Origin of the sequence: Streptomyces sp. NPDC050703, from assembly GCF_040654435.1 — a bacterium.
Classification (GTDB): domain Bacteria; phylum Actinomycetota; class Actinomycetes; order Streptomycetales; family Streptomycetaceae; genus Streptomyces.
Genome location: NZ_JBFAHX010000047.1, coordinates 1 through 52,919, shown reverse-complemented (window position 1 = coordinate 52,919; position 52,919 = coordinate 1). Strand labels below are relative to the sequence as shown.

Here is a 52,919-nt window from a genome sequence, read left to right as displayed (position 1 = left end):
AGACTTCCTCCACACCTACAACCACCACCGCTGCCACACCGCACTCGGCGGCCAGCCCCCGATCAGCCGGGTCAACAACCCTGCGGGTCAATACATCTAGTGCGTGTCGCACCGCCGGTCAGTTCACAGGTTGTCCCCCCAGCCGCCCTGGATCATGGTCTGGAAGGCCCAGGAACCGCCGCGCCTGATCAGGATGTCCGCGTAGCGCAGGCGCTGGGTGCCCTCGTCCGTCGTCATCACCGAGTCGGTGAACACGACGGCCATCGCGGGGGAGAGGAAGACCGGTGTGCGCGTGGACTCGAAGGTGATGTCCGCGCTGCCCTCCCCCATGACGTGCGTCATCGTCCCCACGAACTGCTCCCGGTCCCACTGCGCCGCCCGCCCGTCGCCCGCGGAGTCGTCGCTGACGAGGTTGAGCGGGAAGACGGCCAGGTCGGCCATGCGCTCCACGTCGCGCTTCGCGCTGTGGGCGTCGTACTCGGCGAACCAGGCGTCCAGGCTCGCGCGGTCCTCGTCGGTCGGGACGTATCCGGTCTCGGGCAGAACGGTCATGCGGTCTCCTTCATTCGGCTGCCAGTGCAGTCATCAAGTTTGACTAATAACAGAGAAGGTATGCCTCGGAGACCCACTAGTCAAACTTGAATAAGCGTGACGCCGGTCACACCCGCTCGCCGGTGCGGTCGTGGCGTCAGCGGAAGCGGACCACGACCGCCGTCGCGTGCCGCGTGGTGCTCTGCCGCACCTCGGCCAGCACAGCGGGCTCCTCCGGCAGCGCCGCGTACGTGACCTCTCCGATGCCGGCCGCCGTCGCCACCCCCTCGCCCACCGGCTCCGGCAGCACCCGGCCGGCCGCCGAGCGCACCTCGGGGGCGAGGGGCGACGACACCACGGGGGTGCCGTCGCCCGGCAGGGCGAGGACGAGCGCCTGGGGGTGCGCCGGAGGCCCCGTGCAGCCGATCACCACGGCGTCCCGGGTGTCGCTGTGGCGCAGCTTCAGCCACGCGCGCGCGCCGCTCCGGTACGCCCCGTCGAGCCGCTTCACCACAAGCCCCTCGACGCCGGTCGCCGGCAGCGTCTCGTACCAGGTCAGGGCGGTGTCGCGGTCGGTCGTCGACGGGACCGCCTGGAGCGGCGGCCCCCAGGGCGCGAGCAGCCGTACGAGGCGGGCGCGCCGCTCCGCGTACGGCAGCCGGCGGCAGTCGTCGCCGCCCTCCGCGAGCAGGTCGAACGCCGCGTACGACGCGGGCAGGGCGCGCGCGAGGGCTCCCGCGCGCAGCGGGGTCGCCGCCGCGCGCTGCTGCACGGCCGCGAAGTCGATGCGCCCGCCGGACCAGACCACGACCTCGCCGTCGAGGGCGGTGCCCGCGGGCAGCCGGGCCGCGGCGCGCTCCAGGTCGGGGAAGGCCGCGGTGACGTTCCGTCCGGAACGGGCCTGGAGCGTCACCTGCCCGGCCTCGTCCAGGAGGATGACCATGCGATGCCCGTCGAACTTCGGTTCGTACGCCCAGCCGTCCCCCTCCGGCAGCGCCATCACGCTCTCCGCCAGGGCGACCCGCACGGGCCGCCGCAGGGTCACCGCGCGCTCCCCGGGGGCAGTGCGCCGGCCCGGCCGGGGTCGAAGAGGGGGGCGAGCAGGTCGCCGCCGTGCCCGTCGAGGCGCGGCGCGATGTCGCCCGCGGTGAAGAAGAGCTGCCCCGGCTCCTCGCACGCCTCGATCTCCTCCCAGGTCACGGGCGCGGAGACGGTCGGCTCGCGGCGGGCCCGCAGGGTGTAGGGGGTGGCGGTCGTCTTGGCGGCGGCGTTCTGGCTGAAGTCGACGAAGACCTTGCCCGGACGCAGGCTCCGCGTCATGCGGTGCACGACCAGGTCGGGGAACTCCCGCTCGGCCTCCACGGCGAGGGCCTTCGCGTACGCCGTGACCCGTTCGGAGGGCGTCGGCTCCAGCGGGACGAGCAGATGGAGGCCCTTGCTCCCGGACGTCTTCGCGTACACGTGGAGGGCGTCGGCCCGCAGCCGGTCCCGCAGCCAGAGCGCCGCCCGGCAGCACTCCACGACGGTGGCGGGAGGGCCCGGATCGAGGTCGAGCACCAGCCGGTCCGCCCGCGCCGGAGCCGCTGCCCGCCACTGCGGGGTGTGGAACTCCGTCACCGTGTTGGCCGCCCACATCAGCGAGGCCAGGTCCTGTACGAGGACCTGGCGCGTGGTGCCGTCGGAGCGCGTCACCTCGGCGGTCGGCAGCCAGTCGGGGGCGCCCGGCGGCACGTTCTTGGCGAAGAAGCTCTGGCCCTCGGGCCCGTCGGGGTAGCGCAGGAAGGAGACGGGGCGGTCGCGGAGGTGGGGGAGGAGTACCTCCGCCGTGGCCGCGTAGTAGTGCAGTACCTCGCCCTTGGTGAAGCCGCTCGCGGGATAGATGACCTTGTCCAGGTTGCTGAGCGAGAGTCTTCGCCCCTCCACCTCTGTGATCGGCGTCATACGATGAGAGTCGCACAAATCGTGACAAACCCCACGACGCGAGATGGGAGGTGCCGGACGTGCGGTCGATCTGGAACGGCGCGATCTCCTTCGGCCTGGTCAGCATCCCCGTCAAGCTGGTGAACGCCACCGAGAACCACTCGGTCTCCTTCCGCCAGGTCCACACGGAGGACGGCGGCCGCATCCGCTACCGCAAGGTGTGCGAGGCGGAGGACCGCGAGGTGGAGTCGGCGGAGATCGGCAAGGGGTACCAGGACGCGGACGGCTCGATCATCCCGATCACCGACGAGGACCTGGCCTCGCTGCCCCTCCCCACGGCCAGGACGATCGAGATCGTCGCCTTCGTGCCCGCCGACCGCGTCGACCCGCTCCAGATGGACACCGCCTACTACCTCTCGGCCAACGGGGTGCCCGCCACCAAGCCGTACACGCTGCTGCGCGAGGCGCTCAAGCGGACCGACAAGGTGGCCGTCGCGCGGTACGCGCTGCGGGGCCGGGAGCGGCTCGGCATGCTGCGTGTCGTCGACGACGTGATCGCCATGCACGGCCTGCTGTGGCCCGACGAGATCCGGCAGCCGGAAGGGGCGGCGCCCGACGCGCGCGTCACGGTCCGCGACGCCGAACTCGACCTGGCGGACGCCCTGATGGACACGCTCGGCGAGGTCGACATCGCCACGCTCCACGACGACTACCGCTCGGCGGTCGAGGAGCTGGTCGCCGCGAAGGTGCGGGGCGGTACGACGACGGAGCGGGCCCCCGCCGCCGACGCGGGCGGCGGCAAGGTCATCGACCTGATGGCCGCCCTGGAGAACAGCGTCCGGGCGGCGCGTTCGGCCCGGAGCGGCGCGGCGGAACCCGGAGAGGCCGCCGAGGGAGGCCGGGTCGCGGAGGTGACCCGGCTTCCGGGGCGGTCGGCGAAGCGGGCGGGGGCCGCGTCCGGCCGGAAGGGGGCATCCTCCGCGAGGGCGCCGGGGAAGGCCGCCGATGCGGCCTCCGCGAGCAAGGGTGCCGCCGCCAAGCCGGCTTCCGGCGGCAAGCCGGCTTCCGGCGGCAAGCCGGCTTCCGGCGGCACGGCCGCTTCCTCGGCCGGGGCCGGTGCCCGCGGCAAGGGGGCCGCCGCGAGCAAGTCCGCCGCCGGGAAAGCGGCGGGAGCCGGAGGCGGCTCCGCGAAGAAGGCGGCCTCGGGCAAGAGTGCTGCGGCGAAGACGGCTCCGGCGAAGACCGCTTCCACGAAGGCCCCTTCAACGAAGGCCCCTTCAACGAAGGCGGCTCCGGCGAAAGCCGCTCCGGCGAAAGCGGCTTCGGAGAAGGCGGGAAAGAGTGCCGCGGCGGCGAAGAAGGGCACCGCCGGGCGTCGCGCGTCGGCGTGATTCCGCGGGGGCGGCGAGGGGCGTCGAAACCGGGCGCCGGGCGGCCAGGTTGACGCGGAGGGGCAAATTGCAAAGCCCGGGCGGTCACGGCCGAGGCCCCCGGCCGTGAAGGAGTGCGCGCCCCTGATTTGCGCCCTCACGTAATCCGGTCAAATCACACGCTTACCCCCTCGGCCGACGTGTGATCAATGTCACAAAGCCTTGATGGAATTAGATCCTCCGCGCAAGGATTCCTGCGGACGTAAAGGGATTCTTTGAGATTACCGGGGGGATCTAGGTAAATGGCGGGGAATCCATTCGAAGATGAGGGTGGCCGATATCTGGTGCTCGTCAACGACGAGAACCAGCACGCCCTCTGGCCCGCGCAGCTCGACGTGCCGGCAGGCTGGAACGTGGCGCAAGAGGCGAGTTCACGGGCCGATTCACTGGCCTATGTGGAGCGGAACTGGACGGACATGCGTCCGGCGAGCCTGATATCCGGTTCCTGACGTGGCCGAACGCGCCGGAGAAGCGGGAAAGGCGAAATCGGCGGCAGGAGAAAAGGGGCAGCCAGGGCGTTTCAGTGACGCAGGCCCCTTGCTGCTCGTCTGGTCGGGACAGGTCGTCTCACTGGTCGGAAGCGCCGTTCTCAGATTCGCTTTCATCATCGAGGTCTGGTCGAGCGGCGAGCAGGCGACCGCCGTCACCGCGCTGTCGCTCTGCGCCCTGCTCCCGCAGGCCCTGTTCAGCCCGTTCGCGGGCGCGATAATCGACCGTATCCGCAAACGGTCCGCCCTGCAGATCGCCGACATCGGCGGACTCGTGACCGTCGGCACCCTCAGCCTGATCCACTTCTTCGGCGGCGGGCTCGAACCGTGGCAGGTCTATCCGGCCACCGTCCTCCTCGGCGTCTCCGCGGCGTTCCAGCTCCCCGCGCTCACCGCCGCCGTGCCCCTCCTGGTGCGCAAGGACCAACTCGGGCGCGCCAACGGCCTGCTGGCCGGGGCCAGGAGCGCCGCGGGCATCTGCGGCCCCGCGCTCGGCGGCGTCATGGTCGCCGTCTCCGGCATCGGCGCCGTCCTCGTCATCGACCTGGCCAGCTACGCCTTCGCGCTCATCGGCGTACGCATCGTCCGCATGAGGGGCGACAAGGTCCCCGCGGGCGCGGGCGCGCCCCGCAAGAAGATCACCGCGGAGGCCGTCGACGGCCTGCGCTACCTCTTCCGGCAGGCGAGCCTGCGCGACATGACCGTCAACTTCTGCACGGTCAACCTCGTGATGGTCTTCGGCTTCGCCGTCATCCAGCCCATGGTCCTGCTCAAGTCGGGCAACGGCGCGCTCGCCGCCGTGAACAGCGCGATCGGTGTCGGCGGTGTCGTCGGCGGCCTGCTGATGGCCGCCTGGGGCGGACCGAAGAACCGGGGCAGGGGCATGATGCTCGGCATCGTCGGCATGTGCCTCACGGCGCAGCTCGCGATGTCGCTGGCCGGCGGCGTCGCCGGGTGGTGCGCGGCCATGCTGCTCGGTTCGCTGCTCATGACGCTCGTCAACGCCTCGATGCAGGCGATCGTGCAGACCAAGGTGCCCCACGAGTGGCAGGGCAGGGTCTTCGGCGCGGTCATGTTCCTCTCGCAGATCTCCGTGCCGGTGGCCACGGCGGTCTCCGGGCCGCTCGCCGACCACGTCTTCGAGCCGCAGGCCGCCGACGGGGCGGGCGTCTTCACGCTCATCGGCCCGCTGTTCGGCGACGGCCCCGGAAGCGGCATGGCCGGGATGCTCTTCCTCGCGGGCGTGGCCGGGCTCGCGGTGGCGCTGTGGGGTCTGGCGAGCCGTTCGATCAGGGACATCGACAACCTGCTGCCGGACATCGACGACACCCCCGCCGAGCCGGGCGGGCCGAAGGCCGGGGGCGGTGAGAAGGATGACGACGCGGTGCGTGCATGAGCTCTTCGAGGAGCAGGCGGCACGGACGCCCGGCGCGACCGCGCTCGTGTACGGGGACGAGCGGCTGAGCTACGCCGAACTCGACGCGGCGGCGGCGCGGCTGGCGGGCCTCCTCGTGGCGCGCGGCGTGACGCGCGGCGACACCGTGGGCGTCTGCCTGGAGCGCTCCGCGGAGCTTGCCGTGGCGGTCGTCGCCACGCTCAAGGCCGGGGCCGGCTACGTGATGCTCGACCCCGGCTTCCCGGCGGCACGGCTGCGCGCCATGGCCGCGGACGCGGGAGTGACGGCGGTCCTGACCCGGCGCAACGCACCACCACGGGCATGGCCCGAAGCGACACCCGCACCGGAAGCGACACCCTCGCTGGAAGCCGTGCCTGTGCCCTCGCCCGAGACGGCGTCAGTGCCGGAAGCGGCGTCCACGTCCGGAGCCGTGGCCTCGCCCGGGACGGCGTCCGTGCCCGTGCCTTCAGCGGCGTCCGTGCCCGGAGCGGTGCCCTCGCCCGAGGCGGTGTCCTCGCCTGACGCGGTGTCTCCGCCCGAGACGGCGTCCACGTCCGGAGCTGTGCCCGCGCCCGAGGCGGCGTCAGTGCCGGAAGCGGCGTCCGCGTTCGGAGCCGTGGCCTCGCCCGGGACGGCGTCCCCGCCCGGAGCCGTGCCCGTGCCCGCAGTGGCGTCCCCGCCCGAAACCGTGCCCGCGGGGCCAGCCGCCCCCCTTCTCATCCCCGTGGAAGACGCCGCCCAGGCGGACCCGTTGCCTCGTGGTGCCGTTGCCGTGGCGGGGGGCGACGTGGCCTGTGTGATGTTCACCTCCGGGTCCACCGGGCGGCCCAAGGGCATCGTCGCTCCGCACCGCGCCGTGACCGCCACGCTGACGGGGCAGGACTTCGCCTCGTTCGGCCCCGGCGCGGTCTGGCTGCAGTGCGCTCCCGTGTCGTGGGACGCGTTCGCGCTGGAGCTGTGGGGGCCGCTGCTCGGCGGCGGCACCTGCGTGCTGCACCCGGGGCGCCGCCCCGACCCCGTGGTGATCGCCCGGCTCGTCGCGGCGCACGGCGTGACGTCGATGTACTTGTCCGGGTCGCTCTTCAACGTCGTCGTCGACGAGTACCCGCAGGCCATCGCCGGGCTGCGCGAGCTGATCGTCGGCGGCGAGGCGCTCTCGCCCCCGCACGTGGCCCGCGCCCTGGAGCGCCGGCCGGACCTCCGGCTGAGCAACGGCTACGGCCCCGTCGAGTGCATGGTCTTCCTCACCGTCCACCGGATCACCCCCGAGGACGTCCGCGACGGCCGCCCCGTGCCGATCGGCAGGCCCTTGCACGGCAAGCGCCTCCACGTGCTCGACGAGCGGCTGCGGCCGGTCCCCGACGGCGAGCGGGGCGAACTGTACGCCGCGGGAGCGGGGGTCGCCCGCGGCTACTGCGACGCCACCCTGACCGCCGAACGCTTCGTCGCCGCACCCTCCGCGGCCGGCGGCGAACGCCTCTACCGCACCGGCGACCTGGCCCGCCGCCGCCCCGACGGAGTCTTCGAGTACCTCGGCCGCGCCGACGACCAGGTCAAGATCCGCGGCTTCCGCGTGGAGCCCGGCGAGGTCGAGGCCGTCCTCACCCGCCACCCCGCGGTCGACCGTGCCGCCGTGGTGGCCGCCCGCGCCGACGCGGACGGGGAGCGGCAGCTCGTCGCGTACGTGGTGCCCGGCGGTGACCGCTCCCTGCCGCCCTCCGAGGCCGCACTGCGGGCCCACGCGGAGCGGCAGCTCGCCGAGTACCTGGTGCCCGCGGCCTTCGTCGTCCTGGACGCCCTGCCGCTGACCCCGAGCGGCAAGCTGGACCGCGCGGCGCTCCCCGAGCCGCCCCGTGCCCGCGCGGTCACGACCCCCGCGGGCACCACCGCCGCGGGCACCACCCCCGGGGCCGCCCGCGGCGAGACGGTCCACGCGCTCCGCGCCCTGTTCGCCGATGTCCTCCGCGTCCCCGAGGCAGGCGCCGACGACGACTTCTTCGCCCTGGGCGGCCACTCGCTGCTGGCCGCGCGGGTACTCGGCCGCGTCCGCGCCACGCTCGGCGCCGAGCTGGACCTGCGTACGCTCTTCGACGCGCCCACCCCCGCCGCGCTCGCCCCGCACGTCGACGCGGCGGCCAAGGCCCCGAGGGCCCCCGATGCCCCGCCGCGCGAGAGCCCGGACGCGGCGGCCCCGCTGCCCGTCTCGCCCGCCCAGGCCCGCCTCTGGTTCCTCGACCGGCTCGGCGCCGGAGTCGCGTACAACCTGCCCATGCTGGTGCGGCTGCGGGGCGAGGTCGACGCGGACGCCCTCGCCGACGCGCTCGGCGACGTGGCCGAGCGGCACGAAGTGCTCCGTACCGTCTTCGACGAGGTGGACGGCGCCCCGGTGCGGCGCGTGCTCGACGGAGCCGCCGCCCGGCCGCCGTTCCGGCACACGGTGCTGGACGGGCGGGACATGGACGCGGCGGTCCGGGACGCCGCCCGGCACCGCTTCGACCTGCGGGGCGAACCGCCCGTCCGCGCCGCCCTGTTCAGCGTGCGCGAGCGGCCCGGCGACCACGCGCTGCTCGTCCTGGTCCACCACATCGCGGGCGACGGCTGGTCACTGGCCCCGCTCTTCCGCGACCTCACGCGGGCCTACACGGCGAGAACCACGGCCACGGCCCCGCCGCCCCTGCCGCCCCTGCCCGTCCCCTACGCCGAGCACGCCCGCCGCCAGGCGGCCCGCATCGGCACCCCGGCCGACCCGGAGTCGCCCGCGGCACGGCAGATCGCGTACTGGCGGCAGCGCCTGAGCGGGCTCGCCCCCGGCGGCCCCCTCCTCCCCAGGCGCCAGGACCGCCCCGCCGTGCCGGGCCCCGCCGCGGCCACCGTCGTGCGGCGGCTCGGCGCCCAGGCCCACGCCCGGCTGCTCGACGCCGCCCGCGCCCAGGGCGCCACCCTCTTCATGGCCCTGCACACCGCCCTCGCCGCGGCCCTCGTACGGGCGGGCGCGGGCGAGGACCTGGCGATCGGCGCGCCCGTGGCCGGACGCGCGGCGGACGGCGGCGTCGAGGACGCCGTCGGGTTCTTCGTGAACATGCTCGTGCTGCGCACCGACCTCTCGGGCGACCCCACCGCACGGGAGGCGCTCGCCCGGGTCAAGGAGGCCGACCTCGCCGCCTTCGCCCACCAGGACGTGCCCTTCGAGGACGTCGTGGGCGAACTCAACCCGGTGCGGCCCCCCGGCAGGCAGCCGTTCACGGACGTCGTCCTCGCCCTGCAGAACAACGCGCGCGCCGAGGTCGGCCTGCCGGGTGCCGACGCCGGGGTGGAGGTGGTGCGCACCGGCGAGGCCCGCTTCGAACTGCTCGTGGACGTCACCGAGGAGACCGGCCCCGGCGGCACCCCCGAGGGCCTGACGCTCACCTTCGAATACCGCTCCGACAGCCTGGAGGAGCGCTTCGCGACCTGGCTCGCGGACGCGCTGCCCGAGGCCCTGGAGACGGCCGCCGCCGCACCCGGCACCCGGCTCGGCGAGCTGATCGCCACCGGGCCGCCCCGTACGGCGGGGACGAGCGACACCGTCGCGGGACCGGCGGCGGCGAAGACGCCGGGCACCGGGCCCTCCACCCCGCTGGAGCGGGAGATCGCCGCCGTCTGGCGCGACGTCCTCGGCGTCCCCGACGTGGGCCGGGACCAGGACTTCTTCGCCCTGGGCGGCAACTCACTGCGCGCGGTGCGCGTCGCGGCCCGCCTCACCACCGCCGTACGGACCGCGACGGCCGCGCAGCTCTTCGCCGCGCCCACCGTCGCCGCCCTCGCGGCCGAACTGGAGCGCGCCCCCGCCGTGGCCGCGCCCGCCCCGGCCCCCATTCCCCGGCGCCCGCGCGTGCCCCGGCAGCAGGACCAGCAGAGCCACCTCGGCAGGCAGCAGGAGGAGAGACCGTGGACCTCAGCGTGATGTTCTTCGGCGCGGACAGCGGCGCCGCGCCGGGGACCGCTCCGGAAGCGGGGGCGGGGGGCCACGCGCGGACGTACGAGGACATCCTCACCGTCGCCCGTACCGCCGACCGCCTCGGCTTCCACGCCATCTGGACCCCCGAGCGCCACTTCCAGCAGGTCGGCCAGGTCTTCCCCAGCCCGCCCGTGCTCGGCGCCGCCCTCGCCGTCGCCACCGAGCGCATCGGCATCCGCGCGGGCAGCGTCGTCCTCCCCCTGCACCATCCGCTGAAGGTGGCGGAGGACTGGGCGGTCGTCGACAACCTCTCGCACGGCAGGGTCGGCCTCTCCGTCGCCACCGGCTGGCACTCCGCCGACTTCACCCTCGCCCCCGGCCACTACGAGGACCGCAGGGAGCGCACCCTGCGGACCATCCCCGAGCTGCGCTGCCTGTGGGCGGGCGAACCGGCCGAGTACCCCGACGGCACCGGGCAGCCGGTCGCCGTCGTCCCGCAGCCCCGGCCCGTCCAGCGCGAACTGCCGCTGTGGGTCACCACGTCCGGCAACCCCGAGACCTGGGAGGCGGCCGGGCGGCTGCGCGCCGGGGTGCTCGGCGCGACCGTCGGGCAGAGCAGGGACGAGCTGGCCGAGAAGATCGCCCGCTACCGCGCCGCCTGCGCCGCCGCCCCCGAGCAGGCGGGCACCGACGCGCACGGCCGCGTCACGCTGATGGCGCACACCTACGTCGGCGCCGACGACGCCGAGGTGCACCGCCTCGCCGCCGCCCCCCTCAAGGCGTACCTCGGCTCCTACCTGCGCCAGACCGCCGCCAACCGCGCGGGCGACAGCACCGGCCTGACGGACGAACAGCACGCGATGCTCGCGGAGTTCGCCTACCGCCGCTATCTGAACTGGGGCAGCCTGCTCGGCTCGCCGGGCCACTGCGCCAAGATGCTGGCCGACCTGCGCGACCTCGGCGTCGACGAGGTGGCCTGCTTCATCGACTTCGGCGTCGGACGCGACGAGGTACTCGCGGGGCTGCACCGCCTCGCCGAGCTGAGAGAGGCCGCACAGTGACCCCGAACCAGCCTTCGACCCCGGGCCGGCCCTCCATGGCCGACCGCTTCGGCGCCCTCAGCGGCGAGCAGCGGGTGCGCCTGATGCGCCGCCTCGTCGACGCGGGCCGGGTCCACGAGATCCCCGCGGTCGTACCGCCGCGCGACGCCTCCGGCGCGGTGCCGCTCAGCCCCGCCCAGCGGGACCTGTGGGTGTACGAGTCGCTGTATCCCGGCACCCCGGCCCTCAACCTCTGCTGCGCGTACCACTTCGACGCGGCGGACGGCCCGGTCGACCCCGCCGATCTGGAGGCCGCGCTCACCCTGGTCCAGCGCCACCACGACATCCTGCGCACCCGGATCTCCGGCACGGCCGACGACCCCCGCGTGGAATTCCCCGACGAGGGCCCGTTCGTCCTGGAGCGCGAGGACCTGCGCGGCACCGGCACCACCATCGGGCAGGCCTTCCGCGCCTTCCGCCGCCGCCCCTTCGACCTGGGCTCCGAACGCCTCATCAGGGGCCGCTTCGTACGCGTCGACGACTCCCGCACGACGCTGATGCTGAGCCTGCACCACATCATCACCGACTGGTGGTCCTTCGACGTCCTGCAGACCGAGTTCGCCGAGGCCTACCGCGCCGTCCGCGACGGCGCCGAGCCGAAGCTGAGCCGCCCGGCGATCCAGTACGCCGACTTCGCCTCCTGGCAGGGCGAGCTGGAGGCCGCCGGGGTCTTCGGCGCCCGCCTGGACTTCTGGCGCCGCTACCTCGCGGACCCGCCGGGCCCGCTGACCGTGCCGGGCCACGGCAGCCCGGAGGCCGGCGAGGACGGCATCGTCCAGATCCGCTTCCGCGTCGACGCGGAGACCACACGGGCCGTGCGCGCCCTGGCCCGCGAGCGCGGCGCCTCGGTGTACGTCGTCCTGATGACGGCCTTCGCCGTCCTCGCCCACCGCGTGTCCGGCGCCCGCGACCTGGTGCTCGGCACCCCCGTCGCGAACCGCTCGGCCAAGGGCCTCGACCAGGTCATCGGGTACGTGATGAACGCCGTGCCGACCCGCTGGCGCATCGCCGGCGGCGACTCCTTCGCGGACGTCCTCGCCCGCTTCGGCACCGACTTCCCCGAGCTGATGGCCAACGCCGACCTGCCGGTGGGCCGCATCGTCTCGGCCGCCGCGCCCGAGCGCAGCGCGGGCCGCTCCCCGCTGTTCCAGTGGGTGTTCATGCACCTCACGGAGCAGCCGAGCGTCTCCGCCGTACGGGAGTTCGCCGAGCCCGAGCGCATCCACACCGGCGGCGAGCACGACCTCGTCGGCGTGGTGCGCGACAGCGGCGACGGCATGGACGGCAGCTTCGAGATCCGCACGGACCTCTTCTCGCCCGAGGCCGTCACCCGCTGGGCGGACAGCTACCTCGCCCTGCTCGGCCGGGTCACCGCCGATCCGTCCGCGCTCCTGAGCGACCTCGACGTGGTGCCCGCGGCCGAGCGCCGCCGCCTCCTCGCCCTGGCCGAGGGCCCGGCCGCCCCCGCCCCGGAGTCCCTGCCGGACACGGTCGCCCGGCACGCCGCCCGCACCCCCGACGCGCCCGCCGTCGAAGCCGAGGGGCTGCACCTCACGTACGCCCGGCTCGCCGACCGCGTGGACCGCTTGGCGGGTCTCCTCGCCCGGCGCGGCGCGGGCCCCGAGCGGACCGTGGCGGTCGCCCTCGGGCGTGGCGCCGATTCCGTCGTGGCGGCGCTCGCCGTGCAGCGGGCGGGCGCCGCGTACCTGCCGCTCGACCCCGACTACCCGGCCGAACGCCTGCGCCGGGCACTGGACGACGCGGCGCCCGTGCTGCTCGTCACCGACGCGGCGGCGGTGCTGCCCGAGGCGGACGTGCCGCGCCTGGTCCTCGACCAGGGGGCCTACGAGGGCGAGCCCATCGGCGACGTGCCCTCCGCGCCCGGCCGGCCCGCCTACGTCATCCACACCTCCGGCTCCACCGGCACCCCCAAGGGCGTCGTCGTCACCCACGCCGGGATCGCCGCGCTCACCCACAGCCTCACGGAACGCCTCGCGCTGGACGCCGGCGCACGCGTCCTCCAGCTCGGCTCACCCGCGTTCGACATCTCCGTGGCCGAGATGTGCATGGCCTTCGGGCCCGGCGGCACCCTCGTGGTGCCACCGCCGGGGCCCCTCGCGGGGGACGGGCTCGGCAGGGTCATCGCCGAGCGGCGGATCTCCTGCGCGATGGTGCCGCCCTCCGTCCTCGCGAGCGTGCCCGAGGGCCCCTACCCGGCGCTGCGCGTGCTCGCCGTCGGCGCCGAGGCGTGCCCGCCCGACCTGGTGAAGCGCTGGGCCGTCGGCGGCCGCCGCCTCCACAACGCCTACGGGCCCACGGAGGCCACCGTCGCCGCGACCCTCTCGGGGCCGCTCGCCGGCGACGGCACCGCGCCGCCCCTCGGCACCCCGGTCGCCGGCGCCGCCGTCCACGTCCTCGACGAGCGGCTGCGCCCCGTGCCGACCGGCGTCGCGGGCGAGCTGTACCTGGCGTCGGCGGGCCTCGCCCGCGGCTACCTCGGCCGGCCCGCCGCCACCGCCGAACGCTTCGTCGCCGACCCGTACGGCGCCCCCGGCTCCCGCATGTACCGCACCGGCGACCTCGCCCACCGCGACGACGACGGCACCCTGCACTACCTGGGCCGCACCGACGAACAGGTCAAGCTGCGCGGACTGCGCGTCGAGCCGGGCGAGATCGCCGCGGTCCTCGCCGAGCACGCGTCGGTGGCCCGCGCCGTGGCCGTCGTCCGTACCGACGGGACGGGCCGCCCGCAGCTCACCGGCTACGCGGTCGCCGCCCCCGGCCACACCGTCGACCCCAACGGCCTCCTTGCGCACGCGGCGGCCAGGCTGCCCGCGCACATGGTGCCCGCGGACGTCGTGGAGCTGCCGGAGATCCCCCTCACCCCCAGCGGCAAGCTCGACAGGGCGGCCCTGCCCGCGCCCCGCGCCGCCACGGCGTCACGGGCACCCGCGTCGGCCCGCGAGAAGGAGCTGTGCGGCCTGTTCGCGCAGGTGCTCGGCGTCGCGGAGGTGGGCGCCGACGACGACTTCTTCCGGCTCGGCGGCGACAGCATCATGGCCATCCAGCTCACCGGACAGGCGTCGGCGGCCGGACTCGTCCTCGCCCCGCGCGACGTGTTCACGCTGCGCACCCCCGCCCAACTGGCGCTGCACGCCCGGACGCAGGCGGACGGCGGCGCACACGCGGCGGACCCCGGTGTGGGCCGCTTCCCGCTCACGCCCGTGATGCGGTGGTGGCTCGGCCAGGGCGGCGACACCTGGGCGTTCACGCAGTCCATGGTGTTCCCCGTGCCGTCCGGCACGGCCCCGGAGCGCGTCCGCGCGGCCGTGCGCGGCCTCGCGGAGCGGCACGGCGCCCTGCGGACGCGGCTCCTCGCGGCGGACCTCCAGGCCGAGGTGGCGCCGGCGGTACCGGCCGGCGCGGAACCCGTGCGCGTCGAGGTCGCCCCCGGCGACGACGCCCTGGCCACGGCCCGGCGGCTCGCGGCCAGGACGCGCCTCGCCCCCGAGGACGGCGAGATGATGCGGGCGGTCTGGCTCGACGCGGGAGACGACCGCGCGGGCCTGCTCCTGCTGACCCTGCACCACCTGGCGGTCGACGGCGTGTCCTGGCGGGTGATCGGGCCGGAGCTCGCCGCCGCGCTGGCCGCCCCCGCCGAGGCGCCGTGCGGTCCCGCCCCGGCCGCCCCCGGCACCTCCTTCCACCGCTGGGCCCACCTCATCGCCGAGGAGTCCGAGCGGCCCGAGCTGACCACCGAGCTGAGCTGGTGGCGCACGGCCCTCACGGCGGCGGCCGACGCCAGGATCGCCGAGGGCCGGGGCGCGGGGGCCCGCCGCGGCACCCTCACCGTCGACCTGCCCGCCGACCTCACAGAGGCGGCGCTCACGACCCTGCCCGCCGCCTACAACTGCGGCCCCGACGCGGTGCTCCTGTCCGCGCTCGCCTCGGCGGCCGTACGCCACCGGGGCACGGGCACGGGCCTGCTCGTCCATCTGGAGGGCCACGGCAGGCAGGCCCTTTCGGTGCCCGTGGACGTCTCCCGCACAGTCGGCTGGTTCACCACGCAGTACCCGGTCCTGCTCGACGCCGGGCGGCCGGGCGAGACACCGGCGGGCGAGGTGCTGAAGGCGGTCAAGGAGCGGCTGCGGGCCGTGCCGAACGGCGGCATCGGCTGGGGCCTCCTGCGCCACCTCAACCCGGAGACGGCGGCGGAGCTGGCGGAACTCCCGGTACCCGACGTCCGCTTCAACTACCTCGGCCGCCTCACCGCGGGCGACGCGGCGGGCGGCGAACTCCTCGACGGCGGCCCGGGCACCGTGCCGCTGGCCCACGCCCTGGAGATCGACGCCCTCGCCAAGGACGGCCCCGAAGGGCTGCTCGTCGAGGCGACCTTCTCGTACGCGGAGGGCGTCGTCGCCAGGGACGAGGTGCGCGAACTCGCGACCCGGTGGCGCGAGGCCCTGGACCTGCTGGTGCGCGAGACACAGGAGGGCGGCCCGGTCGGCGCCACCCCGTCCGACTTCCCGCTGGTGGACCTCTCGGCGGAGCAACTGGCCCTGCTCGAAGGCGGCCTCGACGGCTTGGACGACGGTGGCCCGGGTGATCCGGGTGATCCGGGTGATCCGGGTGATCCGGGTAGTTCGGGCAGTCCGGGTAGTCCGGGTGGTCCGGGCGGCATGGACGGCTTCGGGCCGGGGCCGGAGAGCGACCGGTGAGCGGGCGCATCGCGGACGTCCTGCCGCTCACCCCCGTACAGGAGGGCCTGCTCTTCCACGCCGTACGGGACACCGAGGGACCCGACCCGTACCTCGTCCAGGCCCGGTTCCACATCGGCCCCGCCGTCACGGCGAGCGCGCTGCGCACCGCGCTCGCCGCCCTCCTGGAGCGGCACCCGAACCTCCGCGCCTGCTTCCGGTACGCACGCCTCGACCGCCCGGTGCAGGTCGTCCCGCACTCCGTCACGCCGCCCTGGACGGAGGCCGACCTGACAACGCTGCCATCGGCCGACGCGGAGGCAAGGACCGACGCCCTCCTCGCCGACGACCGCGCGCGCCGCTTCGACCTGACGCGTCCGCCGCTGCTCCGCGCCCTGTTCCTGCGCCGCGCCGACGGAGCGGAACTCGTCCTCACCTTCCACCACATCCTGCTCGACGGCTGGTCCGTCCCCGTCCTCGAACGGGACCTCGCGGCCCTCGTCACCGGGGAGAGCCTGCCGCCCGCCGTGCCCTACCGGAACTACGCGCTCTGGCTGAGCCGCCAGGACCAGGGCCGCGCCGAGGCCGCCTGGCGCGACGCCCTCGCGGGCCTGGAGCGGCCGGCGCCGCTCGTGCCCCGCGGCCGGGACGGCACCGCGGAGCCCGACACGGTCAGACGGCACCTCACCGCAGAGCTGACCACGGCCCTCACCCGGCGCGCCGCCGAAGCGGGCGTCACGCTCAACACCCTGGCGCAGACCGCGTGGGCCCTGGTGCTCGCCCGCATGACCGGCGGCCGTGACCTGGTCTTCGGCGGCGTCGTCGCGGGCCGCCCGCACGATCTCCCCGGCGCCGGGGAGATGGTGGGCCTGTTCATCAACACGCTGCCGGTACGGATACGGCTCCGCGACGGGGAGACCGTCGGGGACCTCCTCGCCCGCGTCCAGGACGAGCAGTCACGGCTCGTCCCGTACCACCACGTGCGGCTGGCGGAGGTGCGGCGGGGCCTCGCCGGCGGCCAGGGCGCGGGGACGCTCTTCGACTCCGTGTTCGCCTTCGAGAACTTCCCGCGCCGTGCCGAGGAGACGCCGGACGGCCCGCACACCGTCCGCGTACGGGACGTCCGCGACGCCACCCACTACCCCGTCACGCTCGCCGTCGTCGCGGGGGAGCGGATGCTGCTCTCGGTCGGCTGCCGGTACGGCCTCTCGGCGGAGGCCGTCACGGCCCGTGTGGTCCGCGCCTTCGAACAGCTCGCCGGTGACCCCGCCGCGCCGGCCGACCGCATCGACGTACTCCCCGGCGCGGAGCACCGCGAGCTGCTCGCGCGGGCCGCCGGGGCCCCGGCGGCCGCACCGCCGGGCCCCGCCACCGTGACCGCGCGGTTCGCCGCCCAGGCGGCCCGCACCCCGGACGCACCCGCCGTCGAGAGCGGTGACGAGGTCCTCACGTACGCGGACCTCGACGCCGCCGCCGACCGGCTGGCCCGGCGGCTCGTCGCGGCGGGCGTGGCGCGGGGGGCCACGGTCGCCCTGCTCCTGCCCCGCTCGGCGTCCCTGGTCGTCGCCCAGCTCGCCGTGCTCAAGGCCGGCGCGTGCTGGCTTCCGCTGGACCCGGCACAGCCGGGGGAGCGGGTGCGGCGGCTGCTGGGGGCGGCGTCGGCGGGGCTCGTGGTGAGCCGGGGCGAGCCGTCCCTCGAACTGCCCGTCGGCGTACGCCACGTCGACCTGGCCGCCGAGTCGCCGGAGGCGGCGGGACTCGTCGACCGCTCGCACCCCGAGGCCCCGGCCTGCGTGATGTACACCTCCGGGTCGAGCGGGGAGCCCAAGGGGGTCGTCGTCCCGCAGCGGGCCATCGCGGAGCTGGCGGCGGACAGCCGCTTCCGGGACGCCGGGCGGAGCCCGCACCGCCGTGTGCTGCTGCACAGCCCGCACACCTTCGACGCCGCCACCTACGAGGTGTGGGTCCCGCTCCTGAACGGCGGCACGGTGGTGGTCTGCCCCGACGAGCCCGTGACCCCGGGCCTCCTCGCCCGCGTACTGCCCGAGCGGGGCGTCACCGCGCTCTGGCTCACGGCCGAACTCTTCCGCACGGTCGCCGACCTGGCGCCCGCCGCGCTGGGCGCGGCGCGCGAGGTGTGGACCGGCGGCGACGTGGTGGACCCCGAAGCGGTGCGCCGCGTCCGCGACGCCTGCCCGGACACGGCCGTGGTGAACGGCTACGGACCCACCGAGGCCACGGTCTTCGCCACGGCCCACCGCGTCCCGCGGTCCCCGCGGGGCGGCCCGCTGCCGATCGGCACGCCCCTGGACGGCACCCGCGCCCACGTGCTCGACGCACGGCTGCGCCCGGTGCCCGACGGCTGCGCGGGGGAGGTCTACCTCGCGGGAGCGGGGCTCGCCCACGGCTACCTCGGCCGCCCGGCGGCCACCGCCGAGCGCTTCGTCGCCGACCCGTACGGCCCGCCGGGCGCCCGCATGTACCGCACCGGCGACCTGGCGCGCCGGAACCGCGACGGCGGCCTCGTCTTCGTCGGCCGCGCGGACGACCAGGTGAAGATCCGCGGCTTCCGCGTCGAACCGGCGGAGGTGGAGGCGGCGCTGGAGTCCTGCCCCGGGGTGACCCGCGCGGCCGTGGCCACGAGACCAGCACCGGACGGCGGCAAACGCCTCGTGGCATGGGTGGTCCTGGAGGAACGGGAAGCGGCGGGCGATGCCGATACCGATGCCGGGGCGCGGGGAGCCACGGGCGTGGCGGGCGTGGCCGACGCCGGGCCGCGGGTGACCGCGGGTGTGGCGGGCGAGGCCGATGCCGGGGCGCGGGGAGCCATGGGTCTGGCGGGCGAGCCCGAAGCCGATGCCGGCACACGGGGGGTCGCGGCTATGGCGCGGCGGGCCGATACCGGGGCGTGCGGAGCCACGGGCGTGGCGGGCGAGGCCGGAGCCGATGCCGGGGCGCGGGTGACCGCGGGTGTGGCGGGCGAAGCCGATGCCGGGGCGCGGGAAGCTGATGCTCAGGGTGGTGGGGTTCTGGCCGGTGTGCGTGCCGCCGCCGCGCTCGTCCTGCCCGCGCACCTCCTGCCCACCGCCTGGGTGCGCGTCGACGCCGTGCCGCTCACCCCGCACGGCAAGGCCGACCGGGCCGCACTGCCCGAACCGGCCGCGGCCGAGCAGCCCTCGCGCGCTCCCGCCACCGTCCGCGAGAAGGAGCTGTGCGCCCTGTTCGGCGACGTGCTCGGCCTCGCCGACGCCGGGCCCGACACGGACTTCTTCGCGGCCGGCGGCCACTCCCTGAGCGCGCTGCGCCTCGCGGACAGGATCGAGGCGGCCTGGGGGGTACGCGTCCCCGTGGCCGAGCTCTTCGCCGCGCCGACCCCCGCCGGACTCATCGCCCGCCTGGACGGCCCCGCTCCCGAGGGGGCCGGGGCGGACAGCCTGGCCCCGCTGCTCCCCCTGCGCGCGGACGGCGACCGCACGCCGCTGTTCTGCGTCCACCCCGGCCTCGGCGTGAGCTGGGCGTACAAGGCCCTGCTTCCGCACCTGCGCGAGGACCGCCCGGTGTACGCCCTCCAGACCCCCGTCCTCTCGGAGCCGGACGGCGCGCTCCCGGCAGACGTTCGGGAACTTGCGGCCACGTACGTCGACCGCGTCCGGTCCGTCCGGCCGCACGGCCCCTACCTCCTCCTCGGACGCTCCTTCGGCGGGCCCGTGGCGCACGAGATGGCGGTCCTGCTGCGGGCCGCCGGTGAGGAGGTCGCGCTGCTCGCCGTGGTGGACGCCATGCCGAAGCCGCCGGAGGTGGCGCACACCCCGCTCACCGAGGCCGTGGTGAGGGAGGAGGCCCAGCGCATCCTGCGCGAGAGGGGCGCCGCCCTGCGCGGCATCGGCGCACGCCGCCTGACCGCCCTGGGCGAAGCCATCGGCCGCCACGTGGAGCTGGGCCGGAGCTGGATTCCGTCCCCCTACGACGGCACGGTCGTCCTCTTCGCCGCCACCCGCGACCCGGAGGCCGTCCCGACCGAGGAGAAGGCCGGGGCGTGGCGCCGCGCGGCCACGGCCGTCGAGGTCCACGAACTGGCCTGCGCCCACACGGAGGTCATGGACGCGGAACCGGCGGCGCGGATCGCCGCCGCCCTGGAAGCCGCCATCGAAGCCGCCCTCCCACAGGGCCCCGACGTCCCCCTCCAGGGAGAGTGAGAACAGTGGACGCAGAACATCCGGCCGCCGCGGAGGCGCCGCCGGCGGAGGCCGAGGAGTACGAGTTCCCCGTCTCCGACGCCCAGGCCCGCCTCCTGGTCCTCGACCGCATGAACCCCGGCACCGCCCAGTACAACGTGCCCGCCGCCTTCGCCGTGCACGGCCCCTTCGACCTCGGCGCGCTCACCCGCGCGCTCGACGCCGTCGTCGCCCGGCACGAGTCGCTGCGGACCGTCTTCCGTACCGCCGCCGACGGCACGCGGGCGCAGATCGTCCGCGCGAGCGGACGCGCCCGCCTCACCGTCGAGAAGGACGTCCGCCCGGAAGAGGCGGAGGCCCTGATGCGGGCCGACGCGGCACGGCCCTTCGACCCGGCGGAGGGGCCGCTGCTGCGCTGCACGGTGTACGCCGTCGACGACGGCAGCCACCGCGTGCTGCTCGTCGCCCACCACCTGGTCTGCGACGGCTGGTCCCTCGGCGTCATCCTGCGGGACCTCTCGGCGGCGTACGCGGGCGCCGGCCTGCCCGAACTCCCCCTCCAGTTCCCCGACTACGCCGCCTGGCAGCGCGAACGCCAGGCCGCGGGCGCCTACGCCGCAGCCGTCGCCCACTGGGCCGAACGGCTGCGCGGCGCCCCCGAGGTCGTCTCGCCGCCCCTGGACGCGCCGCGTCCCGCGGTACGGACGGCGGCGGGCGGCAGCGAGCGGTTCCCGCTCGGCGCCGGGCCGCGCGGACGCCTCGGCGAGGTCGCCCGGAGCCGGGGGGCGACGCCGTTCATGGCGCTGTTCGCCGCGTACGCCGCGTTCCTCGGGCGGCTGACCGGCCGCGACGACCTGGTCATCGGCTTCCCGGTGTCCGGCCGCGACCGGCCGGAGCTCCAGGAGATGGCCGGCATGCTGACCAACACCCTCGCCCTCCGCGTCGACCTGTCGGGGGACCCCTCGTACGGCGAGCTGATCGACCGCGTCCGCGCCGAGCTGCTCGCCGGGCAGCCGCACCAGGACGCGCCCTTCGAGTCCGTCGTGAACACCCTCGCGCCCGCCCGCGACACCAGCCACGACCCCGTCGTCCAACTGGTCTTCGCCTACGACGACGACACCGAACTGTCCCTCGCGCTCAGCGGCGCCCGCGTCGAGCGCGTCGTACTCGACCTGGACACCGCCAAGTTCGACTTCCACCTGCACGTCGAGCGCTGGGGCACGGCGGGTGACCTCTCCGCGCAGTTCATCTACCGCCGCGACCTCTTCGAGGCCGCCACCGTGCGCGCCTGGACCCACAACTTCCGGACGCTCCTCGACGCGGCCCTCGCCCGCCCGGACGCGCCCCTTGCCGCCCTCGACGCCGTACCGGACGACGAGCGCCGCCGTGCGGTGGCCGCCGCCGACCGCACGGCCGAGGCGGCGCCCACGGACCGCCTGGTGCCCGACCTGATCGCGGACGTCGCGGCGGCCCGCCCCGACGCCACCGCCCTGGTCTGCGGAGACGTCCGCCTCAGCTACCGGGAGCTGCTCGTGCGGGCGGACGCGCTGGCGTCCCGCCTCCGCGCGGCCGGTGTCAGGCCCGGCTTCCGGGTCGGACTGCTGCTGCCCCGCTCGGTGGAGATGGGCGTCGCGGCCCTGGCGGTGCTGCGGGCCGGCGGCGCGTACGTACCGCTCGACCAGGCCCACCCCCACGCCCGCCTCGCGCACATGATCGAGGCGTCCGGCACGGGCCTGCTCGTCACGGCGGAGGAGACGGCGGAGAAGGGCGCGGGACTCGGGGTGCGCCGCCTGCGGGCGGACGTCCACGGCGCGCCGGCGACGACGGCCCCGGAGCCGCGGACCGCCCCCGCCCCCGCCCCAGAAGACCTCGCCTACGTCCTCTTCACGTCCGGCTCCACGGGCGTCCCGAAGGGCGTCGCCGTCGAACACCGCGCGCTCCTCAACCTCACGCGGGCGGTGCGCCCGGCGTTCCCGGTCACGGCCGACGACCGGGTGCTGCAATTCGTGTCGTTCGGCTTCGACGTCGCCGTCTCCGACCTGTTCTTCCCCTGGGTGGCGGGCGCCGAGCTGCACATCGCGCGGGACGACGAACGGCTCGGCGACGCGCTCGCCGCCCGGCTGCGGGACTCCCGCATCACGTACGTCTTCCTGCCGCCGTCCGCCGCGATGCTGCTGCCCGACGTCGCCGGGCTCCTGCCCCACCTGCGGACGCTCGCCGTCGGCGGCGAGGCATGCCCGGCCGAACTGGTCGAACGGCTCAGCGAGCCGGGCCGCCGCATCGTCAACGCCTACGGGCCGAGCGAGGCGACCGTCTACGCCACCACCGCCGACCTCGAACCCGGCGAACCCGTGGTGATCGGCGCCCCCGTGCCCGGCTCCCGCGTCCACGTCCTCGACGCCCGCCTGCGCACCGTGCCCACCGGCGTGACCGGCGAGGTCTACATCGCGGGCGCCTCGCTGGCCCGCGGCTACATCGGCCGCCCGGGCATGACCGCCGAACGCTTCGTCGCCGACCCGTACGGCCCGCCGGGCGCTCGCATGTACCGCACCGGCGACCTCGCGAGGATCGACGCCCGGGGCCGGCTGCACTACCTCGGCCGCTCCGACTCCCAGGTCAAACTGCGCGGCATCCGCATCGAACTCGGCGAGATCGAGGCCCTGCTCGCGGGCCACGGGGACGTCGCGGTCGCCGCGGCGGCCGTGCGCGGCGAGGGCGCGGAGCAGCGGCTCGTCGCGTACGTCGTGCACCGGGAAGGAGCGGCCCCCTCGGACGACACCCTCCGCGCCCACCTCGCCGAACGCCTCCCCGGCTACATGCTGCCGGAGGTCTACGTCCACCTCGACGAACTGCCGCTGAACCGCTCGGGCAAGATCGACCGGGCGCGGCTGCCGGAACCGGCCGCCGAGCGGCAGGAGGCGGGCCGCCCGTACACCGCGCCGAGCACGGCGACGGAACGGCACGTCGCCGAGGTCTGGGCCCGCGTCCTCACCCTGGACCGCGTCGGCGTCCACGACAACTTCTTCGACCTGGGCGGCAATTCGGTACGGCTGCTGAGCGTCCTCGACGCCCTGCGGGACCGGGCGGACGCCGCCGGTGACGACCTCACCATGGTCGACCTCTTCCGCCACCCCACGGTCGCCGCGCTCGCGGCACACATCGACCGGGCCGGCGACGCCCGGCGGGACGGGACGCCCGCCACCGAGGGCGGGACCGCCACCACCACGGCGGCCGAGCGCAGGGGCGGCGACCGCCGCGCCCGCCAGCACGCCGCCGCACAACGGCTCCGCTCCAGAAAGGGCACGTCACGATGACCGAGCCAGCACCCCGGGACCTCGCGTCCGACCCGGCAGCCGACCTCGACGCCGACCCCGGACACGACGCGGCGATCGCGGTCGTCGGGATGAGCGGACGGTTCCCCGGCGCCCCCGACCTGGACACGTACTGGGCCAACCTCCGCGACGGCGTCTGCGCCATCACCGACTTCACCGAGGCCGAACTCCTGGCCGACGGCGCGGACCCGGAGGAGCTGCGCGGCGCCGAGCACGTCCCCGCCAAGGGCCACCTCGCCGACGCCGACCGCTTCGAGGCCGAGCTGTTCGGCTTCCACCGCACCGAGGCCGCCGCCCTCGACCCGCAGCACCGCGTCCTCCTCGAAACCGCCTGGGCCGCCCTTGAGGACGCGGGCCACGACCCGCTCGCGGTGCCCGCCCGTACCGGCGTGTACGTCGGCGGCAGCCCCACCGAGCACATGCTGGCCGCGCACACGGACCGCCGCCTCGCCGCGTCCATCGGGGCGATGCAGATCCGCATCCTCACCGACCGCGAGTTCCTCGCCCCCTGGATCTCCTACCGCCTGGGCCTCGAAGGGCCGAGCCTGACGGTCCAGACGGCCTGCTCGACCTCGCTCACCGCCGTCCACCTCGCCGCGCAGGCGCTGCTCCTCGGCGAGTGCGACACCGCGCTCGCGGGCGGCGTCAGCATCGACACCGTACGCAGACAGGGCTACGTCCACTACGAGGGCGGCATCTTCTCGGCGGACGGCCGCTGCCGCCCCTTCGACGAGCGGGCGGGCGGCACGGTGCCCGGCAGCGGCGTCGGCGTGGTGGTCCTGCGCCGCCTCGCCGACGCGCTCGCGGACGGCGACCCGGTCCGCGCGGTCATCCGGGGCAGCGCGCTGACCAACGACGGCGCCACGAAGGTCGGTTTCACCGCCCCCGGCGTCGAACAGCAGACGGCGGCGATCGTCGAGGCCTGGTCGGCGGCGGGCCTCGAACCGTCCGCGGCCCAGTACGTGGAGACGCACGGCACGGCCACCGAGCTGGGCGACCGCATCGAACTCGCGGCGGCCACAGCGGCGTTCGGCGGCCCCGAAGGCACCGTGGGCCGGGTGGGCATCGGCTCGGTCAAGTCGAACATCGGCCACCTGGACGCGGCGGCGGGCGTGGCCTCGCTCATCAAGGCGGTGCTGATGCTGGAGCACGCCACGCTGGCCCCCACGGTCAACGTCTCGCGCCCGCACCCGGACCTGCGCATGGACGCCACCCCCTTCCGCGTCGTGGACAGCGCGGCCCCGTGGCCGCTCCCCGCGGACGGCGTGCGCCGCGCGGGGGTCAGCTCGCTGGGCATCGGCGGCACGAACGTGCACGTGGTCCTGGAGCAGGCGCCGGAGCGCCGCGGGACGCGGACGACCCCCCGCAGGGAGATCCTCGCCCTGTCGGCCCGCACGGAGCCGGCCCTGAGGACCCTGGCCGCACGCCTCGCCACGGCCCTGCGCGCCCCGGACGCCCCGTCCCTCGCGGACACCGCGTACACCCTGCGCACGGGCCGCACCCCCATGGACGTACGCGCCTACGTCCTGGCGTCGGACCCGGCGGAGGCGGCCGACCGCCTGACCGCGCTCGCGGAGGGCCGCGACGGGGGCGACGACGGCGACACCCCCGACGGGGACGGCCTGCGCGGCCTCGGGGAGCTGTGGCTGAAGGGCGGCTCGGTCCCGTGGCCGGAGACCCTGGGCGAGGGCCGCAGGGTGAGCCTGCCGACGTACCCGTTCGCGGGGGAGAGCTACGGCGCGCTGACGCTCGACCGCCGGTCCGGGCAACCGGAGGCGGCGGCGCAGGCACCGGCGCCCGACGACGACCTGACGGCGGCGGTGCTGGGTGTCCTCGCCGAAGCCCTCGGCCTGGCGGACGCCGTGGGCCCGGACACGACGTACTTCGCGGCGGGCGGCGACTCGCTCACCGCGGTCCACCTGGTCGGCAGGTTGCGGGACGAGTTCGGCATCGACGTACCCATCACCGTGTTCCTGGAGGAGCTGCCCCTCCAGGAACTGGCGAAGCGCATCGCCGGCTCCACGGAGCAGGACGCCGCGGAGGACTCGCTGGACGCCCTGCTCTCGGAGTTCGAGGCGGAGTAGGGGGCGGGCAGGGGGAGCGGTCAGGAAGCGGTGACGCTCCTGCGGCCGGGCAGCGCGGAGGCGATGACACCGGTGACGTAGGACATGTGCGCGTCGAGGAAGAAGTGCCCGCCCGCCAGCACGTGGCAGGAGAACCCGCCCCGGGTCTCGCTCTCCCAGGCCCGGGCGCCCTCGACGGTCACGCGCGGATCACTGTCACCGGTGAGCACGACAAGAGGACAACGAAGCGGCTCCCCACTCCGATACAGATACTCGTCCACGATCTGATAATCGGCCCGCATCGGAGGCAGGAAGAGGGAGAGCAGCTCGGGGGAGGAGAACAGCTCCTCGGCGGTCCCGGAGAGCTTGCGCATGTCCTCGACGAGCTCCGCGTCGGTCATGTCCCGCACCCGCTTCTTCCCCGCGGCCCTGCGGGGCAGCGAGGGAGCCATGCGCCCGGACACGATCAGCGCCACGGGCGGCTTCCCCGCGGCCTCCAGGCGCCGCGCGGTCTCGAACGCGAGCAGCGCGCCCATGCTGTGCCCGAACAGGGCGAGAGGCCGGGCGTCGGGCCCGTCGGGCAGCTCGTCGAGCACGGCGTCGACGATCTCGTCCGCCCCCGCGGCGAACGGCTCGCCGTACCGGTCCTGCCGCCCCGGGTACTGCACGACCAACGGCTCGACGGTCCCGGAGACGGCGGCCGAGAGCCCGTGATAGGCGCTGACGGAACCGCCGGCGTGAGGGTAGACGAGCAGACGGGTCCCGGCATCGGGTGCGGGGTGGTTGCAACGTATCCAGTCGCCCACGAGCGCGCCCTCCTTCCATGACGACAGCCGCCGCCGACCGACGGCCTGACCTGGCCAGCATGCCGGACGAAGGGGGGTGGCGGGGCGGCTTTGTGACGCGCGTGGCACGGCATCGCGGTGAACACGGCCCCCCGGGGGTACGCGGAAGACTCAAGCACCGCCCGTGACGAACGCACCGCCCACGACATGTCGACGGAGGAAGGGGAGAACAACGATGTCGTCCTCACTGCTGGAAGCTGTGGACATCAAGGCACCGGTGGCCGTGAGCTGGTCCCTGTGGGAGAACGTGGAACGCTGGCCGGCGTTCCTGAGCCACGTGAAGCACGTGCAGCGCATAGACGAGACGACGTTCGCGTGGCAGCTCTCACTCCCGACGGCGGACAAGGAGTTCGTGGCGGAACTGACGGAGGTCATCCCGCAGGAACGCATAGCGTGGCGCACGACAGAGGGCGTCCACCACGCGGGCGTGGTCACGTTCCACCGCCTCAGCGACACGGAGAGCCGAGTGACCCTCCAGATCGAATACGACCCGCAGGGCTTCCTGGAACACCTGGGCGCACTGACGAACCTGGACAAGACCCTGGCCAACTACGACTTGGGCGAATTCCAGAGGATGGCGGAACTGGCAGCGGAGACAACTGCGGGCTGACGCCTGTGACCTTTCCGCCCTTGGCGGCGAGGCGCGGACGTATGCGGGCGGCGCGGAGGGCACCTTGCCCGCCTCGTCGAGCTACTGGGCGTCAGACCTTGATGACGGTGGCGCGCGCTCCGCAGAGGGCCGTGACATCTTCCGGGTCGGAGGTGAGCACGGTGACGGGCCCAGGTGCGGCAAGGGCGGTTGCGCTGAGCATGGCGTCGATGGCGTACCTGTGACCGTGCAGACCGGCATCGGCAAGCAGGGCGGCGGCACGACGTGCGACCGCGTCCGTGACCGGCTCCACGACGAGGCGGGAGAGTGTCCACTCCAGGGCCGGGCGGTTGACGCGCGGATGCACGACTTCCACCAGGGTGGCCGCTGACGTGATCACACGCATGTCATCGGCGCGCGCCAAGGCGAGCCAGGCGGTGACCGCGCGGTCGCGCAGCACGGCCTTGGCCAGCCCCTCGCTGTCGAGTACCAGCGTGCCGCCCGGCGTGGCGGGGAAGCCTGTCACGCCGCGCTCGCCTCGTCGCCGATCTGCTGTGCACGAGCCTGGTGGAGCTGGTCGCGCACGGCCTGCACCTCACCATCAGTGATGGGGCCGTGCTCTGCCTCGGCGACCTGGATGAGCTCGTTCAGATTGTCGCGCTCGATCTGACGGGCGACGGCGGCGGCGACGTAGGCGGACAGACCGGAGGGGCCACTACGGGCACGGGCGGCTTCGGCGATGTCCCGTGGCATAGTGATCGAGAACTTCTGAGTAGGCTCACCCATACTCCTTATGCTACCTCGAATGCCACCGCTCCCTACGGGACGGACCGCGGTCACCTCGGTCCTCGGCCCTCGGCCGGAGCGTAGAGACGGTGTCGAGGCCAGGCACTCCGCCCCCGACGAGCTCAAGGACGTACTGCCTTGCGGGTGCGCTCACCTCATGACCTGCGGTGAGGCGGGCACGGGCCGGCTCGCACGAGCGGGCGCGCAGACCGACCGGCTTCGATCCGGTGACGCGCGCGGCGAACCGCACGAGGTTCGACGATCCGGCCCGTACGCCTGAGGCCCTGGGGCCCTGAGGAAAGATCGAACGGGAAATGCGCACGCGCGCCCGACAAAAAGCTCCTGACCCGCATTTCTGCTGGTCAGGAGCTGATCCGGAGTGCCCCCGGCAGGATTCGAACCTGCGCACACGGCTCCGGAGGCCGTGGTGATCCCAGAAGTTTATGCCGGTCACACGCATAACTGACGATCCATCAGTCCCGCGATCCCGCGTATGTCCCGCGAAAATAAAATGCCCCATATCGCCATCAACGTGGGTCTTGGGTCTTGCTTGCGGGTGCGGTGGAGCTAGGTTCGGCGCTTGGTGTCCCGGTCGCGCGTACGTGTCTAGCGTGCGCGCACGGACTCGTCGCTGAATTCCGTAGCTGCGGCAACGCTGTGTTCGATGTGCGGTGGGGAGCGTCGGGGTGGTTGGCGCGGCGGGTGGCGAGCCGATGCTTAGACCTTGATGACGGTGACGCGTGTGCCGCACAGGGTGGTGAGGTCCTCAGGGTCCGAGGTCAGGACCGTGACGGGTCCCGCTGTGGCGAGGGCGGTGGCGCTGAGCATGGCGTCGATGGCGTACTTGTGCCCGTGCAGTCCGGCGTCGGCTAGGAGCGCGGTGGCGTGCCGGGCGATCGGCTCGGTCACCGGCTCGACGACGAGGCGGGACAGCGTCCACTCCAGGGCCGGCCGGTTGATGCGGGGGCGGACGACCTCGACGAGCGTGGCCGCAGAGGTGATCACTCGCAGGTCGTCGGCGCGGGCGAGGGCGAGCCATGCGGTGACGGTGCGGTCGCGCAGGACGGCCTTGGCCAGTCCCTCGCTGTCGAGAACGAGGGTGCCGCCGGGGGCGGCGGGAGCGCGGGTCACGCGGCGTCCGCTCCGCCGTGGGCCTGTTCCTGCCGGGCCTGGTGGAGCTGGTCGCGCAGGGCCTGGATCTCGTCGTCGGTGATGGGGCCGTGCTCGGCCTCGGCGACGGTGATGAGTTCGTTGAGGTTGTCGCGTTCGATCTGGCGGGCGACGGCTGCGGCGACGTACGCGGACAGTCCGGAGGGGCCGCTGCGGGTCCGGGCGGCTTCCGCGATATCGCGCGGCATGGTGATCGAGTACTTCCCGGTAGGCTCACTCATGCTACCTATCCTACTGGTGATCCTCCCTCTGAGGGGTGGGGAATGGTCCGGTGTCTGCCGAGTCGGGTGAATGGTGCCTCTGGTGCGCCATCGGCGAATGGGCCTGGTGCGTTCACCTGATCAGGAAGGTGGTGGACGCTATGAGGACGAGACATGGACACGCGGCGTCCCGCATCCCGAGAACGCTGCACTCCGCGCGGAACGCAAGTGCGAGGTCGCATGGCACGGGCCACCGCGTATCCGGTGCGCTGGCTGTCCATGAACTGGCAGATGAGCTCGCCGCTGCGCTGCTTCAGGTCGTCCGTGAAGGCGGCGGCACTGGCGTGGCTCGCCCAGGACAGGCTGGTGGCCCTCTCCGGGAGAGCGCGGCTGGCATGAGCTGGTACGCGTTCGCGCTGGAGTACCTGGACATGCGCTGGCCGCTGATCGCGGCGAAAACCCGGGACGAGACCAACGACGCGCTGTGCGCGATCACCCGGGCGATGGTCCGGGACGTCCGGGGCCGCCCCAGCGATCAGCTGCTGCGGCGCGCGCTGCGGGGCTGGGCATTCGTGGCACCCCGGCCCGAGCCACGCAGCATGCCGACCGATGTCCGCCAGACCCTGCGCTGGGTGGCGGGCGCCTCGCGCCCGCTGGCCGATCTGCTGGATCCGGCCGTGATGCGGTCCGTCCTGGCCGCCCTGCGCCTGAATCTGGACGGCACGGTGGCCGCCGCCGAGACCCAGCGGCACAAGCACAAGGTCCTGGTCCACGCCGTGCACCACGCCCTTGAGCAGCACAAGCTCCCCACGGACCCGCTCGCGCCGATCCAATGGCGCGTGGCCGAGACTGTCGATCAGGTCGATCCGCGGGTCGTCGCCAACCCGGCCCAGGCCCGCGCCCTGCTGACTTCGGTCTCCTACGTCGGAAGCCATCGGCGTGCGCGCGGGCGGCGGCTGGTCGGGCTGTTCGCTGGCATGTACTACGCGGGACTGCGCCCGGGGGAGGCGGTCGCCGTCGGCCTGCAGGACTGTGTCCTCCCCGATGAGGGCTGGGGCCAGGCCACCCTGCACCGCACTCTCCCGCAGGCGGGCACCCGATGGACCGACACCGGACGAGTCCACGACGAGCGCGGGCTGAAGAACCGTCCAGCCGGCGACACCCGGCCGGTGCCCCTGCCGCCCGAACTGGTCATGCTGTGGCGGGACAGCATCGACACCTTCGGCACCGCGGACGACGGGCGGCTGTTCTTCAACGAACGCGGCGGCATCGTCGCAGCAGGCACCTACGGCCGCGTCTGGCACGAGGCGCGCCATCTCGCTCTCCCGCCGGAACTGGTGCAGAGCCCGCTCGCGGACCGCCCCTACGATCTGCGTCACTCCGCTCTGTCCACCTGGCTGAACGCGGGCGTGGATCCCACCGAGGTCGCAGAACGCGCCGGCAATAGCGTGGAGGTGCTGATGGCCACCTAGGCCAAGTGCCTGTACGGGCGTGCTGGGATCGCCAACGAGCGCATTGAACGGGTCCTGCACGAATACGAGTAGTCTCACGTACCCATCAATGATGGCAGGGTATGCTGCGGCGCCCGCGAACTGGTGGTCAGAAGCTGTGGATCGGCATGCCTTACAACCGCGAATCGTCCGCCGACGCGCAGAGCCTGGGACACGAACCGACACCCTTCACACAGAAAGTGCCTTCCAGTAGAGATGGCAGAGACTCTCGAGGAGTCTCATAGGAGACGGCCACCTCGCCGCCCTCTTGACCGTGAGCCTCGATTCTGTGGAGGCGCTGGTGTCCTTCGCCGCGATCGGCGTGGCGCCGGCCGAGGTCTTCGCGACCCACGGCTGCGGCGAGCATGAGTGGGCGGCTGCCCGCAAACGGCTCATCGCGCGGGGGCTGCTGGACGCCGGCGGCGCGGCGACCGACGCGGGTCACGCCCTGCGCGCCGAGGTCGAGCGCCGCACCGACGAACTGGCCGCTGCCCCCTGGCAGGCGCTCGGCGCTGAGGACACCGCGCGACTCGCCGAGCTCCTCGGCCCGTTCAGGCTGGAGGCCATCGGCTCAGGAATGCTGCCCCGCGAGACCACGCTCGGCATAGTGAAGACCCCTCTGGGATGTCCAGGGGGCGCCCTCAGCGCGCGTAGCCGATTCCAGCCATTCGCGAAGCAGATAGAGCAGTCGCCGGGCGATTGGGGCAAGACCGACCGACATCACGCCGTGCTGGAACAGGCCCGCTGCCTTCACAACGAGCCCAGCTCAGCAAGTCACTTGGCAGGAACACCCTCTATACCAGATGCGCGGAACATGACCCAGTCCAGTCCGACGGCAGTGGTTAAGCGCTGCCCATAGATCAGGCCAGCTGCTTCCGCTGTTGCTCGAAGTTGTTCAAGAGAGCGTTCTCTGCCGGAGAGAAGGAGGAACATCCGCAGGTCCATGCTGGTGATGACCCGCTGGTCGGCGCTGTCGGTGAGCCGTTCGACGACGACGACCGTGCCGTGCTCGGCTGCTGCTTCAGCGCAGCGACGCAGGATGAGGGCGGCTTGTTCATCGTTCCAGTTGTGCAGGACGTTGACGAGGGTGTACACGTCCGCCCCGGACTGCAGCGGGTCGAAGAAGTCGCCGGGGGCCGCAGTGAACCTTTCTGCGAGGCCGGCAGCCGTGATGCGGTGGGTGGCGGCACCCACCGCTTCGGGGAGATCCACCAGCGTCGTGCGCAGGCCGGGGAATCTGCGCATCAGGGCTTCCAGGAAGACACCGGTCCCGCCCCCCACGTCGACTACGTGCTGAGCGTGCTTCCACGGAAAGGTATCGGCTAGTTCCTTGGCGAAGCTCTCCGCGTGTGTTTGGCGAAGTGTGTTGAAGTCAGGACCCGTTGGGTGCGCTGCGAGGTCACGATAGAAGGTGTTCCCGTGGGTGTGGAGGTAGGGGGAACGTCCTGTGCACACAGCGTCGGTCAGAGCGCGGGCAGCTGCATCCATACGCCCGCCGATTCCGCTTTCGTCGAGCCATGCGCGTAATTGGGACGGATGGCCGTCGAGCAGGGTAACGGACAGCGACGTGAGGGCGAAGGCGCCGGTATGCGGTTCGCTGAAGACTCCGCGAGCGGTCAGGAAGCTCAACACCCTGCCCAGGACGTCGGGATCGGCCCCGATGCGTTTAGCCAAGAGCGCGGCGGTGTTGTGACCGGCGGCGATGTGATCGGCCAGACGCAGAGTGGCAGCGGTGCGCAGTGCGATGGGGGCCAGTCCGCTAACTGCTTCGGAGAACTCGGTTTCAGTGGTCACGTGTTCACTTCCAGGGGAAGGTGTGGACCGTCCACGAGCTGGTTGCCGAGGAGTTGCCGGTAGCGGGCGCTGGTCTGCACCAGTTGCTCGTGGGTTCCGGAGGCGATGATCTGGCCCTCGTCGACCACGAGGATGCGTTCGGCGTCCCGGACGGTGGAGAGCCGGTGTGCAATGACGAGCACGGCCGTTTCAGGGGGCAACTCACCCAGGGCATCCATGACAGCCAACTCGTTGTGGGTGTCCAGGCTTGCGGTGGGTTCGTCGAGGAGCAGCAGAGCGGGCTCGGTGAGCAGCGCTCGTGCGATCGCCAGTCGCTGACGTTCTCCCCCGGAGAGTGCCGCTCCGTGTTCCCCGACTGGCGTGTCGATGTCTTGTGGCAGTGAATCGACGAGCGTGTGCAAGTTGACCTGGTGCAGGACGTGCTGGATTTCGCTGTCGTCGGTGGGGCGGGAAAGGCTGAGGTTCTCCCTCAGGCTGCCGTGCAGAACCGGGGCGTCCTGTTCGACCAGCGCGATCAGCTGACGACACTGAGCACGGGACAGCTCGGTGGACTGGTGGCCGAGGTAGGCGATCGTGCCGTGAGTCGGCTCGTGGAACCGGCAGATGAGGGACAGGATGGTCGACTTTCCGGCGCCGGACGGTCCGACGATCGCGGTTCGGGACCCGGCGGGGAGATTGAAAGAGACCCCTTGGAGTGCGGGCCGGTGCCCGTCGTAGGTGAAGTGGACATCGTCGAAGTCCAGCACGGGTGCGGTCGGCTGACTGGCTGGAACCGGCTGTGCTGGTCCTTCGTCGTCCTCCACGGGCAGGTCGAGACCTTCCTGCACGCGCTGCAGCGCCCCGGCTGCCCGCTTCATGAGCGTAAGCCCTTCGAGCAGGTTGCCCAACGGCATCACCAGGTACGTGGCGTACAGCAGGACCGCGACTAGATCACCGAGTTCGAGGCTGCCCGAGGCGACACGCATGCCACCGAATACGAGAACGAGGAGGAAGGAACCGGAGGCGGCCAACTGGACAGCCGGCTGTGCGGCAGCGGTCAGCCGTGCGCTGCGGATACCCGCGTCGTACGCGGCTTGCGCCGACGACGTGATCCGCTGCGTTTCGGTGTCTTCGGCACGGTGGGCGCGGATGGTGCGCATCGCGGACAGCCCGCGCTCCAGGTCAGCGCTGAACGCCCCCACAGCCGTCTGGGCCTGCTCGCTCGCGGCACGGATGCGGTCCATCACGACCAAGACGCCGATGCCGGCTACGGCAAAGACGCCCAGGACGACCAGGAAGATGACGGGATCGACCATGAGCATCAGGACGATTGCCCCGACGACCGTCAGAGTTCCCACCGTGACATCGACCAGGCTGCGGGTCAGGCTGTCGCGCAGAGCTCCGGTGTCGTTACCGGCACGCGAGATGAGATCACCCATGCGGTGGTTGGCCAGTACGGGGATATGCAGCCGCAGCAGTCGGCGCACCAGCGCTGTGCGCAGCCGCAAGACGACACTTTCACCAGTGCGCTCCAACAAGTACCGGCCGGTCGTGTCGACGGCGGTCTGCGCCACGAAAAGGACCGACAGCGCCACTGCCGCACCAGCGACTGAAGAGGAGGTGCGGACACGGTCGATGATCTCTCCGGCAAGCATCGGTTGTGCCAGGCCGAGGCCCGCCGCCGCCAACACCAGGAGCACGGCAGCGGTGACGGTGCCGCGATGAGGGTGCAGTAGGCGCAGCATGTCGACCATGCCGACGGTTCGTCGTCCTGGGTCCGCCGGACGTTCGAGTTCACCTGTCACGGTCCTGCCTCCACGCGGATCAGGGCTCGGTACGCGTCTGGCTTACCCAGCTCGGCGACGATTCGTCCGTCGGCTTCCAGCCAGGCGTGGGCGGCGAACGGTGGGGTGGCACGTACACCGACGCACCACGTCGGCCAGGTTCCTTCCAACTGGCACAGCAAAGCGACGGCGATGGAGCGGGGCAGGCACCCCTGCCATCCGGCGCAGGACAAACTGGCCGCCGTCACCGCGTGGTAGTACCGCTCCGTCTGCCGGTAGCCTGCGGGCCGGGCCCTTGCCGCCGCCCATCCCAGCAACACCTTCAGGCGCCGTGGTGGCAGGCGCGCCAACAGCAAGGCGAAGATCACTACGATTTTCGTCCTGGCTCGTTGCCTCCAGCCGTTCGTCTGCCGGGGCGGCATCGTCATTCCTATGCTCACGGCTGGACCAGATCCGACGCTTGGAGCTTTTCCACGAGGGCGGCGATGTCCTTCATCGCCTGCTCTTCGTCGACGTCGTATTCCTGCATCAATCGCTCGGCGATGGCCGCAGGAGAAAGCCGATGATCGAGTCCTTCGGCGACAATGGTTCCTGTCGGGTTGAGCTGGAAATAGACGCCTCCACGTTCGTCCAGCAGAACCGATCCGTATTCGGTTCGGACGATGGACACATTGTCACGCAGTCGCAGGTGCATTTCTCTTCCCCCTACGGTCATACCGCTTTCAGTCGTGCAAGGTACGCAGCCATAGTTCGCAGGCCACAGTTGTCAGCAGGGACCCGTTGTCGAGTTCGGGCGAGTCGGGGTTCGCGCACAGATTCCTCAGGTGTGTTGCATCGACCAGTCCGCGATCGGCCAGGCGGGACTCGCTCCACAACTTGCCCAGGAAGTCTGCGTGGGTTCGCAGGCCGAGCGCCTGGGCCATGTCCCCTACACCCTTCGTGGTGCGTTGCAGCAATATGTCCGGTATGACCTCCCGCATGGCTTCAGCAAGGAGAGGTTTGTACCGGTGGGGCTGGACACGGTCCGGAACGCGCACGCGCAGAGCTGCTTCGATCACGCGGTCGTCGAAGAAGGGGGCGGACATGGCCAGTCCCGCGTGGGCGGTGATGTCAGTCAGCGCCCGCACGAGGCGCGCCCCGTCCTGAAGGCCGTCCAGTTCCAGATGCCGGCCGGGTGTGGAGGCCAGTGGGGTGGTCGTTCGGGCCGCCCGGCTGACTTCCTCCCGGATCACGTCGGTACCCCAGGCGGTGGTCCAGGGCGGAATGGTGGCTCCGAGCCCCCAGGTGAGGAAGGGGTACATGGGGTCTGCGCCTGTTCCCGATAGCGAGCGGGACGCCAACCAGCGACGGTACGAGGTGGGGAGCAGCAGTTGCCGGGCCATGTCAGCTCGTGACCAGCGGAACATCCCCCGGTAGATGGCAAGGCGCCGGGCCGCGGTGAGCGGGTGTCTGGTCAGCATGTCCGCCCAGAGCGTTGCCAGGCCGACAAAGAGATGGTCACCGCCGTGCCCCGTCAGGTGTACGTCCGCACCTGCTGCGCGGCCAGGCAGAGTCATCGCGAGCACCCGTGCCCGGCTGGCGATTCCTGTGGAGGGTTCGTCCAAGGGCTCGACGGCCTGGTCGAGGTCGGCGTACACCAACGGGACATCGTGTGCGGCGACGACATGGTGATCGACCCGCTCGCTGTGGAGTATGGCCAGATCGGCCCAGTCTCTGTCGTCGTCGAGAGGGTCGCGGCTCTCGGCCGTCACGGCCAGAACAGGGCGCTCTTGCGTCGCGAGGAAGAGCAGGGTGGTGGAGTCGAATCCACCGGACAGCTCGCTACTCACACAGGTGCGGCCTTGCAGATGGAGCCGGACGGACGTTTGCAGGGCCCGCCGTACCTCCTGGGCCCCGGTGGGCAGGGAGTTTCGCTGTTCCGGGGGCTGCCACCAGCGACACACGCGCTGCTGGCCCCGCGTGTCGAGGTGAAGCCAGCTGTCGCTGGGAAGAGTGTGGATCGTTTCCCACAGCGCACGCTGGCCCAAGGGGTGCGGCATGGGTTCCAGCAACCTGAGGGCCAGAGCTGCGTGGTCCAGTGGGGCACCGGTCATCTCGGCCAGGGTTCGGGCTCTGTCGGACACCCACCAGCCGTCGTGGTAACGGGTGTAGAAGACCTGCCGGACTCCAGAGGCAGTCCCCTGGATCCGGACGCCGTCGGTCCCGATGGTGGCGATGACGTGGAAGAGCCCGGGGATACTCGTGACGACGCGGTCAAGGTCGACTGCGGTGCGACAGTTCGCCACGGCGCGTTCGAGAGCCGGCGAGGTCGGGTCACCGGGACCGATCAGGGCAACGGTGTTTCCGCCGGCACGAACGCACGTCAGCGATGACGAGGTCAGGCGTGCCCTGATCCAGGGTCGGCCTGAAGCGTGGGCGATGGTGTGGGTCGGATTCCAAGGAGGGCACCCGACCGCAGAAGCAGCCTCGTGGTCGGGTATCACCACAAACTGATCCATGATGCTGTCGAGTGCCTTCCTCGGGTTCGGGCGTGTTACGGGATGAGGCGGCCGACCAGCTGGTCGCCCCTGATTCGGCCGAAGCCGGCGGTTGCCGTTGCGAAGGAACCGCGCTCGATCAGGGCGGGAGTCTCGTAGGTCTTCTTCATAAGGCTGTTCACCTCCTTTCGTCTGAGAGTGAATCCACTCTCTCCCTGATGCGCACGCAACGTAATTGGCTCCGGAGCCAATCTCTGGGCGTAGACGAAGGCGGCTAGACTGACCTTCAGGCGTGAACTCAGGCCCAGCTTTGCCAAGATGCTGCCTGTGTGAGCGCGAACAGTACGTTCGGTGATAAACAGTTCCATCGAGATCTCTGCGTTGCTTGCTCCGTGTGCCAAGATCTCAAAGACTTCAAGTTCTCTGCTGGTCAAACTGGTGATGCGGCTCAACGCCTGCGCTAAATCTGACATCGCGAACTTCGAACGCATCGTGGTTCCATTCCCCTATCATCTCGTAGCTGCGTGTCACCTTGCGCGGAGAGCCTCGTGAGGCCCTTGATCCTCTGAAGTGGCGCTTCTGGCCATGGCATTGCTTCGGGCTCACCCACCGACTCCCAGAACCCTTGGCCGGGCATGCCGGTTGTCGCACGAGATTCAGTAGCCTGACGGCAAGAGGTGCGCATCCGCGATCGGGATGATGGTGTGCCAAGTCCGTACGTGGTGGCTCAGGCAACGCCGCGTGTGGAGCAACGGCAGTCAGCGGATGCATGCCCGGACTGGCTTGAAGAAGTGCTTTCAGCACGGAGAGGACGCATCCCCCAAGGGTCTGTTCCCTGCAGGCTAGGGGCGTCGCGGAGGCCGCGCTCCGCCGTCGTACCCCTGCGCCTGACGTCCTTTCGCTGTGGAGACAATGATGCTCCCCGGCCGCTGTCTCGCATGGGCCCTGCCTTCTGGAGGTGACAGTCGGCGCTCCGGCGCCGTTCTCTTGGGCCGATCTTACGTATACGTCAAAGCTCTGTCAACCAATCAGAGAGAGCCCAACTCATCGCTGCAGGTCACCGGCCCAGAGTGCATTCGATGGAATCAACTATCATGTATATGGCGCAATTTGACTGGTGCCGAGCAGGTGGTCCCTTAGTTACCATTCCATCATGGTCACTCCAGATCCGGGCACACCACCGTCGTCCACCTCGTCCGGACAAGAAGCAGCATTGTTTGGTGAGCGATTCCGGCGCTTGATCGAAGTCGTATATCCAGCTGCGCTGGGGCGGCCATATACGGACACGGAGATCGCCAAGCATACGGGGCTGTCCAACCAGTATGTTGGGAAACTTCGAAAGGGGCAGTCTGTTCCCAGTCTCGCCAACGCTGGCCGGATGGCGAAGCTCTTCGGGGTTTCGACGGACTACTTCCTCAACCCGCCAGAGCATTCAGCTGTCCAAGCTGTTGAGCGGAATCTCCGGATGATCGAGAACCATCGTGCAGGACGAGCGCAGCGTGTGGGACACCGTTCTGCTGGTGTTGACGCCGAGTTGCTCTCCGATGAAGAGGTACGACACATCGCCGAGGGGGCCGCAGAACTCCCGTCCTCGATGAGGGGCTCGGTGACCACGGTGATCGATCAACTCCGCCAGGCCATTGGACTAGGAAGGGGAGACGGATTCGGCTCCCCCTGAATCGTGGCCGGTAAAGCTTGCCGCAGTCGCGAGTGCGGCGGCCTGCTGCAGTTCCGCTGCGGAGAGACATGCCACAGCCAGAGGAGGGGGCAAGTGAGCCTGTCCGACATGCCCATTGGCTTCATGGCGACGAGATGGTGGATTCCCGAAGGACAGGAGAAAGCTCTCGTGGGCTTGCGACGTGCCCGACGCAAGTGCCGAGCCCTGCTGGAAGGGGCCAGCGTACCGCCGTACACCACGGTAGAGGAGCTGTGTGAACGGCTAGGGGCCAAGCGGGGACGCCCTATTGTTCTGATCCCGAAGGAGTTGGTTCCTGGTGAAACCTCTGGGAAGTACGAGCAGCATCTCACTGAGGACCGGATCTACTTCCCTCTGCATACGAGTACGGCCCATCAAGCCCACATCATCTGCCACGAGTTGGCACATCTCCTGCTTGAGCATATCCCTGAACTTGACGCCATTGACCCGGACGTAACCCGTCTCGTTCTAGGGCGTTCCCACTACTCCAGTCCGGCCGAAGAGCAGGCTGAGGTTCTCGGAACCCTCCTATGGCAGCAGCTGGACCTAGCCACCTCTGTGCCAGCCAGTGCCGCAGTGGTCACTTCGCTGGAACATCGTTGGAGCCGCCATGTATGACTTCGTCGCCAGCTGCCTCTACCTAGTCATAGCCGCCCTCTGGTTCACGGTGGGAGGCTTCAAGGCGCAGGCTTGGCGGCGGCAGCAGGCTCCGGCGCTGCTTGCCATGGCTATCGCGTCAGTGGCGACGGCCGTCTCCTTCCTGTGCTCGGTTCCGGTTGTTGCAGACGCAATCAATGAGAAGTCCGGGGTGAGCTTCCTTGGATTGCTTTTCGTCTATCTCGGTAGGATTCTCTTCAGCGCCGGCGCGGTCGTGCTCGTCCTGCTGTGGGCGCCGCCGTCGCAGGGTTCGGACAGCCGCCGTGCATGGACTGTTCCGTACTCCGCGGTGCAGTCCGAGGTCCGAAGCAAAGTCCTGCTCGTCTATGGGCCGGTCATGGTGGCCATGACGACGCTGTTTGCCTTCTTCCCTTCGGGCTTGGACAGCGACGAGCCTTTGGATACAACGTATGCAGACCGGCCCACGGTCTTTGCTTATCTCCTCGTCTATCAGGCGGGGTTCGGATGGGCCCTCTGCCAGCTGGGGATGATCTCCTGGAGTTACTCCGCTGATCCGGCCAACTGCGGGCTTCTGGGGCGCAGTTTGCGGCGTATCACCATTGGGTGCGCGCTGATTGGAGGGTATGTCCTCAGCAAGATCGCTGTCATAGTCGCCGCAGCAGCAGGTACGAATGCTCTGGACTGGGTGGGGTCGCTTGTGAGCCCTCTATCGGGCTGTGTGGGCTGCCTCGTGCTCGCCTCTGGCTGGGTGGGTGCCGCGGCGGTCACTTGGCGCGAGCGTCGCTCGCATTACCGGGCCCTGCGCCCGCTGTGGACGGCTGCGCTGCAAGTCGACGGGCGGCTGGCATTGGACACATTGCCGCGGCCATGGGCGGAGTGGCTGGTTGCCCGGGACTTGGAGTGGCGTATCACTCGGCGTACGCGGGAGATCCGCGACGGCCAACTGGCTCTGCGGCCCTGGGTGCCAGCCGATGTCGTTGAGACCGCTCAACGCCGGGCGGCTCAGCACGACGGCCTGGATGGGCCTCGGGAGCGTGAGGCTGCTGTTGCTGCTGCAGCCTTTGCCGGCGGCTTGCGTGCCTTACGCGCCGGAGAGCGTCCGGCACAACACTGTGAACGGACCCCTGGCATCGATGTCGAGCCTGGAGAGGAACGGCAGCACCTGGTCCTGGTTGCAGGACATCTTAAGGGACCGTTCGTCGCCGGTGTTCTTGCTGACACAGCCTGATCAAGAGGGCCCGGAACAGGACGAGTTGAGATCTATGGACTGCAGGGGGCAACTTGATGTCAACGCCTGGAAAGAGCTTGCCGCTGTCGCATGCTGAGGCTATCTACCGGCACCTCGTCCGGCATGACCTGTGCGAGGATCTCGCATTCGGCCTCAACATCGGCTTCTACCGGACCTTCGCTGTACCCGAAATTGCCAAGGTCCTTGTCTCCACCGGCAAGATGAACGCCCAGACCGAGCTACGGGCCATGACGACCGGGCTGATGATGCACCAGCTGTTCTACTACGGCCTCGACAGCGAAAAAGGCGCGCGAACTGTGCAAGCCCTGAACCGCATCCATGCACGCTGGGAGATCGGCAACGAAACCTACCTCTACGTGCTTGCCTGCTTCGACATTGCCCCGATCCGCTGGTGCGATGCGAACGCCTGGCGGGCCACCACCGCAGAGGAGAAGGACGCGTGCCACACCTTCTACTGCGGTCTCGCGGAGCGGATGGGTATCCGCCACGTACCGCCAACCTGGGACGAGTTCGCCATCTGGACCGACCGTTACGAAGAAGAACGCTTCGACGCCACTCCTGAGTCTGCCCAGCTATGGGTCGCTACCCGCGGCTTCCTCATTAGCCGTTGCTTCTCCGCCAAGCTTGCCCCGCTCTTCCGTGGCGCGTCGGACGCGTTCCTCGACGAACCCCTACGCAGGGCCTTCGGTGTTGCCCGTCCACACGCTGCGGCGCGCACTCTGGCCGCCATCAGTATCAGGCTTCGAGCGCGGCGCATTCATCGAGCCCACTCTGCCCCCGACTACCAACCTGTCCTCCCACCCGCCGTGCGCGATTTTGCGTGATCCCGTGCTGCGGCCGGTTCAGTGGCGAACGACCTCGTGCATGGGCGGCGGCGAAGCAAGGTGTCATGTGAGGCCCCGAGACTCTCATGTCATCTATGTCCTGAGGCCCCCGCGACTACGCCGAAACCCCGACCACACGAAACGGGGACGCCTTCACCTCGGTCGGCGGCCTGCAGCCAGGCCGTCTGGCGTGCGGCGACACGAGCGGACCGCAGTCACGGAAGAATATGCTCGTCGGTCTTGGAGAGCAGCCGCTAGGTGGTGGGTGTGGACGCCACTGCACCGAACGCTTTGCTCTGGTCGTGCAGCATGGCCAGGTTCGTGATGCGAGGTCCACGGTGATCCGGCCGGGGTCATGACCGGTGCCACGTGAATGCAGCGGGCGCAGCGCGGTGACCGCACTCACTCCGACTGAAACGCCGAGGCTAGGGTCGTCCCATGACCACTCGGGAGACTGGACCGCAGATCGTTGCGCTGGGCCGTTGCATCGAGGAGGGGACGCCACTCGGGCCCTTCGAGGGAACCGTGTTCTCGGGTTTCACCGCTGCTTCCGGCTCGGGGCGCATTCACGCCGTCGCGGACTGCCCCCGCCTCGGCAAGGCATCGTCAGTACGCGCCGTGGACTTCTCCTTGGATGCTTCCTCGCTCGGGCGGCTCTGCGCGAACTGGTGCTGCCGCTGGCCTCTGCCCGATGGCGGGCGTTGGCCCGTCTTCCTCGACGCGTTGGACGCCGTATCGCGGCTTCGACTCGACGAAGAGGAGGTGCGGGAGCAGCTTCCTGACGAGGCGGAGATCGACGAGGCGGTGTGTGCTGTCGCAGGGCGAGTATCCGCAGGACGAGGATGACGCCGATACCTGGAAGCGCCACGAAGAGGCCAGGGCGTGTCGCGACGACCTGATCGCCCTGTGGCGGGACGTCCAGGACCGCCTTGTCATGTCAGCTGAGGGCTTGGCCGCGTGTCCCTGGCTGCGCGCGTGGGCCGAGGACCGGATGGCGGCGCACGCGCGCATTGCAGAGAAGCTGCGGCAGGCGGTGGTTCCCTTCTATACCCCACGGGTGCTCGCCGAGGCCGCCGCCGTCGCCGAGCTGCCCGAGCCCGCGCTGACTCCTGACAGCGCCTTCGGGATCTTCGGTGACGACGCGTCGATTGTGCTGCGGAAGGTGTGGAGAGCATGGCGAGCCAGCGCCCGGTCGGACGCCAAGCCGCTCGCCACGGCCGCGCTGTCAGCCGAAGCGGAATTGCACGAAGCGCTGGGGCGCCGCCGAAAGGGAGTGGACGAGGCAAAGCAGGCGCTGTGGCAGCTGACCGAGACCTGGGCCGAGCAAGCTCAACTGACAGCAGCCGAGCAGTCGGCGGGACGCCCATGGCGCCTGATCGGCGTGCGGATCCCGCCGCGCAGTCCGTACTGGCAGGACGAGAGCTCTCATGAAGCGTTGACCCCATGGGAGTTGGCTGTTGTCGCGGTTTACCAGGTCGCGGTGGACTGGCACAAAAGAGCGGCCGCCCTGTGGGTGCCGCAGGGCATCGGCGATCAACTCCGCACACAGGAAAGCTCGATGGAGCCTGTGGAGGCCGTCGACCTGCTGGTCGGCGCCGAGGACTGGGCGGCGCCGGCCGCGGCGCTCCTGGCGGCATGGGAGCCGAGCGGGCACGGGACCCGCATCTGAGGCGGGCCTGCCCCTCACGTACTCGCTGTGGCTACGCCAAGACCGCCAAAACACACACGTCCCCGGTCGCCGTTTGCCCACCTGTGCGGAAGTTTCGAAAAAGCGCAGGTCACATGGGGTGAACCTCGGCGGTCGGCAGCTCGAGCGGGTCTGCCACGGACGTTCCGTCCCGCATATATCCCGTGGAAGCTCCTCGGCCGTACCTGCGGGATAGGGGAGCCGCGGCTCTCCGCCACTGCGGTCCGCAAAACCCCTGGTCAGCGCCCCGATGGCGGTCAGTTGCACACGGTCAAGGAGGCCGTTGCGGTTTTGACATGCGCAAGAAAGACCCTGACCGGCGTTTCCGCTGGTCAGGGCCTTGTTCCGAAGTGCCCCCGGCAGGATTCGAACCTGCGCACACGGCTCCGGAGGCCGTTGCTCTATCCCCTGAGCTACGGGGGCGTATCGTCCGCTTGCGCGGCGACGGGTAGAACCCTACCAGCTCTCCGGGGGCTCTCGTGAACAGGTATTTCCGTGGTTCAGGGGGCGCGGTGCGGGGGCGCCGGCGCGTGGCCCTCCGTGTGGGGGTTCGGGCACGGCGGGAGGGTGGAGGTGGAGGGCCGTCCAGGGGGACGGAGGTGTTCCGCACGGGGCGGAAGTAGGGAAAACCGGGACGCGGTGGTGGGGGTCGACCTACTCTCGAGTTGTGCCTCGCATGCCCGGCCGTGTGCTTGTTGTCGACGACAACAAGGTCATCCGGCAACTGATCAGGGTCAACCTCGAGCTGGAGGGCTTCGAGGTCGTGACCGCGGCCGATGGTGCCGAGTGTGTCGACGTCGTGCGGGACGTCCAGCCCGACCTGGTCACCCTCGATGTCGTCATGCCCCGCCTCGACGGGCTGCGGACCGCCGCCCTCCTCCGTTCCGATCCCCGGACGCGGCATCTGCCGATCGTCGTCATCAGCGCCTGTACGCAGTACGAGGTGGAGAACGGGCTCGACGTGGGCGTCGACGCCTTCCTCGCCAAGCCGTTCGAGCCGAATGAACTCGTGCGTGTTGTACGGCAGTTGGCCGAGCGTGGGCGTGGGAAGGGGGCCGGGCGTGGAGCGGTGGGCGGCGGCCTCTCCGGTGCCGAACCGTATGGCGATGCGCCCGCCGGCGAGAACGGACGCGGCACCATCAGCGAAGCCGAGCGCGCTGAGCGTGCCGAGCGCGCTGCTCAGGCTGGTGGTTGACGCCGTCGTCCGCCTGTCCACATCCCGGACCCGCGTCGAAACCGATTCGCGGACCCACCCCCCTCCTCCCATACGCTTGGCCCGTGACCCCCGTCGAGCTCTCCCGGACCGTGCTGCGCGCCATGCGTGCCGCCGTCGATGCCGGGGAGCTCCGGGTGCCGGTGCCGGAGGATGTCGGGGCGGTGCCGGTCGAGCGGCCTCGGCCGGGGGGGTGCGGGGACTACGCCACCAGCGTGGCCCTGCGGCTCGCCCGGGCGGCGCGGATGCGGCCGCGGGACGTGGCGGACGTGCTGGCCCCGTGGCTGGCCGCGCAGCCGGGGATCGCAGGGGTGGACATCACCGGGCCCGGGTTCCTCAACGTCACCCTCGCCGGCGCGCCCTCCGAAGCCCTCGTGCGGGAGATCGCGGAGGTCGGCCTCCGCTACGGGCACGCCCCGCGCGACACCGGGCAGCTCGCCCAGATCCACGTACCCCGCGAAGTCCGCGCCCTCGTCGTCGCCGACGCCGTCCGGCGGATTCTGCGTAGCCAGGGAACCCTCGTCCGGGTCACGTGCGACGCCGCGCCCGAGGCGGCCTGGGTGGACGTCCTCGGGATTCGCGTGGACGCCCACGGCCGGCCCCCGGCCGACCTCGTCGGCCCGCAGCCCGCCCTCGCCTCCGGCGACCTGGACGCCCCGCAGCCCGCCCCCGGTGCCCCCAGCACCCCGCAGCCCACCCCCGCCTCCAGCGACCTCGGCGCCTCGCGGCCCGTCCCCGCCCCCGCCTCCGGCGACCTGAACGCCCCGCAGCCCGCCCCCGGTGCCCCCGGCGCCCCGCAGCCCACCCCTGCCTCCAGCAACCTCGGCACCCCGCGGCCCACCCCCCGCGCCTTCGCCACCCCGCGCCCCGTCCCCGCCTCCGGCGACCCCCTCCGCCTCGGCCGCGACGCCGGCCGCTGGGCCCTGCTCCACCCCGCCGCGCACGATCACGCCCGCGTCACCCCGGAGCAGGGCGGTGACCGGCACCTGGAGCAGCGCGAGGGCAACCCCCTCTTCCGCGTCCAGTACGCCCACGCCCGCTGCCGCGCCCTCACCCGCAACGCCGCCGACCTCGGGTTCACCTCCACCCCCGGCGACCTCGGGTTCACCCCGACGCCCGCCGACCTTGGGTTCACCCCCGCCCCCGGCGCCCTCGGGTTCACCCCGCCCCCTGGCGATTTCGGGCTCACCCCGACGCCCGCCGACCTCGGGCTCACCCCCGCCCCCGGCGCCCTCGGGTTCACCCCGCCCCCTGGCGACCTCGGGCTCACCCCGACGCCCGCCGACCCCGGGCTCACCCCCGCCCCCGGCGACCTCGGACTCACCCCGCCCCCCGGCGGTCTCGGGAGCACCCCGCCCCCCGGCGGTCTCGGGAGCACCCCGCCCCCCGGCGGTCTCGGGCTCACCCCCACCCCCGCCGACCCCCAAGCCACCCCCACCCCCGCCGCCCCCCGAGCCACCCCCGCCCACCCCCTGCTGACCGCCCTGGCGGACTACCCCCCCGTCCTCGCCGCCGCCGCGCGCCACCGTGCGCCCGACCGGCTCGCCCGGCAGCTCGTCGTGGTCGCCGATGGGCTGCTCGCGTATCAGCACCTCGTTCTGCCGCGCGGTGAGGAGAAACCCTCGGCCGCCCACCGTGCCCGGCTCGCCCTCGCCGAAGCCGCCGGGACGGTGCTTGCCGGTGGCCTGTCCCTGCTCGGCATCAGCGCACCCGAACATGTGTGATGCCCCGGCCCCGAGAGGCGGGTGTCACCCCGTGAGAGACGAGACACGCGAGTCATGAGCCGTTCCGCACACCCCGCAGGACCCCGCCACGCCGACGTGCTGCCCGAGGGGCACTACAGCGCGCCGCCCGCCGACCTGAACGCCCTGGACCCCAAGGTCTGGGCCCGCACCGTCACCCGTACGCCCGAGGGCGGCGTCCGTGTCGGCGGCATCGAAGTGGCGCGGCTGGCCGAGGAGTTCGGCACCCCCGCCTACTTCGTCGACGAGGCCGACTTCCGCGCCCGCTGCCGCGCCTGGCGCGAGGCGTTCGGCAGCGAGGCCGACGTCTTCTACGCCGGCAAGGCCTTCCTGTCGCGGGCCGTCGTGCGGTGGCTGCACGAGGAGGGGCTGAACCTCGACGTGTGCAGTGGCGGGGAGCTCGCCACCGCCCTCGCCGCCGGCATGCCCGCCGAGCGCATCGCCTTCCACGGGAACAACAAGACACCGGCCGAGATCGAGCGTGCCGTCGAAGCCGGTGTCGGGCGCATCGTGCTCGACTCCTTCCAGGAGATCGTGCGCGTGGCGCACATCGCCGAGCGGCTCGGCAAGCGCCAGCCCGTGCAGATCCGCGTGACCGTGGGCGTCGAGGCGCACACCCACGAGTTCATCGCCACCGCGCACGAGGACCAGAAGTTCGGGATCGCGCTCGCCGGCGGGCAGGCCGCCGAGGCCGTGCGCAGGGCCCTCAAGCTGGACGGGCTGGAGCTGATCGGCATCCACTCGCACATCGGGTCGCAGATCTTCGACATGGCCGGGTTCGAGGTGTCCGCCCGGCGTGTCGTGCAGCTGCTCGCCGAGGTGCGCGACGAGCACGGCGTCGAACTGCCCGAGATCGACCTCGGCGGCGGCCTCGGCATCGCGTACACCTCGGACGACGACCCCCGTGAGCCGCACGAGATCGCCGCGGCGCTGCACGAGATCGTCGCGCGGGAGTGCGCGGCCGCGGGCCTCCGGATGCCGCGGATCTCCGTCGAGCCCGGACGCGCCATCGTCGGGCCCACCGCCTTCACGCTGTACGAGGTCGGGACCGTGAAGCCCCTCGAAGGGCTGCGCACCTACGTCTCCGTGGACGGCGGCATGTCCGACAACATCCGTACCGCGCTCTACGACGCCGAGTACACCGTCGCCCTGGTCTCCCGCTCCTCCGACGCCGAGCCCATGCTGGTGCGGGTGGTCGGCAAGCACTGCGAGAGTGGTGACATCGTGGTGCGGGACGCCTTCCTGCCCGCCGATCTCGCGCCGGGTGATCTGATCGCGGTGCCCGCCACCGGTGCGTACTGCCGCTCGATGGCGAGCAACTACAACCACGCGCTGCGCCCGCCGGTCGTCGCCGTGCACGACGGCGCGGCGCGGGTGATCGTCCGGCGTGAGACGGAGGAGGACCTTCTCCGTCTCGACGTCGGGTGACGACCGACACGCGCTCGCCGCTCCGATACCGGCGCCGGTGTCGGAGCGGCATCGGATAATGAAATACATGTCTCATGATTCGGACGATGGACGGAAACTCCATTCCGGTGCGTGAGACTGGTCCCATCGTAGATGTATGAGAAGTGAGGTCGGATGATGCGTACGCGTCCACTGAAGGTGGCGCTGCTGGGCTGTGGGGTCGTCGGCTCAGAGGTGGCGCGCATCATGACGACGCACGCCGACGACCTCACGGCCAGGATCGGCGCCCCGGTGGAGCTCGCCGGGGTCGCCGTGCGGCGCCCGTCGAAGGTGCGTGAGGGAATCGATCCTTCGCTCGTGACCACCGATGCCACCGCGCTCGTCAAGCGCGGGGACATCGACGTCGTCGTCGAGGTCATCGGGGGCATCGAGCCCGCCCGCACGCTCATCACCACCGCCTTCGAGCACGGGGCCTCCGTCGTCTCCGCCAACAAGGCGCTCATCGCGCAGGACGGCGCCGCGCTGCACGCCGCCGCCGTCGAGAACGGGCGGGATCTTTACTACGAGGCCGCCGTCGCCGGGGCCATTCCGCTGATCCGGCCGCTGCGCGAGTCCCTGGCCGGGGACAAGGTCAACCGCGTCCTCGGGATCGTGAACGGGACCACCAACTTCATCCTCGACGCCATGGACACGACGGGGGCGGGCTACCAGGAAGCCCTCGACGAGGCCACCGCGCTGGGGTACGCCGAGGCCGACCCGACCGCCGACGTCGAAGGATTCGACGCCGCCGCCAAGGCCGCCATCCTCGCCGGGATCGCCTTCCACACGCGCGTGCGCCTCGACGACGTCTACCGCGAGGGCATGACCGAGGTGACCGCCGCCGACTTCGCCTCCGCGAAACGGATGGGCTGCACCATCAAACTCCTTGCCATCTGCGAACGGGCCGCCGACGGTGGTTCCGTCACCGCGCGCGTGCACCCCGCGATGATTCCGCTCAGCCACCCGCTGGCCTCCGTGCGCGAGGCGTACAACGCCGTCTTCGTCGAGGCCGAGGCCGCCGGACAGCTCATGTTCTACGGGCCCGGCGCCGGCGGCTCACCCACCGCTTCGGCCGTCCTCGGCGACCTCGTCGCCGTCTGCCGCAACAAGCTCGCCGAGTCCACGGGCCCCGGCGACTCCGCGTACACGCAGCTGCCCGTGGGCTCCATGGGCGAGGTCGTCACGCGCTATCACATCAGCCTCGACGTGGCCGACAAGCCGGGTGTGCTCGCCCAGGTCGCGACGGTCTTCGCCGAGCACGGCGTGTCCATCGACACCGTTCGCCAGACCGGCAAGGACGGCGAGGCATCGCTCGTCGTCGTCACCCATCGTGCGCCCGACGCCGCCCTCACCGGCACCGTCGACGCACTGCGCAGTCTCGACACCGTGCGTGGTGTCGCCAGCATCATGCGGGTTGAAGGGGAGTAAGCAGCAATGACCCACCAGTGGCGCGGAATCATCGAGGAGTACCGGGACCGGCTTCCGGTATCGGACACCACGCCGGTCGTGACGCTCGGCGAGGGCGGTACGCCGCTCGTGCCCGCGCAGGTGCTCTCCGAGCGCACCGGCTGCGAGGTCCACCTCAAGGTCGAGGGCGCCAATCCCACCGGGTCCTTCAAGGACCGCGGCATGACCATGGCCATCACCAAGGCCAAGGAGGAGGGCGCGAAGGCGGTCATCTGCGCCTCCACCGGCAACACGTCGGCCTCCGCAGCGGCCTACGCCGTACGCGCCGGAATGGTCTGCGCCGTCCTGGTGCCGCAGGGCAAGATCGCGCTCGGCAAGATGGGCCAGGCGCTGGTCTACGGCTCGAAGATCCTCCAGGTCGACGGCAACTTCGACGACTGCCTGAACCTGGCCCGCGCCCTCTCGGAGAACTACCCCGTGGCGCTGGTCAATTCGGTCAACCCGTTCCGCATCGAGGGCCAGAAGACCGCCTCGTTCGAGATCGTGGACGCCCTCGGCGACGCCCCCGACATCCACGTCCTTCCCGTCGGCAACGCCGGCAACATCACCGCCTACTGGAAGGGCTACAAGGAGTACGCCGCCGACTCCGTGTCGACGCGTACGCCCCGGATGTGGGGCTTCCAGGCCTCCGGTTCCGCGCCCATCGTGCGCGGCGACGTGGTCAAGGACCCCTCGACGATCGCCACCGCGATTCGCATCGGCAACCCCGCGTCCTGGCAGCACGCCCTCGACGCGCGCGACGAGTCCGGCGGCTTCATCGACGAGGTGACGGACCGTGAGATCCTGCGCGCCTACAAGCTGTTGGCCTCCCAGGAGGGCGTCTTCGTGGAGCCCGCGTCGGCCGCCTCGGTCGCCGGTCTGCTGAAGGCCGCCGAGCAGGGCAAGGTCGACAAGGGGCAGAAGATCGTGTGCACCGTCACGGGCAACGGCCTCAAGGACCCCGACTGGGCCGTCGCCGGCGCTCCGCAGCCGGTCACCGTCCCCGTCGACTCGGCCGCCGCCGCCGAGCGCCTCGGCCTGGCGTAACCGGCACAGGGGTGGCACAGGAGGCTCACGACACGCATCGTGCGCCTCCTGTGCGCCCTATGTCGCCACAGAACCTTCCTTCGATAGGCTGTACCCAACCCACCCCGCATATGCCGCGGTGCCGCCGTCGCGCGGGTCGGGGCGCCGCCGTTGTGCGCGGCCTCCGGGTGTTCCGTACATGTGGCACGTGACATCACGCAGCCTCACAAACACGCAGCTCAAGGAGAGTCATCGAGCGATGGCCGGTCCAGCGTTCCGCGCCGCCGCCGTCCGGGTGCGCACCCCCGCCACCAGCGCCAACCTCGGTCCGGGCTTCGACGCCCTGGGCCTGTCGCTGGGTCTCTACGACGACGTGGTCGTCCGGGTGGCCGACTCCGGCCTGAACATCGACATCGCGGGGGAGGGCAGCGACACCCTCCCGCGCGACGAGTCCCACCTGCTCGTACGATCCCTGCGCACCGCCTTCGACCTGCTGGGCGGACAGCCGCGCGGCCTTGAGATCGTCTGCGCCAACCGCATCCCGCACGGCCGCGGCCTCGGCTCCTCGTCCGCGGCCATCTGCGCCGGCATCGTCGCCGCGCGCGCCGTGACGATAGGCGGCGAGGCCCGGCTGGACGACACGGCCCTGCTCGAACTCGCCACCGAGATCGAGGGCCACCCCGACAACGTCGCCGCGTGCCTGCTCGGCGGTTTCACCCTGTCCTGGATGGACGGGGGAGCGGCCCGCGCGATCCGGATGGAACCGGCCGGTTCCATCGTTCCGGTGGTTTTCGTACCCGGGAAGCCCGTCCTGACCGAGACGGCGCGCGGACTGCTCCCGCGCACCGTCCCGCACGTCGACGCGGCGACCAACGCGGGCCGGGCGGCCCTGCTCGTCGAGGCCCTGACCAGGCGCCCCGAGCTGCTGCTCCCCGCCACCGAGGACCGACTGCACCAGGAGTACCGCGCTCCGGCCATGCCGGAGAGCACCGCCCTGGTGGAGCGGCTGCGCGCCGACGGCGTGCCCGCGGTGATCTCCGGCGCGGGCCCCACGGTCCTCGCGCTGGCCGAAGAGAGTACGGCCGACAAGGTCGCGCGCCTGGCGGGGGAGGGCTGGGCGGCCAATCGCCTGGCGCTCGACGCCGCCGGAGCGAGTGTGCTGCCGCTCGCGCCGTGACGCGGTGAACAAAGGGTTTCGGGGTGTCCCGATTCCGAGAGGGGGAATGTTTGTTGGATCCGGTAGTGTTAATCTCAAGTCTGCACCCGACCCCACCATGGCGAGGTGCTTTGTGTCCCCGTCCGGGACAACCATTCTTCCGGGAGCCTCCCAAACTGCTTCGTGCCCCGCACTGAGCAGTCCTGAGCACGCTCCGGAACCGGCGTGACCGAGCCGGGTGACACCGCACGTCAGTGACACCGCACCGGGACTCGCCATCACCAATGAATTCTTCCGCCGCTCAGGCGGACAACCGCCCCGGCACGGTCCACAGCACACAGCGAGGACCGACCGCCGGACAGCACAACCGGTCGCCGAGCCAGACAGGCCGACGCCCGCTCCAGGGAAGGACCCTTCGTGAGCGACACCACCGATCTGATGGGCGTGACTGCCGACACGCCCGCCACGGACGCCTCCGCGGCGCCTGCCACCGGTGCTTCGGCCGGGTCCCGGCGGCGCCGCGGCACCGGCCTTGAGGGCATGGTGCTGGCGGAACTGCAGCAGGTCGCATCGGGCCTTGGGATCAAGGGCACCGGGCGCATGCGCAAGAGCCAGCTGATCGAGGTCATCAAGGAGGCGCAGGCCGGGGGCGGAGCCCCGGCGAAGAGCGCCGCGCCCGCCGCGGACGCCGCCACCGAGACCAAGCCCAAGCGCCGCGCCACCTCGAAGGCCCGTACGGGCGAGGACGCCGCGGAGGGCACCGCCAAGGCCGGCAAGCCGGAGAAGGCGGAGGGCAAGGCCGAGAAGGCCGCCACCCAGCAGCAGATCGACATCCCCGGCCAGCCGGCCGGCGGCCCCGCCCGCGCGAGCGACACCGAGCGCGGCGGGGACGACCAGCCCGCCGGTGAGCGCCGCAGGCGCCGGGCCACGGCCGACGCGGGCAGCCCCGAGACCGTCACGGCCGAGGCGAAGGCCGAGGCCAAGGCGGATGCCAGGGGCGACGCCCCCGAGGCCAGGAACGACAAGGGCGGCGACGGCGCCGGCGGTGACGGTGCCGACGGCCGCCGCGAGCGCCGCGACCGCCAGGGCCGCGGCCGTGACCGCGACCGCCGCGGCAACAAGGGCGACGAGCAGCAGGGCGGCGGCCGTCAGGACCGCCAGGACCGCCAGCAGCAGGGCGGCGGGCGCCAGGACCGGCAGGACCGCCAGCGGGACAACGGTCCGCGGGCCGACGACGACGGGGACGACTTCGAGGGCGGGCGTCGCGGACGCCGCGGGCGCTACCGCGACCGCCGTGGCCGTCGTGGCCGCGACGAGCAGGGCTTCGGCAACGAGCCGCAGGTCTCCGAGGACGACGTCCTGATCCCCGTCGCGGGCATCCTGGACATCCTCGACAACTACGCCTTCATCCGTACGTCGGGCTACCTCCCGGGCCCCAACGACGTGTACGTCTCGCTGGCCCAGGTCCGCAAGAACGGCCTGCGCAAGGGCGACCACGTCACCGGCGCGGTCCGCCAGCCCAAGGACGGCGAGCGCCGCGAGAAGTTCAACGCGCTCGTGCGCCTGGACTCGGTCAACGGCATGGCGCCCGAATCCGGGCGCGGGCGGCCGGAGTTCAACAAGCTGACGCCGCTCTACCCGCAGGACCGGCTCCGCCTGGAGACCGACCCGGGCGTGCTCACCACCCGCATCATCGACCTCGTGGCGCCGATCGGTAAGGGGCAGCGCGGTCTGATCGTGGCTCCGCCGAAGACCGGCAAGACCATGATCATGCAGGCGATCGCCAACGCGATCACGCACAACAACCCCGAGTGCCACCTGATGGTCGTCCTGGTCGACGAGCGTCCGGAAGAGGTCACCGACATGCAGCGGTCGGTGAAGGGCGAGGTCATCTCCTCGACCTTCGACCGTCCCGCCGAGGACCACACCACGGTCGCCGAGCTCGCCATCGAGCGTGCCAAGCGCCTGGTGGAGCTGGGCCACGACGTCGTCGTGCTGCTCGACTCGATCACCCGCCTCGGCCGCGCGTACAACCTCGCGGCCCCGGCCTCCGGGCGCATCCTGTCCGGTGGTGTCGACTCGACGGCCCTCTACCCGCCGAAGCGCTTCTTCGGTGCGGCGCGCAACATCGAGGACGGCGGCTCGCTGACCATCATGGCCACCGCGCTGGTCGACACCGGCTCGCGCATGGACGAGGTGATCTTCGAGGAGTTCAAGGGCACCGGCAACCTCGAACTCAAGCTGGACCGCAAGCTCTCGGACAAGCGGATCTTCCCGGCGGTGGACGTGGACTCGTCCAGCACCCGCAAGGAGGAGATCCTGCTCGGCAGCGACGAGCTCGCCATCACCTGGAAGCTGCGCCGCGTGCTGCACGCGCTCGACCAGCAGCAGGCGATCGAGCTGCTGCTCGACAAGATGAAGCAGACGAAGTCGAACGCCGAGTTCCTGCTCCAGATCCAGAAGACCACGCCGACGCCGGGCAACGGCAACGACTGACCCGGCGTGGCCGTCTGAGACAGGTCACCGGAAGGGGCCGCTCCTCCGCGCCGCGCGGCACGTCGGCGATGTTCGCCTTCAGCGCGGCCGGGTTCATCGCCACCAGGACGTTCGGCGCGTCGCCCGGGGTGAGGATG

At 71.8% G+C, this 52,919-nt stretch carries 39 protein-coding genes, 1 tRNA gene and 2 pseudogenes; 27 read left to right on the top strand and 15 right to left on the bottom strand.

Going from position 1 to position 52,919, the window contains the following annotated elements:
• Positions 1-100: pseudogene (locus AB0I16_RS30685) on the top strand (IS481 family transposase); the annotation flags it as partial.
• Between the two features lie 23 nt (positions 101-123).
• Here AB0I16_RS30685 and AB0I16_RS30680 read toward each other — a convergent pair.
• The 3 genes from AB0I16_RS30680 to ligD all read right to left on the bottom strand — a co-directional run bounded on the left by AB0I16_RS30680 (position 124) and on the right by ligD (position 2,472).
• Complete coding sequence (locus tag AB0I16_RS30680; RefSeq protein WP_363252898.1) at positions 124-552, bottom strand: nuclear transport factor 2 family protein; 429 nt, start codon at positions 550-552, stop codon at positions 124-126.
• A 136-nt stretch (positions 553-688) separates the two neighbouring features.
• Positions 689-1,531 (bottom strand): ATP-dependent DNA ligase, encoded by an 843-nt coding sequence (locus AB0I16_RS30675; RefSeq protein ID WP_363252900.1) that lies wholly within the window; start codon positions 1,529-1,531, stop codon positions 689-691.
• Between the two features lie 41 nt (positions 1,532-1,572).
• Positions 1,573-2,472 carry a non-homologous end-joining DNA ligase gene (gene ligD, locus AB0I16_RS30670; RefSeq protein WP_363252897.1) on the bottom strand — a complete coding sequence of 300 codons (900 nt, stop codon included), beginning with the start codon at positions 2,470-2,472 and terminating at the stop codon, positions 1,573-1,575.
• Positions 2,473-2,531: 59 nt separating this feature from the next.
• Here ligD and AB0I16_RS30665 point away from each other — a divergent pair, with 59 nt between their 5' ends.
• The 9 genes from AB0I16_RS30665 to AB0I16_RS30625 all read left to right on the top strand — a co-directional run bounded on the left by AB0I16_RS30665 (position 2,532) and on the right by AB0I16_RS30625 (position 25,090).
• A complete protein-coding gene (locus AB0I16_RS30665; RefSeq protein WP_363252896.1) occupies positions 2,532-3,842 on the top strand; it encodes a Ku protein in 1,311 nt (436 codons plus the stop codon).
• Positions 3,843-4,123: 281 nt separating this feature from the next.
• Positions 4,124-4,330 carry an MbtH family protein gene (locus AB0I16_RS30660; RefSeq protein WP_363252895.1) on the top strand — a complete coding sequence of 69 codons (207 nt, stop codon included), beginning with the start codon at positions 4,124-4,126 and terminating at the stop codon, positions 4,328-4,330.
• An 88-nt stretch (positions 4,331-4,418) separates the two neighbouring features.
• Positions 4,419-5,765, top strand: coding sequence for an MFS transporter (locus AB0I16_RS30655; protein WP_363252894.1), 1,347 nt, complete (start codon positions 4,419-4,421; stop codon positions 5,763-5,765).
• A complete protein-coding gene (locus AB0I16_RS30650) occupies positions 5,758-9,708 on the top strand; it encodes an AMP-binding protein (RefSeq protein ID WP_363252893.1) in 3,951 nt (1,316 codons plus the stop codon). Before AB0I16_RS30655 ends, AB0I16_RS30650 begins: the two co-directional genes overlap by 8 nt.
• Complete coding sequence (locus tag AB0I16_RS30645) at positions 9,693-10,763, top strand: MupA/Atu3671 family FMN-dependent luciferase-like monooxygenase (protein WP_363252892.1); 1,071 nt, start codon at positions 9,693-9,695, stop codon at positions 10,761-10,763. Before AB0I16_RS30650 ends, AB0I16_RS30645 begins: the two co-directional genes overlap by 16 nt.
• A complete protein-coding gene (locus tag AB0I16_RS30640; RefSeq protein ID WP_363252891.1) occupies positions 10,760-15,520 on the top strand; it encodes an amino acid adenylation domain-containing protein in 4,761 nt (1,586 codons plus the stop codon). Before AB0I16_RS30645 ends, AB0I16_RS30640 begins: the two co-directional genes overlap by 4 nt.
• Positions 15,517-19,695, top strand: coding sequence for an amino acid adenylation domain-containing protein (locus AB0I16_RS30635; protein WP_363252890.1), 4,179 nt, complete (start codon positions 15,517-15,519; stop codon positions 19,693-19,695). The genes AB0I16_RS30640 and AB0I16_RS30635 overlap by 4 nt, the downstream gene beginning before the upstream one ends.
• Positions 19,696-19,700: 5 nt before the next feature.
• On the top strand, positions 19,701-22,988 hold the full coding sequence (locus AB0I16_RS30630; RefSeq protein WP_363252889.1) for an amino acid adenylation domain-containing protein: 3,288 nt from the start codon (positions 19,701-19,703) through the stop codon (positions 22,986-22,988).
• Positions 22,985-25,090, top strand: coding sequence for a beta-ketoacyl synthase N-terminal-like domain-containing protein (locus AB0I16_RS30625; protein WP_363252888.1), 2,106 nt, complete (start codon positions 22,985-22,987; stop codon positions 25,088-25,090). Before AB0I16_RS30630 ends, AB0I16_RS30625 begins: the two co-directional genes overlap by 4 nt.
• A 20-nt stretch (positions 25,091-25,110) precedes the next feature.
• On the opposite strand, the gene AB0I16_RS30620 is transcribed toward AB0I16_RS30625, so the two are convergent.
• Positions 25,111-25,875, bottom strand: a complete 765-nt coding sequence (locus tag AB0I16_RS30620) for an alpha/beta fold hydrolase (protein ID WP_363252887.1) — start codon at positions 25,873-25,875, stop codon at positions 25,111-25,113.
• Between the two features lie 214 nt (positions 25,876-26,089).
• Between AB0I16_RS30620 and AB0I16_RS30615 the strand changes: the two genes are divergently transcribed.
• On the top strand, positions 26,090-26,524 hold the full coding sequence (locus AB0I16_RS30615) for an SRPBCC family protein (RefSeq protein ID WP_363252886.1): 435 nt from the start codon (positions 26,090-26,092) through the stop codon (positions 26,522-26,524).
• A gap of 91 nt (positions 26,525-26,615) precedes the next feature.
• On the opposite strand, the gene AB0I16_RS30610 is transcribed toward AB0I16_RS30615, so the two are convergent.
• From AB0I16_RS30610 to AB0I16_RS30595, 4 genes are all read right to left on the bottom strand, one after another.
• Positions 26,616-27,029, bottom strand: coding sequence for a DNA-binding protein (locus AB0I16_RS30610; RefSeq protein WP_363252885.1), 414 nt, complete (start codon positions 27,027-27,029; stop codon positions 26,616-26,618).
• Positions 27,026-27,289: a CopG family transcriptional regulator gene (locus tag AB0I16_RS30605; protein WP_363252884.1), complete on the bottom strand. Its 264-nt coding sequence runs from the start codon at positions 27,287-27,289 to the stop codon at positions 27,026-27,028. Before AB0I16_RS30605 ends, AB0I16_RS30610 begins: the two co-directional genes overlap by 4 nt.
• Positions 27,290-28,006: 717 nt before the next feature.
• Positions 28,007-28,420 carry a PIN domain-containing protein gene (locus tag AB0I16_RS30600; protein ID WP_363252883.1) on the bottom strand — a complete coding sequence of 138 codons (414 nt, stop codon included), beginning with the start codon at positions 28,418-28,420 and terminating at the stop codon, positions 28,007-28,009.
• A complete protein-coding gene (locus AB0I16_RS30595; RefSeq protein ID WP_363252882.1) occupies positions 28,417-28,680 on the bottom strand; it encodes a CopG family transcriptional regulator in 264 nt (87 codons plus the stop codon). Before AB0I16_RS30595 ends, AB0I16_RS30600 begins: the two co-directional genes overlap by 4 nt.
• A 219-nt stretch (positions 28,681-28,899) precedes the next feature.
• On the opposite strand from AB0I16_RS30595, the gene AB0I16_RS30590 reads away from it, so the two are divergent.
• From AB0I16_RS30590 to AB0I16_RS30580, 3 genes and pseudogenes are all read left to right on the top strand, one after another.
• On the top strand, positions 28,900-29,058 hold the full coding sequence (locus AB0I16_RS30590) for a hypothetical protein (RefSeq protein ID WP_363252881.1): 159 nt from the start codon (positions 28,900-28,902) through the stop codon (positions 29,056-29,058).
• Complete coding sequence (locus tag AB0I16_RS30585) at positions 29,055-30,131, top strand: site-specific integrase (RefSeq protein WP_363252880.1); 1,077 nt, start codon at positions 29,055-29,057, stop codon at positions 30,129-30,131. The genes AB0I16_RS30590 and AB0I16_RS30585 overlap by 4 nt, the downstream gene beginning before the upstream one ends.
• Positions 30,132-30,393: 262 nt before the next feature.
• Positions 30,394-30,762, top strand: a pseudogene (locus AB0I16_RS30580) (hypothetical protein); the annotation flags it as partial.
• A gap of 161 nt (positions 30,763-30,923) precedes the next feature.
• Here AB0I16_RS30580 and AB0I16_RS30575 read toward each other — a convergent pair.
• The 6 genes from AB0I16_RS30575 to AB0I16_RS30550 are packed head-to-tail and all read right to left on the bottom strand — an operon-like array spanning position 30,924 to position 36,674.
• Positions 30,924-31,943, bottom strand: coding sequence for a methyltransferase (locus AB0I16_RS30575; protein WP_363252879.1), 1,020 nt, complete (start codon positions 31,941-31,943; stop codon positions 30,924-30,926).
• Complete coding sequence (locus tag AB0I16_RS30570; RefSeq protein WP_363252878.1) at positions 31,940-33,676, bottom strand: ABC transporter ATP-binding protein; 1,737 nt, start codon at positions 33,674-33,676, stop codon at positions 31,940-31,942. Before AB0I16_RS30570 ends, AB0I16_RS30575 begins: the two co-directional genes overlap by 4 nt.
• A 47-nt stretch (positions 33,677-33,723) precedes the next feature.
• Entirely contained in the window at positions 33,724-34,146 is a 423-nt protein-coding gene (locus tag AB0I16_RS30565) for a lasso peptide biosynthesis B2 protein (RefSeq protein ID WP_363252877.1), read from the bottom strand.
• Positions 34,143-34,400: a lasso peptide biosynthesis PqqD family chaperone gene (locus AB0I16_RS30560; RefSeq protein WP_363252876.1), complete on the bottom strand. Its 258-nt coding sequence runs from the start codon at positions 34,398-34,400 to the stop codon at positions 34,143-34,145. Before AB0I16_RS30560 ends, AB0I16_RS30565 begins: the two co-directional genes overlap by 4 nt.
• A gap of 28 nt (positions 34,401-34,428) precedes the next feature.
• Positions 34,429-36,204, bottom strand: a complete 1,776-nt coding sequence (locus AB0I16_RS30555) for an asparagine synthase-related protein (protein ID WP_363252875.1) — start codon at positions 36,202-36,204, stop codon at positions 34,429-34,431.
• Between the two features lie 35 nt (positions 36,205-36,239).
• On the bottom strand, positions 36,240-36,674 hold the full coding sequence (locus tag AB0I16_RS30550) for a keywimysin-related RiPP (protein WP_363252874.1): 435 nt from the start codon (positions 36,672-36,674) through the stop codon (positions 36,240-36,242).
• A gap of 662 nt (positions 36,675-37,336) precedes the next feature.
• On the opposite strand from AB0I16_RS30550, the gene AB0I16_RS30545 reads away from it, so the two are divergent.
• The 6 genes from AB0I16_RS30545 to AB0I16_RS30520 all read left to right on the top strand — a co-directional run bounded on the left by AB0I16_RS30545 (position 37,337) and on the right by AB0I16_RS30520 (position 42,239).
• Complete coding sequence (locus tag AB0I16_RS30545) at positions 37,337-37,861, top strand: helix-turn-helix transcriptional regulator (RefSeq protein ID WP_363252873.1); 525 nt, start codon at positions 37,337-37,339, stop codon at positions 37,859-37,861.
• A 93-nt stretch (positions 37,862-37,954) separates the two neighbouring features.
• The gene (locus AB0I16_RS30540) at positions 37,955-38,497 is read left to right on the top strand and encodes a hypothetical protein (RefSeq protein ID WP_363252872.1); all 543 of its coding nucleotides are present in this window, start codon (positions 37,955-37,957) and stop codon (positions 38,495-38,497) included.
• On the top strand, positions 38,490-39,725 hold the full coding sequence (locus AB0I16_RS30535; protein WP_363252871.1) for an MAB_1171c family putative transporter: 1,236 nt from the start codon (positions 38,490-38,492) through the stop codon (positions 39,723-39,725). The genes AB0I16_RS30540 and AB0I16_RS30535 overlap by 8 nt, the downstream gene beginning before the upstream one ends.
• A 77-nt stretch (positions 39,726-39,802) precedes the next feature.
• On the top strand, positions 39,803-40,570 hold the full coding sequence (locus AB0I16_RS30530) for an oxygenase MpaB family protein (RefSeq protein WP_363252870.1): 768 nt from the start codon (positions 39,803-39,805) through the stop codon (positions 40,568-40,570).
• A gap of 438 nt (positions 40,571-41,008) precedes the next feature.
• A complete protein-coding gene (locus AB0I16_RS30525; protein ID WP_363252868.1) occupies positions 41,009-41,416 on the top strand; it encodes a hypothetical protein in 408 nt (135 codons plus the stop codon).
• On the top strand, positions 41,379-42,239 hold the full coding sequence (locus AB0I16_RS30520; protein WP_363252867.1) for a hypothetical protein: 861 nt from the start codon (positions 41,379-41,381) through the stop codon (positions 42,237-42,239). Before AB0I16_RS30525 ends, AB0I16_RS30520 begins: the two co-directional genes overlap by 38 nt.
• A 369-nt stretch (positions 42,240-42,608) precedes the next feature.
• Here AB0I16_RS30520 and AB0I16_RS30515 read toward each other — a convergent pair.
• Positions 42,609-42,680, bottom strand: a tRNA-Arg gene (locus AB0I16_RS30515).
• Between the two features lie 253 nt (positions 42,681-42,933).
• Between AB0I16_RS30515 and AB0I16_RS30510 the strand changes: the two genes are divergently transcribed.
• From AB0I16_RS30510 to rho, 7 genes are all read left to right on the top strand, one after another.
• Positions 42,934-43,452, top strand: coding sequence for a response regulator (locus AB0I16_RS30510; protein WP_363252899.1), 519 nt, complete (start codon positions 42,934-42,936; stop codon positions 43,450-43,452).
• Between the two features lie 83 nt (positions 43,453-43,535).
• Positions 43,536-45,194, top strand: coding sequence for an ArgS-related anticodon-binding protein NrtL (gene nrtL / locus AB0I16_RS30505; protein WP_363252866.1), 1,659 nt, complete (start codon positions 43,536-43,538; stop codon positions 45,192-45,194).
• Between the two features lie 54 nt (positions 45,195-45,248).
• Positions 45,249-46,640, top strand: a complete 1,392-nt coding sequence (lysA, locus tag AB0I16_RS30500) for a diaminopimelate decarboxylase (protein ID WP_363252865.1) — start codon at positions 45,249-45,251, stop codon at positions 46,638-46,640.
• 153 nt (positions 46,641-46,793) lie between these two features.
• Entirely contained in the window at positions 46,794-48,086 is a 1,293-nt protein-coding gene (locus tag AB0I16_RS30495; protein WP_363252864.1) for a homoserine dehydrogenase, read from the top strand.
• Positions 48,087-48,092: 6 nt separating this feature from the next.
• Positions 48,093-49,151 carry a threonine synthase gene (gene thrC, locus AB0I16_RS30490; protein ID WP_363252863.1) on the top strand — a complete coding sequence of 353 codons (1,059 nt, stop codon included), beginning with the start codon at positions 48,093-48,095 and terminating at the stop codon, positions 49,149-49,151.
• Positions 49,152-49,389: 238 nt separating this feature from the next.
• The gene (thrB, locus tag AB0I16_RS30485; RefSeq protein ID WP_363252862.1) at positions 49,390-50,307 is read left to right on the top strand and encodes a homoserine kinase; all 918 of its coding nucleotides are present in this window, start codon (positions 49,390-49,392) and stop codon (positions 50,305-50,307) included.
• Positions 50,308-50,703: 396 nt separating this feature from the next.
• Complete coding sequence (rho, locus tag AB0I16_RS30480) at positions 50,704-52,782, top strand: transcription termination factor Rho (protein ID WP_363252861.1); 2,079 nt, start codon at positions 50,704-50,706, stop codon at positions 52,780-52,782.
• The last annotated feature ends 137 nt before the right edge of the window (positions 52,783-52,919 follow it).

Bases quoted from the DNA above. Each gene is read 5' to 3' on its own strand.
- AB0I16_RS30680 (WP_363252898.1), bottom strand. From the start codon at position 552: ATGACCGTTCTGCCCGAGACCGGATACGTCCCGACCGACGAGGACCGC.
- AB0I16_RS30675 (WP_363252900.1), bottom strand. From the start codon at position 1,531: ATGGCGCTGCCGGAGGGGGACGGCTGGGCGTACGAACCGAAGTTCGAC.
- ligD (WP_363252897.1), bottom strand. From the start codon at position 2,472: ATGACGCCGATCACAGAGGTGGAGGGGCGAAGACTCTCGCTCAGCAAC.
- AB0I16_RS30660 (WP_363252895.1), top strand. From the start codon at position 4,124: ATGGCGGGGAATCCATTCGAAGATGAGGGTGGCCGATATCTGGTGCTC.
- AB0I16_RS30625 (WP_363252888.1), top strand. From the start codon at position 22,985: ATGACCGAGCCAGCACCCCGGGACCTCGCGTCCGACCCGGCAGCCGAC.
- AB0I16_RS30615 (WP_363252886.1), top strand. From the start codon at position 26,090: ATGTCGTCCTCACTGCTGGAAGCTGTGGACATCAAGGCACCGGTGGCC.
- AB0I16_RS30605 (WP_363252884.1), bottom strand. From the start codon at position 27,289: ATGGGTGAGCCTACTCAGAAGTTCTCGATCACTATGCCACGGGACATC.
- AB0I16_RS30595 (WP_363252882.1), bottom strand. From the start codon at position 28,680: ATGAGTGAGCCTACCGGGAAGTACTCGATCACCATGCCGCGCGATATC.
- AB0I16_RS30590 (WP_363252881.1), top strand. From the start codon at position 28,900: ATGGCACGGGCCACCGCGTATCCGGTGCGCTGGCTGTCCATGAACTGG.
- AB0I16_RS30585 (WP_363252880.1), top strand. From the start codon at position 29,055: ATGAGCTGGTACGCGTTCGCGCTGGAGTACCTGGACATGCGCTGGCCG.
- AB0I16_RS30570 (WP_363252878.1), bottom strand. From the start codon at position 33,676: ATGGTCGACATGCTGCGCCTACTGCACCCTCATCGCGGCACCGTCACC.
- AB0I16_RS30560 (WP_363252876.1), bottom strand. From the start codon at position 34,400: ATGCACCTGCGACTGCGTGACAATGTGTCCATCGTCCGAACCGAATAC.
- AB0I16_RS30555 (WP_363252875.1), bottom strand. From the start codon at position 36,204: ATGGATCAGTTTGTGGTGATACCCGACCACGAGGCTGCTTCTGCGGTC.
- AB0I16_RS30550 (WP_363252874.1), bottom strand. From the start codon at position 36,674: ATGCGTTCGAAGTTCGCGATGTCAGATTTAGCGCAGGCGTTGAGCCGC.
- AB0I16_RS30545 (WP_363252873.1), top strand. From the start codon at position 37,337: ATGGTCACTCCAGATCCGGGCACACCACCGTCGTCCACCTCGTCCGGA.
- AB0I16_RS30535 (WP_363252871.1), top strand. From the start codon at position 38,490: ATGTATGACTTCGTCGCCAGCTGCCTCTACCTAGTCATAGCCGCCCTC.
- AB0I16_RS30525 (WP_363252868.1), top strand. From the start codon at position 41,009: ATGACCACTCGGGAGACTGGACCGCAGATCGTTGCGCTGGGCCGTTGC.
- AB0I16_RS30510 (WP_363252899.1), top strand. From the start codon at position 42,934: ATGCCCGGCCGTGTGCTTGTTGTCGACGACAACAAGGTCATCCGGCAA.
- lysA (WP_363252865.1), top strand. From the start codon at position 45,249: ATGAGCCGTTCCGCACACCCCGCAGGACCCCGCCACGCCGACGTGCTG.
- AB0I16_RS30495 (WP_363252864.1), top strand. From the start codon at position 46,794: ATGATGCGTACGCGTCCACTGAAGGTGGCGCTGCTGGGCTGTGGGGTC.
- thrC (WP_363252863.1), top strand. From the start codon at position 48,093: ATGACCCACCAGTGGCGCGGAATCATCGAGGAGTACCGGGACCGGCTT.
- thrB (WP_363252862.1), top strand. From the start codon at position 49,390: ATGGCCGGTCCAGCGTTCCGCGCCGCCGCCGTCCGGGTGCGCACCCCC.